At 69.3% G+C, this 45,951-nt stretch carries 43 protein-coding genes and 1 pseudogene; 25 read left to right on the forward strand and 19 right to left on the reverse strand.

All coding sequences use genetic code 11. The annotated features are described in order from the left end of the window. The coding region (locus QMK34_RS31350; protein ID WP_326418194.1) for an FAD-dependent oxidoreductase at positions 1–898 on the reverse strand (898 nt) is incomplete at its 3' end. A gap of 142 nt (positions 899–1,040) precedes the next feature. Here QMK34_RS31350 and QMK34_RS31355 point away from each other — a divergent pair. Then, positions 1,041–1,748, forward strand: a complete 708-nt coding sequence (locus QMK34_RS31355) for a histone-like nucleoid-structuring protein Lsr2 (RefSeq protein WP_326418196.1) — start codon at positions 1,041–1,043, stop codon at positions 1,746–1,748. A 38-nt stretch (positions 1,749–1,786) separates the two neighbouring features. Here QMK34_RS31355 and QMK34_RS31360 read toward each other — a convergent pair whose 3' ends face one another. The 5 genes from QMK34_RS31360 to QMK34_RS31380 form a co-directional block, all read right to left on the reverse strand. Beyond that, positions 1,787–2,539 (reverse strand): lipoate--protein ligase family protein, encoded by a 753-nt coding sequence (locus QMK34_RS31360; RefSeq protein ID WP_326418198.1) that lies wholly within the window; start codon positions 2,537–2,539, stop codon positions 1,787–1,789. Between the two features lie 10 nt (positions 2,540–2,549). Continuing rightward, positions 2,550–3,935, reverse strand: a complete 1,386-nt coding sequence (locus QMK34_RS31365; RefSeq protein WP_326418200.1) for an NAD(P)(+) transhydrogenase (Re/Si-specific) subunit beta — start codon at positions 3,933–3,935, stop codon at positions 2,550–2,552. Further along, positions 3,932–4,249 (reverse strand): NAD(P) transhydrogenase subunit alpha, encoded by a 318-nt coding sequence (locus QMK34_RS31370; RefSeq protein WP_326418202.1) that lies wholly within the window; start codon positions 4,247–4,249, stop codon positions 3,932–3,934. The genes QMK34_RS31365 and QMK34_RS31370 overlap by 4 nt, the downstream gene beginning before the upstream one ends. Further along, positions 4,249–5,532, reverse strand: a complete 1,284-nt coding sequence (locus QMK34_RS31375) for a Re/Si-specific NAD(P)(+) transhydrogenase subunit alpha (RefSeq protein ID WP_326418204.1) — start codon at positions 5,530–5,532, stop codon at positions 4,249–4,251. Before QMK34_RS31375 ends, QMK34_RS31370 begins: the two co-directional genes overlap by 1 nt. A 93-nt stretch (positions 5,533–5,625) precedes the next feature. Continuing rightward, entirely contained in the window at positions 5,626–6,255 is a 630-nt protein-coding gene (locus QMK34_RS31380; protein ID WP_442785252.1) for a TetR family transcriptional regulator, read from the reverse strand. Between the two features lie 125 nt (positions 6,256–6,380). Between QMK34_RS31380 and QMK34_RS31385 the strand changes: the two genes are divergently transcribed. The 3 genes and pseudogenes from QMK34_RS31385 to QMK34_RS31395 all read left to right on the forward strand — a co-directional run. Beyond that, positions 6,381–7,478, forward strand: coding sequence for a ferredoxin reductase (locus QMK34_RS31385; protein ID WP_326418208.1), 1,098 nt, complete (start codon positions 6,381–6,383; stop codon positions 7,476–7,478). A 9-nt stretch (positions 7,479–7,487) separates the two neighbouring features. Then, complete coding sequence (locus QMK34_RS31390; RefSeq protein WP_326418210.1) at positions 7,488–8,603, forward strand: fatty acid desaturase family protein; 1,116 nt, start codon at positions 7,488–7,490, stop codon at positions 8,601–8,603. A 13-nt stretch (positions 8,604–8,616) separates the two neighbouring features. Continuing rightward, positions 8,617–8,802, forward strand: a pseudogene (locus QMK34_RS31395) (hypothetical protein); the annotation flags it as partial. 42 nt (positions 8,803–8,844) lie between these two features. Here the strand turns inward: QMK34_RS31395 and QMK34_RS31400 are convergent. Then, on the reverse strand, positions 8,845–10,599 hold the full coding sequence (locus QMK34_RS31400; protein ID WP_326418212.1) for a sialidase: 1,755 nt from the start codon (positions 10,597–10,599) through the stop codon (positions 8,845–8,847). A 192-nt stretch (positions 10,600–10,791) separates the two neighbouring features. Here QMK34_RS31400 and QMK34_RS31405 point away from each other — a divergent pair, with 192 nt between their 5' ends. Both QMK34_RS31405 and QMK34_RS31410 read left to right on the forward strand, forming a co-directional pair. Next, positions 10,792–12,075 (forward strand): sensor histidine kinase, encoded by a 1,284-nt coding sequence (locus QMK34_RS31405; RefSeq protein ID WP_326418214.1) that lies wholly within the window; start codon positions 10,792–10,794, stop codon positions 12,073–12,075. A gap of 42 nt (positions 12,076–12,117) precedes the next feature. Then, on the forward strand, positions 12,118–12,762 hold the full coding sequence (locus QMK34_RS31410) for a response regulator transcription factor (protein WP_326418216.1): 645 nt from the start codon (positions 12,118–12,120) through the stop codon (positions 12,760–12,762). Positions 12,763–12,782: 20 nt separating this feature from the next. On the opposite strand, the gene QMK34_RS31415 is transcribed toward QMK34_RS31410, so the two are convergent. The 4 genes from QMK34_RS31415 to QMK34_RS31430 all read right to left on the reverse strand — a co-directional run bounded on the left by QMK34_RS31415 (position 12,783) and on the right by QMK34_RS31430 (position 15,287). Then, the gene (locus QMK34_RS31415) at positions 12,783–13,121 is read right to left on the reverse strand and encodes a hypothetical protein (RefSeq protein WP_326418218.1); all 339 of its coding nucleotides are present in this window, start codon (positions 13,119–13,121) and stop codon (positions 12,783–12,785) included. 6 nt (positions 13,122–13,127) lie between these two features. Then, positions 13,128–13,433 carry a TMEM175 family protein gene (locus QMK34_RS31420; protein WP_326418220.1) on the reverse strand — a complete coding sequence of 102 codons (306 nt, stop codon included), beginning with the start codon at positions 13,431–13,433 and terminating at the stop codon, positions 13,128–13,130. A gap of 444 nt (positions 13,434–13,877) precedes the next feature. Further along, on the reverse strand, positions 13,878–14,093 hold the full coding sequence (locus QMK34_RS31425; protein ID WP_326418222.1) for a ferredoxin: 216 nt from the start codon (positions 14,091–14,093) through the stop codon (positions 13,878–13,880). Between the two features lie 3 nt (positions 14,094–14,096). Continuing rightward, a complete protein-coding gene (locus QMK34_RS31430; RefSeq protein WP_326418224.1) occupies positions 14,097–15,287 on the reverse strand; it encodes a cytochrome P450 in 1,191 nt (396 codons plus the stop codon). Positions 15,288–15,423: 136 nt separating this feature from the next. Here QMK34_RS31430 and QMK34_RS31435 point away from each other — a divergent pair, with 136 nt between their 5' ends. Continuing rightward, positions 15,424–15,987, forward strand: a complete 564-nt coding sequence (locus tag QMK34_RS31435) for a TetR/AcrR family transcriptional regulator (protein WP_326418226.1) — start codon at positions 15,424–15,426, stop codon at positions 15,985–15,987. A 55-nt stretch (positions 15,988–16,042) separates the two neighbouring features. After that, positions 16,043–16,966, forward strand: coding sequence for an aminoglycoside phosphotransferase family protein (locus QMK34_RS31440; RefSeq protein ID WP_326418228.1), 924 nt, complete (start codon positions 16,043–16,045; stop codon positions 16,964–16,966). A gap of 27 nt (positions 16,967–16,993) precedes the next feature. Here QMK34_RS31440 and QMK34_RS31445 read toward each other — a convergent pair whose 3' ends face one another. Beyond that, the gene (locus tag QMK34_RS31445; protein ID WP_326418230.1) at positions 16,994–17,554 is read right to left on the reverse strand and encodes a TetR/AcrR family transcriptional regulator; all 561 of its coding nucleotides are present in this window, start codon (positions 17,552–17,554) and stop codon (positions 16,994–16,996) included. A 50-nt stretch (positions 17,555–17,604) separates the two neighbouring features. Here QMK34_RS31445 and QMK34_RS31450 point away from each other — a divergent pair, with 50 nt between their 5' ends. Continuing rightward, positions 17,605–18,150, forward strand: a complete 546-nt coding sequence (locus QMK34_RS31450) for a hypothetical protein (protein ID WP_326418232.1) — start codon at positions 17,605–17,607, stop codon at positions 18,148–18,150. Positions 18,151–18,192: 42 nt separating this feature from the next. Here the strand turns inward: QMK34_RS31450 and QMK34_RS31455 are convergent, their stop codons facing one another. Next, positions 18,193–21,012: an FAD-binding and (Fe-S)-binding domain-containing protein gene (locus QMK34_RS31455; RefSeq protein ID WP_326418234.1), complete on the reverse strand. Its 2,820-nt coding sequence runs from the start codon at positions 21,010–21,012 to the stop codon at positions 18,193–18,195. 95 nt (positions 21,013–21,107) lie between these two features. Between QMK34_RS31455 and QMK34_RS31460 the strand changes: the two genes are divergently transcribed. From QMK34_RS31460 to QMK34_RS31490, 7 genes are all read left to right on the forward strand, one after another. Then, on the forward strand, positions 21,108–22,298 hold the full coding sequence (locus QMK34_RS31460; protein ID WP_326418236.1) for a GAF domain-containing sensor histidine kinase: 1,191 nt from the start codon (positions 21,108–21,110) through the stop codon (positions 22,296–22,298). Continuing rightward, entirely contained in the window at positions 22,283–22,909 is a 627-nt protein-coding gene (locus QMK34_RS31465) for a response regulator transcription factor (protein ID WP_326418237.1), read from the forward strand. The genes QMK34_RS31460 and QMK34_RS31465 overlap by 16 nt, the downstream gene beginning before the upstream one ends. Before the next feature lie 312 nt (positions 22,910–23,221). Further along, positions 23,222–24,031, forward strand: a complete 810-nt coding sequence (locus QMK34_RS31470) for an ABC transporter ATP-binding protein (RefSeq protein WP_326418239.1) — start codon at positions 23,222–23,224, stop codon at positions 24,029–24,031. Beyond that, positions 24,028–24,801 carry an ABC transporter ATP-binding protein gene (locus QMK34_RS31475; protein WP_326418241.1) on the forward strand — a complete coding sequence of 258 codons (774 nt, stop codon included), beginning with the start codon at positions 24,028–24,030 and terminating at the stop codon, positions 24,799–24,801. Before QMK34_RS31470 ends, QMK34_RS31475 begins: the two co-directional genes overlap by 4 nt. After that, on the forward strand, positions 24,798–25,676 hold the full coding sequence (locus tag QMK34_RS31480) for a branched-chain amino acid ABC transporter permease (protein WP_326418243.1): 879 nt from the start codon (positions 24,798–24,800) through the stop codon (positions 25,674–25,676). The genes QMK34_RS31475 and QMK34_RS31480 overlap by 4 nt, the downstream gene beginning before the upstream one ends. Next, the gene (locus QMK34_RS31485) at positions 25,669–26,880 is read left to right on the forward strand and encodes a branched-chain amino acid ABC transporter permease (protein WP_326418245.1); all 1,212 of its coding nucleotides are present in this window, start codon (positions 25,669–25,671) and stop codon (positions 26,878–26,880) included. The genes QMK34_RS31480 and QMK34_RS31485 overlap by 8 nt, the downstream gene beginning before the upstream one ends. Beyond that, positions 26,877–28,133, forward strand: a complete 1,257-nt coding sequence (locus QMK34_RS31490; RefSeq protein ID WP_326418247.1) for an ABC transporter substrate-binding protein — start codon at positions 26,877–26,879, stop codon at positions 28,131–28,133. The genes QMK34_RS31485 and QMK34_RS31490 overlap by 4 nt, the downstream gene beginning before the upstream one ends. 10 nt (positions 28,134–28,143) lie before the next feature. On the opposite strand, the gene QMK34_RS31495 is transcribed toward QMK34_RS31490, so the two are convergent. Next, a complete protein-coding gene (locus QMK34_RS31495) occupies positions 28,144–28,629 on the reverse strand; it encodes a hypothetical protein (RefSeq protein WP_326418249.1) in 486 nt (161 codons plus the stop codon). A gap of 146 nt (positions 28,630–28,775) precedes the next feature. On the opposite strand from QMK34_RS31495, the gene QMK34_RS31500 reads away from it, so the two are divergent. The 3 genes from QMK34_RS31500 (at position 28,776) to QMK34_RS31510 (ending at position 30,315) form a co-directional block, all read left to right on the forward strand. Continuing rightward, the gene (locus tag QMK34_RS31500) at positions 28,776–29,246 is read left to right on the forward strand and encodes an Lrp/AsnC family transcriptional regulator (RefSeq protein WP_326418251.1); all 471 of its coding nucleotides are present in this window, start codon (positions 28,776–28,778) and stop codon (positions 29,244–29,246) included. A gap of 157 nt (positions 29,247–29,403) precedes the next feature. Then, a complete protein-coding gene (locus QMK34_RS31505; protein WP_326418252.1) occupies positions 29,404–29,694 on the forward strand; it encodes a hypothetical protein in 291 nt (96 codons plus the stop codon). Between the two features lie 60 nt (positions 29,695–29,754). Continuing rightward, a complete protein-coding gene (locus tag QMK34_RS31510) occupies positions 29,755–30,315 on the forward strand; it encodes a GNAT family N-acetyltransferase (RefSeq protein WP_326418254.1) in 561 nt (186 codons plus the stop codon). Here the strand turns inward: QMK34_RS31510 and QMK34_RS31515 are convergent. Then, complete coding sequence (locus tag QMK34_RS31515; RefSeq protein WP_326418256.1) at positions 30,308–30,934, reverse strand: YigZ family protein; 627 nt, start codon at positions 30,932–30,934, stop codon at positions 30,308–30,310. The genes QMK34_RS31510 and QMK34_RS31515 overlap by 8 nt on opposite strands. Before the next feature lie 784 nt (positions 30,935–31,718). On the opposite strand from QMK34_RS31515, the gene gltB reads away from it, so the two are divergent. The 3 genes from gltB (at position 31,719) to QMK34_RS31530 (ending at position 38,832) form a co-directional block, all read left to right on the forward strand. After that, positions 31,719–36,287, forward strand: coding sequence for a glutamate synthase large subunit (gene gltB, locus QMK34_RS31520; RefSeq protein ID WP_442785253.1), 4,569 nt, complete (start codon positions 31,719–31,721; stop codon positions 36,285–36,287). Next, positions 36,280–37,731 carry a glutamate synthase subunit beta gene (locus QMK34_RS31525; protein WP_326418258.1) on the forward strand — a complete coding sequence of 484 codons (1,452 nt, stop codon included), beginning with the start codon at positions 36,280–36,282 and terminating at the stop codon, positions 37,729–37,731. The genes gltB and QMK34_RS31525 overlap by 8 nt, the downstream gene beginning before the upstream one ends. Before the next feature lie 315 nt (positions 37,732–38,046). Further along, the gene (locus QMK34_RS31530; protein WP_326418260.1) at positions 38,047–38,832 is read left to right on the forward strand and encodes a DeoR/GlpR family DNA-binding transcription regulator; all 786 of its coding nucleotides are present in this window, start codon (positions 38,047–38,049) and stop codon (positions 38,830–38,832) included. Here QMK34_RS31530 and QMK34_RS31535 read toward each other — a convergent pair. Continuing rightward, positions 38,822–39,721, reverse strand: coding sequence for an ROK family protein (locus QMK34_RS31535; protein ID WP_326418262.1), 900 nt, complete (start codon positions 39,719–39,721; stop codon positions 38,822–38,824). The genes QMK34_RS31530 and QMK34_RS31535 overlap by 11 nt on opposite strands. A 193-nt stretch (positions 39,722–39,914) precedes the next feature. On the opposite strand from QMK34_RS31535, the gene QMK34_RS31540 reads away from it, so the two are divergent. Then, on the forward strand, positions 39,915–40,124 hold the full coding sequence (locus tag QMK34_RS31540) for a CbtB domain-containing protein (RefSeq protein ID WP_326418264.1): 210 nt from the start codon (positions 39,915–39,917) through the stop codon (positions 40,122–40,124). A gap of 18 nt (positions 40,125–40,142) precedes the next feature. Then, on the forward strand, positions 40,143–40,916 hold the full coding sequence (locus QMK34_RS31545; RefSeq protein ID WP_326418266.1) for a CbtA family protein: 774 nt from the start codon (positions 40,143–40,145) through the stop codon (positions 40,914–40,916). 571 nt (positions 40,917–41,487) lie between these two features. Here the strand turns inward: QMK34_RS31545 and QMK34_RS31550 are convergent. The 3 genes from QMK34_RS31550 to QMK34_RS31560 all read right to left on the reverse strand — a co-directional run bounded on the left by QMK34_RS31550 (position 41,488) and on the right by QMK34_RS31560 (position 45,370). Further along, a complete protein-coding gene (locus tag QMK34_RS31550; protein WP_326418268.1) occupies positions 41,488–42,762 on the reverse strand; it encodes a DUF222 domain-containing protein in 1,275 nt (424 codons plus the stop codon). Between the two features lie 191 nt (positions 42,763–42,953). Then, complete coding sequence (locus QMK34_RS31555) at positions 42,954–44,435, reverse strand: cobyric acid synthase (RefSeq protein WP_326418270.1); 1,482 nt, start codon at positions 44,433–44,435, stop codon at positions 42,954–42,956. After that, positions 44,432–45,370 carry a cobalamin biosynthesis protein gene (locus QMK34_RS31560; protein WP_326418272.1) on the reverse strand — a complete coding sequence of 313 codons (939 nt, stop codon included), beginning with the start codon at positions 45,368–45,370 and terminating at the stop codon, positions 44,432–44,434. Before QMK34_RS31560 ends, QMK34_RS31555 begins: the two co-directional genes overlap by 4 nt. A gap of 36 nt (positions 45,371–45,406) precedes the next feature. Here QMK34_RS31560 and QMK34_RS31565 point away from each other — a divergent pair. Next, positions 45,407–45,951 (forward strand): bifunctional adenosylcobinamide kinase/adenosylcobinamide-phosphate guanylyltransferase (locus QMK34_RS31565; protein WP_326418274.1); only part of this gene is annotated, 545 nt, incomplete at its 3' end.

The following is a 45,951-nucleotide window of genomic DNA, read 5'->3' on the forward strand; positions in this document are numbered from 1 at the left end:
ACCAGTCGCCGTCCACTCCGGACACCCGGCCGTTGGCGTCGGCGGTCAGCGTCTTGCCCGCTTCGAGCCCGATCGACTCCAGGCCGAGGTCCTTGGTCGCCGGCCGCCTGCCGGTGGCCACGAGCAGCTCGTCGACGGTGATCGTTTCGCCGCCCTTCAGCTCCAGCTCGGTACCGCCGTCCACAGAGGACACGCCGGAAAGTCCGGAACCGGTGTGCACGGTCACGCCCGCCGCACGCAGCCCTTCGAGAACGGCGTCGCCGACGAAACCGGGGAGCTTGGGCAAGGGACGCTCGCCGGTGATGATCAGGTGCACGTCGGCGCCGAGGGTGGCCCACGCCTGCGCCATTTCGACCCCGACGACCCCGCCGCCGAGCACGCCGAGGCGGGCGGGCACCGCGCTCGCGGAGGTCGCCTCACGGGAGCCCCAGACGGAAATCCCGTCGATACCGGGAATCGGCGGCACGCTCGGGACGCTGCCGGTGCACACGATCACGGCGCGGTTCGCCCGCAGCACCCGGTCGCCGTCGAGGGTCACTTCACGCTCACCGGTGATCCGGGCGTGCCCGCGCAGGGCTTCGATGCCCACGCCTTTCGCCCAGTCGACCTGCCCGGTGTCATCGCCCTTGCCGGTGAAGGCGTCGCGTCGCGCGAACACGGCCGAGGGGTCGAGCCGGTCGCCGACCGGGATGCCCGGAATCCGGCGGGCCGCCGCGAGCAGGGTGCCCGGCCGCAGCAGCGCCTTGCTCGGAATGCAGGCCCAGTAAGAACATTCGCCGCCGAAACGCTCGTGCTCGACAAGCGCGACGGAAAGCCCGCCGCGCCGCGCCCGTTCGGCGGCGACCTCGCCAACGGGACCCGCTCCGATCACCACTACGTCAAAACTCTGTGCTGACATGCTTTCAGCGCACACCACCGCGCAGCTTCGCGCAACCCAAAGGTATCCTGCACGACAGGCTGGAATAGGCGGCGGCAGCGAATCCACCATGTCGCCCTGCCGGTTGCACGTAGTAGTACTCGATCGAGCATGGGAGGTCTTCGTGGCCAGGAACACGGCTGTGCATTTGCTGGACGATCTCACCGGCGAACCCGCCGAAGAGACGGTGGGTTTCGCGCTGGACGGAATCGACTACGACATCGATCTTTCGGTGGACAACGCCGTCGCGCTCCGGACGCTTTTGGACAAGTACGCCGGGCACGCCCGGCGTACCGGCGGGCGTAAACGCCGCGCCAAGGTAGTCGCGCAGCCGAAGGCCGCCCGCACTGCGAAAGCCGCCGCCAAGGCCGCTGTCACGCCGGGCAAGAAAGTCGCCGCGAAGCCGGTCGCCGGTCGTAAGACAGCAGCCACGCGCACCGCGGCCGCCAAGGTCGTGACGCCGAAGACCCCGGCGAAGGCAGCTGCGAAGACCTTGTCCGCGAAGGCAGTGCCCAAGGCAGTGCCCAAGACCGTGGCCAAGGCAGCGCCCAAGACCACGACGAGGACGACGGCGAAAGCCGCTCCGAAGAGCACCACTCGCGCCACCGCCAAAACGGCGCCGAAGGCGGCGGCAAAGGCCGCTCCCAAAGCAGCCGTGAAGACCACTGCCCGGAAGCCCGCGGCAGCTGTCAAAAAGGTGGAAACGGCAACGGCCGCGGCGGCGAAGACCCGCGCGAAGAAGGCCACGGAAACGAAAGCCGTGGACCCCAAGAAAGCGACTCGGGCGAGCACCCGAAAGATTCCGACGGTGACTTTCTCAGCAGCGAAATGACGGCGTCATCCCTTAAATGACGGGGTGCCACAAACCGGCTAGCCGGTTTGTGGCATGACCGCGTTCTCTCGTTGCGCGCCTTCCGCGTGCCACTGCGTGTAGCGGTAACGCGAGTGCAGAAGAGCGCGATGCCACTCGAGTTCCCACTCCGCGGGCTTACGCCGGTCCAGTGACCCCAGTTGGCGGCCCGCCGCCACTCGCACCGCGGCGGAGACCTCGGCCACACCGGCGCGAAGCCCGTGATCAGCCAACGAGGCCACCGGGCTGCGATGTGAATCGAGCGGCCGCGGGTCGGGCGGCGCCGTCGTGAGGTAGGCGCCGATCCGCTCGGCCGCGGTGTGGATGAGCAGGGTCGAGTGCGCGAGCAGCCCGGTCTTGGTCCGGAAGACCGCGAACCCGCACAGCTTCGACTCGCCGATGAACAGCCCACGCTCGCCCAGCCGCGGCGGCAGGCCGAGCTCCCGCACCGCCGCGCTCATGAGTTCCCCGAGTGCCTCGAGTGGACGGTCCGCCGGACCGGGCAGCACGAGGGTGATGTTCAGGTTGCCGGGGTCGTGGAAGACCGTGCCGCCCCCGCTGGCCCGGCGCAGCACCGGGATCCCGTCCCGCGCACAGGCGTCGAGGCGCACCTCGCGGTGCACCTTCTGCCCGCGCCCGACGACGACGCAGGCGGGGTTGCGCCAGATCCACAGGAGCGGCGCGACCGGTGCCGCGCGCAGGAGCGCTTCGTCGAACGCAAGGTTTTCGGCCGGGTCCTCGAAGACGGCGTCGATGTCCGAGCCGGGTTTCACCACAGGTGGTTCACAGTGCTTTGAGTTCCTCCACGATCTCGCCCACCGACGACTTGGCGTCCCCGAAGAGCATGCTGGTCTTCGGATCGTAGAACAGGTCGTTGTCGATGCCGGCGAAGCCCGAGCTCATCGAGCGCTTGAGCACGATGACCGACCGGCTGTGGTTGACCTTGAGGATCGGCATGCCGTAGATCGGCGAGCCGGGATCGGTCTCCGCCGCCGGGTTGGTGACGTCGTTCGCGCCGATCACCAGCGCGACGTCGGTCTGCGCGAACTCGGAGTTGATCTCGTCCATTTCCTTGAGCTGCTCGTACGGCACGTCGGCCTCGGCGAGCAGCACGTTCATGTGGCCGGGCATCCGGCCCGCCACCGGGTGGATCGCGTAGGCCACGGTGATTCCCTTGGCCTCCAGCAGTTTCGCCATCTCCCGCACGGTGTGCTGGGCCTGTGCCACGGCCATGCCGTAACCGGGGACGACCACCACCTTGTTGGCGTAGGCCATCTGGATCGCGGTGTCGGACGCGCTGGTGCTGCGAACGGGCCTGGTCTCAGTGGACCGGTTGCTCGCCACCGCGGGCCCGCCGCCGAAGCCGCCGGCGACGATCGCCGGGATGGACCGGTTCATCGCCTTCGCCATCAGGTTGGTCAGGATAGAGCCGGAGGCGCCGACGATCATGCCCGCGACGATCAGCGCGGTGTTGTCCAGCGCCAGCCCCATCGCGGCGGCCGACAGCCCGGTGAGCGCGTTGAGCAGCGAGATGACCACCGGCATGTCCGCGCCGCCGATCGGCAACACGACCGTCACGCCCAGCACGGCGGCGGCCACGAGCAGTCCGATCATGAGCAACTCCGCGTCACCGCCGCTGGCGATCACCACGGCGCACACGATCGCGACGACCAGCAGGACGGCGTTGACCGGCTGCTGGAGTTTGCCCATCGTGATGGGCCGCCCGGAGATGAGTTCCTGGAGCTTGCCGAACGCGATGTTCGAGCCCCAGAAGGAGATGGAACCGATCAGCGCGGCGAACAGCGACGCGATGGCGACGTAGAGCGGCTCGTGCGCGTAGCCGTCGGTCGAGCGGAACTCGACCCACGCGATGAGCGCGACGGCACCGCCGCCGACGCCGTTGAACAGCGCGACCATCTGCGGCATCGCGGTCATCTTGACCTTGCGCGCGGCGGGCACGCCGACGACGGCGCCGATCGCGACGCCCACTGCGATGAGCAGCCAGTTGCCCATGCCCGGGGTCAGCAGCGTGGCGATCACCGCGATGCCCATGCCGGTGGCGGCGATCCAGTTGCCGCGCACGGCGGTGCGCGGGCCGGTCAGCCCCATCAGGCCGTAGATGAACAGCGCGAACGCGACTATGTAGAGGACGGCGACGAAACTCGTCATGAGTCTTCACCGTCCTTGGACTCGGCTTCGACGGGCGCGGGCTTGACCTTGAACATCGACAGCATCCGGTCGGTGACGAGGAACCCGCCGACGACGTTGATGGTGCCGAAGGCGATCGCGATGACGAGCAGGATCTTGTTGAGCACGCCGTCCACGCCGAGGCCGAGCACGATCAGCCCGCCCAGCAGGACGATGCCGTGGATGGCGTTGGTCCCGGACATCAGCGGTGTGTGCAGGGTGTTGGGCACCTTGGAGATCACCGCGAAACCCACGAAACCGGCGAGCACCAGCACCGCCAGGCTTTGTACGAGCATCACTCGTCCCCTTCTTCCGGCACTGCGGACTCGGCGGCTTCAGTGGCTTCGGCGGCTTCAGTGGCTTCGGCGGCTTCAGTGGCTTCAGTGGCTTCGGCGGCTTCAGTGGCTTCGGCGGCTTCAGTGGCTTCGGCGGCTTCAGTGGCTTCAGTGGCTTCGGCGGCTTCAGTGGCTTCGGCGGCTTCCGGCTCGGCGGGCCGCCCCGCCACGCAGGCCCCGGCGACGACCTCGTCGGAAAAGTCGAGCGCGAGCGCGCCTTCGGCGTCCACCATCAGCTCGAGCAGTTCGGTGACGTTGCGGGCGTAGAGCTCGCTGGCGTGCTGGGGCATTTCGGCGGCGAGGTTGAGCGGGGCCGCGATGGTGACGTCGTGCTCGACGACGTCCTCGCCGGGCCGGGTGAGCTCGCAGTTGCCGCCGGATTCGCCGGCGAGGTCGACCACGACCCCGCCCGCGGGCATGCCCTTGACCGCTTCGGCGGTGACCAGCGTCGGCGCCCGGCGACCGGGCACGAGCGCGGTGGTGATGACGACGTCGAAGCGCGTGATCGCCTCGGTCAGCCTTCGCTGCTGTTCGGCGCGCTCGTCCTCGGTGAGCTCGCGTGCGTAACCGCCTTCGCCGGCCGCCTCGATGCCAAGGTCGAGGAACTGCGCGCCGATCGAGCGCACCTGCTCGCCGACCTCCGGCCGGACGTCGTACCCGGTGGTCTGCGCGCCGAGCCGCTTGGCCGTGGCGAGGGCCTGCAGCCCGGCGACACCGGCGCCGAGCACGAGGACCTTGGCCGGGGGCACGGTGCCCGCGGCGGTGGTGAGCATGGGGAAGAACCGGGGCAGCTTCTGCGCCGCGAGCAGGACCGCGCGGTATCCGGCGACGCTGCTCTGCGACGAAAGCGCGTCCATCGCCTGTGCGCGCGAGATACGCGGGATGGCTTCGACGGCGAACGCCCGGACGCCCGCTTTATTTAGCACGGCTATGCCATCAACGTCACCGCGAGGATTGAGGAAGCCGATGAGCAGCTGCCCGGCCTGGAGTTTCCCGGTTTCGCCCGGCGTCGGCGGCGCGACCTTGAGTACGACTTGGGCGCTCCACGCGTCGCCGATGACCGCGCCCGCGGCGGTGTACGCCTCGTCGGCGAACCGCGCCCCGGCGCCCGCGCCCCGTTCGACGACGATCCGCAGGCCGCGTTTGGCCAGCCTCTCGACCAGTTTGGGCACCAGTGCCACCCGGTTCTCGCCGGGCCTGGTCTCCTTCACCACGCCGACCGTGAGCTGTTCGCTGTCCGCCACGCGACCTCCTCTTCCCTGAGGCTCTGGATCACGCAAGGTGTACCACGCCGAGGGCGCGATACCCACGTCCGAGAGTCGCAAGTCGGAGCGGGGTCAGCCGCTGCGCCAGCTGGGCACGCCCAGGAAGATCAGCCGCAGCCGTCGTTCGGCGGTGCGCACTATCCGCCGGTCGGTCTCGGCGTCGCGGGGGCGGGCTTCGAGCAGCTCGACGACCGTGGACAACATGGCGGTGACGATCAGGTCGGCCATCATGTGCAGGTCGTCGGTGGTCCATTCGCGCAGCACCTCGAACCGCGCGAGGTCCACCGCCAGCTCGCTGGAAAAAAGCTTCAGCTCGAACCCGATGGCCCGCTGCACCGGACCCGCGCCGCTGTAGCGCTCACGGGTGAGGAACCGGAAGTGGTCTTCGTGTGCACGCACGTGCTCGTAAAGCGTACGCACCGACGCGCGGATCATGTCCGTGTAGGCGCTCGGGTTGCTCCGGGCCGAGCGGATCATCCCGCGCAGCGTGCGCATCGACTCCTCCACCAGCGCGACGCCGAGCTCGTCCATCGAGGCGAAATGGCGGTAGAACGCGGTGGGCACGATGCCGGCCTGTTTCGCCACTTCCCGCAGGCTGAGGCTGGCGAACCCGCGGTCGGCCAGCAGGTCGAGCGCCGCGTCGAGCAGACCCTGCCGGGTGCGTTGCTTGCGCTCCTGGCGGGTCACGGGCTCGGTGCTCACAACGGACAGCGTACGGGCCCCGTCGCTATAACCCACGTCACATCGCCTCGCCCTCGCGTTGACAGTTCGGCCGTCATGCACTCCACTATTCAGTGTACAGCTGTTCACTGTAACCAGGAGGTGCCATGACAGCGCTGTTACCGCGGCGGGCGCGCAGGCTGGCCTCGCTGGCCGAGGCCCTGCTCACGCCGCACGGGATGGACCGCTATCTCGAGCTGATCGACCCGATGCTGGTCCGCCGCGAGATCCGCGGCCTGGTGACGGCCGTGCGCCACCAGACCGGCGACACCGTCACCCTCACGATCCGGCCCAGCCGTGCCTGGCGCGGGTTCGGCGCCGGCCAGTACGTCCGGGTCACCGTCGAGATCGACGGCGTCCGGCGCACCCGGTGCTATTCGCCGTCCTGCTCGCAGCACACGCGCGATGGACTGCTGGAACTCACGATCAAGGCCGACCCGCAGGGGCTCGTCTCTCGCTACCTGCACGAACAAGCCGGAGTCGGCACGGTGCTCGGGCTGTCGCGGCCGGACGGCGGTTTCACGCTGCCCACGCGCCGCCCGCACCGGATCGTGCTGATCAGTGGCGGCAGCGGGATCACCCCGGTGCTCTCGATGCTGCGCACCCTCGTCGACGAGGGTCACGCGGGCGAAATCGTCTTCCTGCAGTACTCGAACACCGGTGACGACGTGCTCTACCGAGAGGAACTCGCGGAGCTCGTCGCACGGCACCCCGGACTCCGCGTCGTCCACGCCTACACCCACGCGAAAACCGGCGCTGAGCTCCACGGCTTCTTCTCCGCCAAGCAGCTGACGAAGGTCGCGCCGTGGTACCGCGACGCGGAAACCTTCGTCTGCGGACCGAAGCCGCTGATGGACTCGGTGCGCGAACTGTTCGAGGCGGACGAGTTGAGTGAACGCCTGCACACCGAGGAGTTCACCCCGCCCGCGCTCACCTTCGACACCGCGAGCGCCGAGGGACAGGTGCGCTTCGCGCGCAGCGGCCACGAGTTCGCCAACTCCGGCAAGCCGTTGCTTGAGCAGGCCGAGGACGCCGGGCTGAAGCCCGAGCACGGCTGCCGGATGGGCATCTGCTTCTCGTGCACGCAGGTCAAGACCTCAGGCTGCGTGCGCAACGCCAAGACCGGCGAACTGTCCGAAGAGGAAAACGTAGAAATCCAGCTCTGTATCTCCGTCCCGGTCGGGGACGTCGAGATCAACGCCTAAGGAGCACCCATGACTGGCTTGCAGGACCGGCTCACCCCCGGGCAGATCGACGAGTTCGGCCGCGAACTCGACGCGATCCGGCAGCGGATCGTCGCCGACCTCGGTCAGGTCGATGTCGACTACATCCACACCGTGATCAAGACCCAGCGTGCCCTCGAAGTGACCGGCCGCGGACTGATGTTCGCCGGGTTCTTCCCGCCCGCCTGGGTCGCCGGGGTCGCCGCGCTTTCCGTCGCGAAGATCCTCGACAACATGGAGATCGGCCACAACGTCATGCACGGCCAGTACGACTGGACGCGTGACCCGGCGCTGAGCTCCCAGAAGTTCGAATGGGACAACGTGGCGCCCGCCGAGAACTGGCGGCACTCGCACAACTACATGCACCACACGTTCACCAACATCCTCGACAAGGACCGCGACATCGGTTACGGCGTCCTGCGGATGGACCGGGCGCAGGAATGGCGGCCGTACTACCTGGGCAACCCGGTGTACGCCGCCCTGCTCGCGGTGTTCTTCCAGTGGGGCGTGATGCTGCACGACCTGGAGTTCGACCGGATCGTCAGCGGCGAGCGGAAGCTTTCGGACACCAAGGAAGTCGCCCTCAAGATGGTCAAGAAGGCGTCGCGGCAGGTCGGCAAGGACTACATCCTGTTCCCGCTGCTGACCGGGCCGATGGCGCCGCTGACCTTCGTCGGCAACGCGACCGCGAACCTGGTGCGCAACCTGTGGTCGTTCTCGATCATCTTCTGCGGTCACTTTCCCGCCGAGGTGGAGAGCTTCACCGAGGAGGAGACCGAGAACGAGTCGCGCGGGCAGTGGTACCTGCGCCAGATCCTCGGCTCGGCGAACATCAGCGGCGGAAAGCTGTTCCACATCATGAGCGGGAACCTCTCGCACCAGATCGAGCACCACCTGTTCCCGGACATCCCGGCGCGCCGCTACCCGCAGATCGCGGGCGAGGTGCGGGCGATCTGCGAGAAGTACGGCCTGCCCTACAACACCGGTGGCCTGCCGAAGCAACTGTTCTCGGTGGCGAAAAAGATCGTGAAGCTCGCCATGCCCTGGACCACCGTGCCGGACAAGCCCAGTACCGTGGAGCGGGACAAGGTTCTCCGAGCAGCCTAAAAGGGTGTCTGACATGGTCGGTCAGTTCGAGAGCAAGAAGGACACGATCCAGGTGATCACCGAATCGGCGGCGACGCACATCGGGAACATCGCGACGATCATCACCGGCGCGGTCCGCGACGTCGCGCGCGAGACCGGCGACTGGCTGACCGACGTCATCGAGATGCGCGAGGCCTCGCAGCGTGCCCAGGACGACGAGCGCGAACTGCGCGTCGCCAAGGACGTCAAACCAGAAACCGTCTCACGGGTAGGACGGCACGTAGTTGATCTGGTGTGCCCGGTCCGACTGGCCGCCGGTGTCGTTGACGACGTGCCGGATCGTGCCGACCCCGCCGAGTGAAACCGAGACCAGGTGGTGCAATCGCACGCCCGGGGTGTCCGGCACCTCGAACGAGCGTGCCGCGACGACGGCCGGATTGACGTCGAAGTACGAGTAGCTGCCCAGCCCCCACGCCTCGTGGCTGGTCACCGAGTCGGCGACCTTGTACGCGGCCCAGCCAGGATCGCCGCCACTCGTCCAGGATGCCTGGTCGGGCGGGTCGTACGGGAACTCGTTCTGGTAGAAGTACGTCCGGCCGCCGTTGCCGTTCCACAGCGTCTCGTACTGCTGATAGTGCTCGACGGACAGGCCGTACATCGTGACGTCGTCCCCGTTGACGACCAGTCCGTTCGCCGCGGTGTTGACCGTCCAGCCGACCTGGTCGCCGTGATCGGCCCGCCAGAGCCACAGGTGGTCGCCGATGACGTTGTCGCTGTTCACCCTCAGGCTGACCGTCGCTTTGGCTGGCGTCGCGCCGCCGCCGACGCGGAAGAACAGGTCGTGCAGTGAGGTCGGGTCGGCCGCGTGGCGGGCGTGCGAACCGGCGGGGCCGATCTCGACCAGGACCGGGGAGTTCACCGGTCCCGCGTCGATGAGCAGGCCCGCGATTTTCACCCCGCCGACGTCGTCGGCGGTGATGACCGGGAGGCCGGTGTCCGGCACCAGGGTGGCCAGGCCCAGGCCCAGCACCACGGTGCCGGGCCGGGTGATCCTGAGTGTGTCGTCCAGGTGGTAGACCCCCGGGGTGACCAGGAGGTTGCTGCCCGCAGCCAATGCCCTGTTGAGGGTCGCCGCGGTGTCGCCCTGTTTCGCGATGTGGAAGTGCCGGAGCGAGATCGACGAACCGGCCGCCGCGCCGCCACGCCAGCTGGTGCCGACGGCGTCGTGCCGCAGCGCCGGAACGAACACGGCGTACTCGCCGGTTTCGCCGACGTGGAGGAACGGCTTCTCGCGGACGACCGGGGTCCGCGCGATGTGCGTGTTCGGCGGATCCGGGAACGTCTGTGCCGGCGTGCCCGTCGAGCCGACGTGGACCATGTTCCACACCGAGCCCGACCAGCGGCCGACCTCGGAGTTGCGGGTCAGGAACTGCTGCTGGGAGCCGGACTCCACCAGGCCGTCGACCTTCGTGTCGGCCAGCAGGCCGCCGCTGGCCCAGCCGTCGTCGCCGTTCCAGAGCTGCAACCGGCCCTTGAGGTGCATGCGGCGGTACGGCGCGGCCTGCGCGGCGGCCCAGCGGCAGAGCTGACCGGCGGGCGGGGTGACCGCGAGGTTTTCCGCGCCGCGCCAGAAGTTCTGGGTCGCGTTGCCCTTGTTGCCGGGATCGCCGCCCTGCTGCAGCCAGTCGGCCTCGACGCGCACGTGCCCGGTGATCTCGACGTCTCCGGGCGAAAGACCGAGGCCCGCGACCTGCGTGTAGAAGCCGAGCTTGGCGTCGGCGGTGTAGCTACCCGGCTTGAACAGCACCGCGTACCGCTCGTCGCCGAACTGGTTGGTGTGCTGCTGCGCGAAGATCGTGTCGAGGCGGTTCTGGATGGTCGCCGCCGGGGTCGACGGATCGAACACCCAGACGTTCGGGCCGAAGTCCGGGTCGGCGGGGCCACCTCCGGTGTGCACGGTGAGCTCCCACAGTGAATAGCCGTACGCGGTGCGGACGCCGGAGGCATACCGTGACACTCGGCGGGCCCCCGTCACAAGCTGAACCAGTGTCACGTCCAGGTCACGGTCGGGTCAACAAGGGCCGCGAGGTGTGCCCGAAGGGTTTGGGGCCACTGCCCGTTCATACTTGCCCGGTCACCCCGCCGCGGCAGGCGATCCGGGGGATAGCCGGGTGGGCGTGGGCGGCCACCGCGCGGCAAGCTGTGTCTCGTGACCGGTCCTCCCGTACTCCGTCCCCCGCGGGGCCTGGCGCGGAGGGTGGTCGCGGCCCAGGGCAGCCGCGCGTACCGGACCGGGCTCGTCTGGGTGGTTATCGGCACTCCGCTGTCACTGGTATTCCTGGTGAGCATCCTGCTGGGGCTCGCGCTGGGCACGGTGCTGAGCCCGATGTTCCTCGGCCTCGTGCTGCTCGCGGGGGTCATGGCCTACGCGCGGGGACTCGGCGGGCTGCACCGGCGGCTGGCCGGGAGCCTGCTCGGCACGCGGGTCGCCGAACCGATGCCCGCCCCGCTGGCGCCGGGCCTGTGGAACTGGATCAAGGCCCGCGTCGGCGACCCGATCGGGTGGCGCGCGATCGCCTACCTGGTGCTCCGGGTGCCGCTGGCGCTGGTCGACCTGGTCTTCGTCGGCACCCTGCTCGTCTACGGGATCGCGACGACGACCTACCCGTTCTTCTGGTTCACCACCGGCGGGCGGGTGATGCCGCTGTTCGACCTGCTGGTCGAGAACTGGGTTCTCACCCTGCCGCTGGCCGCGTTCGGGATCCTGATGCTGCTCGCGATGCCGTGGGTGGTGAACGGCGTGGTGACCATCGACCGGCTGCTGGTGCGCGGACTGCTCGGGCCGACGGCGCTCGCCGAGCGGGTGCGGGACCTGGAGGAGAGCCGGGCGAGCGCGGTCGACGACGCGACCGTGCGGCTGCGGCGCATCGAGCGCGACCTGCACGACGGGGCGCAGGCGCAGCTGGTCGCGCTGGCGATGAAACTCGGCATCGCCAAGGACGACCTCGACACCGGCACCGCCGACGTCGACCAGGTGCGGGCCCTGGTCACCGCCGCGCACGCCAACGCCAAACAAGCGCTCGCCGAGCTGCGGGACCTCGCCAGGGGAATCCATCCGGCGGCGCTCGACGCCGGTCTCGACGTCGCCCTGTCCACTTTGGTCTCCACGACCGGGATCGACGCGCGGCTGAGCGTGGACCTGCCGACGCGGCCGTCGCCGTCGATCGAGACCATCGCCTACTTCACCGTGGCGGAGCTGCTGACCAACGCGGCGAAACACGCGGCACGCCCGATCGGGGTCGAAGTGGGCTCGGCCGGGGGCGTCCTGCGGCTCGTCGTGCGCGACGGGGGTCCCGGTGGCGCCAGGGTGGCGGCGGGCGGCGGGCTCGCGGGCCTGGTGGAGCGGCTGCGCACGGTGGACGGCGGGCTCGCGGTGTCGAGCCCGCACGGCGGGCCGACGGCGATGACCGTCACGATCCCGCTGTCCGGCTAAGGTTCCGACCGAACCTTCACGAGTCCTCCCAGGGGCGGCACAGTGCGCATCGTCATCGCCGAAGACTCCACCATCCTGCGCCAGGGCCTGGCGGAGCTGCTCACCCTGCGCGGGCACGAGGTCGCCGCCGCGGTGAAGGACGGGGAGAGCTTGCGCGCCGCCGTGCGCGAGCACCGGCCGGACGTTTCGGTGGTGGACGTCCGGATGCCACCGACGCACACCGACGAGGGCCTGCGCGCGGCGATCGCCCTGCGTGACGAGCTTCCCGGCTGCGCGATCCTGCTGTTCTCCCAGTACGTCGAAACGAAGTACGCGGCGCAGCTGCTGGCCGACCGGGCCGGCGGTGTCGGCTATCTGCTCAAGGACCGGGTCGCCGAGGTCGCCGACTTCCTCGACGCGCTGCACCGGGTGTCCGCGGGACAGACTGTGCTCGACCCCGAGGTGGTGAGCCAGCTGTTTTCCGCGACCCGGCGGACTTCCGCGCTGAGCGAGCTGACCGCCCGCGAGCGGGAGGTGCTGGGCCTGATGGCGGAGGGCCGGTCGAACTCGGCCATCGCCGCGGGGCTGTTCCTTTCGGCGGGTTCGGTGGAGAAGTACGTGACCAGCATCTTCGGCAAACTGGGGCTGCCGCAGTCCGAAGGGGACAACCGGCGGGTGCTCGCCGTGCTGCGGTACCTGGACTCCTGACCCGCCCGGCCGCTACCCGCTCAGCCGCGCTCGGCGCTTGCGCGACGTCGCCGGATCCGGCTGGCCAAGCTGGTCGCGATCGGGAAGAAGATCCAGCACGCGTAGGCGTACCCGGTGAAGAACGACACCGGGATCGACAGCAGGAACGTCGCGGCCATGATCATGACCTGCATGGTCGAGTTGGCGAACAGGTCCGGCGGCGTGTCGTCGCGGTACAGGTGATGGCGGCGGATTTCACGGAGCATCAGCAGGAACAGCAGGCTCGCAGTGGCCTGGACCAACGCGTAGAAGGCGAACCGGGCCTGGAAAGCGCCCTCACCGGTGAGCACCTTCGTCGCGAACGGCGTCACCACCTGCATGAGCAGTCAGTACAGCGTCAGCGTTCCGAGCTTGCCGCCGAGCGAGGTGACGTACCGGAACACCCGGTGATGCCCGCTCCAGTGCGCGCCGATCACCAGGAAACTGACGAGGAACGCGATGTACTCCCAGCGATGCTCCAACGCCGAGTGCAGCAGCTCGCCGTTGGTGGCACCCTCGGGCAGCGGCAGTTCGAGGGCGAGCAGCGTCAGCGCGATGGCGATCACGGCGTCGCCGAAGAAGGTCAGTCGCTCGGCGGCGACCGCACGGACCTCCAGAGCGCCGGGGGTCTCGTCGGGAGCGGAGATGGTCATGGGACGAAAGAGTGCCACGCCGCGGAGGGGGATCGGTGAGCGCGGCGAGCGGCGCACGGGCGTAACCGGGCGGATCGGTGGTGAACCGGGCGGCGGCGCCGCCGAAACCTCTCGCTGGACAGCCAGATCTCGCGTCACGACTGGGACTCCCGCGGCGGGCGGCTCCATGACGGCCGGGCCCGAATCCCTCCTTTGTGGACGAGAAGGCGAACACGCTCGCCGAGGTCATCGGCGACCGCGGCTCGCGGTAGCCGACGTCCGGTGCGGACTCCCGCAGCAGTGCGTACGGCCGGACGATCGCGCGCCCTTCACCACACGCGAACTCGCGTGTGGTGAAGGCGGACGGTGCGGACACCGGTGTCGACTTGGCGCTGACGCGGTCCCGCGCGAGCCGTCGGGACCCCTGACAAGCTTCCGGACGGCTAACGTCCTTTGTGGACCGTCCTAGGGTCGCGGCCCTACCAGCCTGCTGCCGTCGGTCACGTTGATGGCCATGGCCGGGCAGGAGTCGGCGGCGTCGAGCGCTGTCTCATCCGGCTCGATCTTCTCCGCGAGCGCACGGGCAGTCGCGCCCTCCAGCTCGAACAGCTCGGGCATCAGTGCGGCGCACATGCCCGAGCCGATGCAGGTGTTCTCGTCGACCTCGACGTTCCAGCTCATCGTTTACCAACCGATCGGCATCGAGCGTGCTCCCCGCACCAGCATCTGGGTCTTCCAGACGATGTCGCCGGCGAGGTGGAGCTCGGGCATTTCCCGCAGGAGCGCCCGGAGGGCTTCCTGCAGCTCCAGCCTAGCCAGTGGGGCGCCGAGGCAGTGATGCACGCCATGGCCGAAGCCGAGGTGGTGGTTGTCGTCGCGGTCGAAGGTCAGGCTTTCGGGCGAGCCGAATCGCAGGGCGTCCCGGTTGGCGGCGCCGATGGCCACGAGCACGGGTTCGCCTGCTCGGACGAGCACGCCGCCGACCTCGACATCCTCGGTCGCGTACCGGGGGAACCCGGCCCCGGCGCCGAGCGGCACGAAACGCAGCAGTTCCTCGACCGCGGCCGGGATCAGCTCCGGGTCGGCGACCAGCCGGGCCCACTGCTCCGGCTGCTCCAGCAGCGCGTACACGAAGTTGGGGATCTGGCTCGCGGTGGTCTCGTGCCCGGCGACCAGGATGCCGACGCAGAGGTCGACCAGTTCCAGCTCGGTGAGACGGTCCCGGACGTCACGGGCTTCGATCAGCGCGGTCATCAGGTCGTCCGCGGGCTCGGCGCGATGCTGCTCGATGAGCCCGCGCATGTAGTCGCGCAGCTCCTCGCGGTTGCGCTCGAACTCCTCCGCGGTGAGGCTGCTGGTGGACAACGCCGCGTCGCTCCACGCGCGGAACCTCGGCCGGTCGGCCACCGGCACGCCGAGCAGCTCGCAGATCACCGCCACCGGGATCGGCAGGGCGTAGTCGTCGACCAGGTCGACGGGCTGTCCCTTCCCCTTCATCCCGGCCAGCAGCTCGGTGGCGAGCTCGGCGACCCGGGGACGCAGGAGCTCGACCCGCCTCATGGTGAAGGCCTTGGCGACCAGGGTGCGGAGCCGGGTGTGGTCGGGCGGGTCCATCGAAAGTATGCCGCTGTCGCGCTGAGCCGGTGACGAACGCGGCTCGTCGTGGTCGAGCGAAGCCGCGCGGGAGAACCGCCGGTCACCGAGGACGAGGCGGGCGTCCGCGTAGCGCGTGGCGAGCCAGGCGGGCTCGCCGTAAGTCATGCGGACCCGGACCATGCCCTCGGCGTCCCGTGCCGCCGCGTAAGCCTCGTTGAGATCGAGGCCCTCCTCCTCGTTGAACGGGTAGGCGAGAGGTTCGGTGTGTGTGGTGGTCATCGCGAGTACTCCCCTGTCCGGTTTCTGCGTATTTCCGTTTGTAAGCAACTGCTTACAACGCTACCGAGGCCTACCCAGCGCGTCAATGCGATCACCGTGCGCAGCGCGGTTAGCCTGTTCGCGACCGGGAGGCCAGATGACCGCAGAACAGCAGGTCCGCAAGCGGGACGCCGCCGCGACGAAGGCGTCCCTGCTCGACGCCGCCGCGGAACTGTTCGCCGAGCGCGGTTTCGACCGGACGACCGTGCGGGACATCGCCAAGCGCGCCGGGGCGAACCAGTCACTGCTGTTTCGCTACTTCGGCACCAAGGAAGCGCTGTTCGAGGAGGTCGTGGCCCGCAGCGGGCTCGAGAAGCTCGCCGCCACCCCGCCGGAACAACTGCTGAGCACGATCCTGCGCAGCATGCTCGACACCGACCGGAAGGACCACTCGCTGGCGGTGTTCCTCCGCTCGGCCGAGCACGACAGCGCGGCCGGCGCGATCCGGCGCCAGCTCGGCGAGGCCTACTCCCAGGCGCTCACCACGCTGACCGACTCCCCCGACGCCGAACTCCGCGCCGATCTCGCACTGGCCTGGCTGCTGGGCATCGGGCTGTTGCGCGAGATAGGCGGCAAGGAGCCACTGACGAACGCGGCCACCGAGGACATCGTCGAGCTGGTGCTGGCGGGAACCAGGACGCTGCTGGAGCGCGGCGAATAATCCTTGGCGCGTGACGGACACCGTGCCCTAACGTCAAGTTCCATGGCGCTGTTCCATGGCGCTGTTCCCGCCCGCGGGCACCGAGGACGAGTTCGGCACGCTCACCCGGGAGGCGCTGCTGCCGGCCGTCATCTCGCTGGCCGGATCACTGGGTGCAGGTGAGGCGGTCGTGCCGTTCACCGAAGGCTCGCTGCCGGTCTACGCCGTCGGCGACGAACTCGTGCTCAAGCTGTATCCCTCGGTGTACTTCGGCGAAATGGCCACCGAGCGCACGATGCTCGAAGTCCTGCACGGCAGGCTGCCGATCACCACCCCCGGCGTCGAGCGGACCGGCGAGCTCGAGGGCTGGGGCTACCTCCTGATGGACCGCCTGCCCGGCGACACGCTCAAGGACGTCTGGCCTCGACTGTCCACCGAGGACAAACAGCGGCTGGCCCCTCGGCTCGGCGAGGCACTTGCGGCCCTGCACGCCGTCGACGACCCCGCGCTCGCCGCGCTCGGCCCGGCGAGCTGGTCCCGGTTCATCGCGGACCAGCGGGGCAACGTGGTGAAGCACCACCGGAAGACGCGGCTCGGCGAGAAGTGGCTGTCCCAGCTGGACGGGTTCCTCGATTCGGTCGAGCTCGGCACGCCCCGCGTGGTGCCGTTGCACACCGAGTTCGTGCGCGACCACCTGATGATGACCCGGGAAGGTGGCGAGTGGCGGGTGTCCGGGCTGTTCGACTTCGAGCCCGCGATGCGCGGCGCGGCGGAGTACGAGTTCGTCGGCGCGGGCCTGTTCGTCGCCGGCGGCGACAGGGACTTCCTCCGGCGGCTGCTGCTCGGCTACGGCTACAAACCCGCCGAGCTCGGCGAAGACTTCTCGCGGCGCTGCCTCGCTTACACGCTGCTGCACGTCTACAGCAATCTGCGCCGGTACCTCGAACTGCTGCCGGTTCCGGCGGAGCCGACGCTCGACACGCTGGCGACCACCTGGTAGCACAGGCCCGGCCGGGCCGCCGACAGCTCAGCTCGCGAGGACTCCGCGCAGGAATTCCCGGTACCCCGCCTGGTCGGCGGCAGGCAGCAGCTCGCCGCCGCTGGCTCGCTGTGCCTGCACGAGACCGACGTACGTGGTGTAGGCCAGCACGCCCCGGTGCCGGGCGGCGGCCGCCGGATGTCCCATCTCGAGGAAGCACTCGACGAGGAAGCCGACCCTCCTGGTGGTCACTTCGGCGAGCACCGGGCCGACCATCGGGTCGTTCGCGTGGGCGAGCAGCTCGAATTCGGCCCGGTTCCCGACGTCGCGGCCGAAGACCACGCCGAACAGCTCGTGCAGCCTGCGGACGGGGTCCGCGACGTCCGCGAGGCCCGTGATGATCGTCTCGGTGTGCAGCTCGGCCCAGCGCCGCAGCGCCGCCTGGACCAGCGCGTCCCGGTTGGCGAAGTGCCAGTAGAAGCTGCCCTTGGTGGCGCCCAGCCTGGTCGCGATCGGTTCCACCGCGACCGCCGCGAGCCCGCCCTCGGCGAGCGCCTCGAGCGCCGCGTCGGCCCAGTCTTCGGGTGCCAGACGTCTTTTCTTCGCCATCTCCGTACGCTACCGTATGGAAAACCATACGCCACCGTACGGAGGTCGCCGTGCTTTCCGCATCCGCCGCGAACTGGGGCGCCACCCCGGACGAGGTCCGCCGCCACCAGCCCGCCGACGACCTGCTGTCCACCCCCGCGCAGCACCTCGACCGCGCGGTCACCGTGCGCGCGCCCGCGGCACTGACCTACCGCTGGCTGTGCCAGCTCTCGGTCGCGCCATACAGCTACGACCTGCTCGACAACTTCGGCCGCCGCAGCCCGGACACCCTCACCGAAGGCGCCGACGACCTGAAGCCCGGCCAGCGCCTGATGGCGTTCGACCTGACGTCCGTAGAACCGGGGCACCGCTTCACCTGGGCCACCTCGGCCAAGACCGAGCGCATGTTCGGCAAACTGTCCTGCACCTACGCCGTGGAACCGGCCGACGACGAGAGCTGCCGCCTCCTGTGCCGCCTGGTCGTCGCCCAGTCAGGCCCGCTGGGGCAGGTCAAGGCGTTCCTGCTCGGCTGGGGCGACCTCGTGATGATGCGCAAGCAGCTGCTCACCCTGAAGAAATACGCCGAACGCGACCACGCGGCGGCCAAGCAGAGCTAGCCGCCCGCCTGGTCTGGACGCGCGCACCCCGGCGGCGCCCGATCATGGCAGCGCGCGCCGGAGCAGCTCGGCCAGATGCAGCGCGGTGCGGTCGGACTCCTGGGCGATCTGCGTCCGGCAGCTGAAACCGTCGGAGATCACCACTGTCTCCGGCGACGCCGCCCGGACGGCGGGCAACAAGCGGTCCTCAGCGCAGGCGACGGAGACCTCGTAGTGCCCCTTTTCGAACCCGAAGTTCCCGGCCAGCCCGCAGCAGCCGGAGTCCAAAGTGGAGTTTCGTACCCCGGCGGCCGCCATCGCGGCCTCGTCCGCGGAGTAGCCGAGCACCGCGTGCTGATGGCAGTGCACCTGGCTGATCGCGTCGATGTCGAGGGCCCGGAATTCAACGGGCGAGCCGGCGAGCAGCTCGGCCAGGGTGCGGGTGCGCTCGGCCAGCAGCCGCGCCAGCGGCTCGTCCGGCAGCAACGCGGGCAGGTCGCCCCGGAACAAGGCCGTGCAGCTCGGCTCCAGCCCCGCCACCTGGTAGCCAGCCTCGAGATAGGGCCTCAGGACGGACAACGTGCGGCGCAGCACCCGGCGCGCGACGTCGAGCTGGCCGGTGGACACCCAGGTCAGGCCGCAGCAGACGCCCTTGTCCGGCAAGACGACGTCGTACCCGGCGGCGGTGAGCACCTCGGTCGCCGCCTCAAGCACACCGGGGGTGAAGTAGTTGTTGAAGGAGTCCGGCCACAGCACCACCGGCTTTTTTGGCACAGTCGTGCTACCAAGGCTATCTAGCACAGTCGCGCTATTTCGAAGGTCGCGGCGGGACCGGGTGAAGGGCACGGCGGCGAACGTCGGCAGATCGCGCTCGGGTGCGATGCCGCCGAGCCGTTTCAGGAGCCCGGCGAGCCTGCGCCGCCTGGTCACCGCGTTCGCGACCCTGGGGGCCACAGCGGCGAACCGCAGCCACAACGGCAACCAGCCCATCGAATAGTGCGACGCCGGACGCAGCCGCCGCCGGTAGTGCTGGTGGTAGAACTCGGCCTTGTAGGTCGCCATGTCGACGTCGACCGGGCAGTCCGACAGGCAGCCCTTGCACGACAGGCACAGGTCGAGGGACTCCCGGACCTCCTCGGACCGCCAGCCGTCCGTGATCACCTCACCGTTGATCATCTCGGCGAGCAGGTGGGCACGACCCCGCGTCGAGTGTTTCTCCTCGCGGGTGGCCCGATAGCTCGGGCACATGACGCCGGGGCCGCTGGTGTCGCGGCACTTCCCCACACCGACGCACCGGCGCATCGCCTGGCCGAAGCTGCCCTGGTCCTCCGGGTAGCCGAGGACGGTGACGTCCTCGATCTCGATCGGCGCGCGGCGCACCCGCAGGTTTGCGTCAATCGGGCGCGGGGCGACCAGGATGCCCGGGTTCATCCGCCCCTCGGGGTCGAACACGCCCTTGAACCGCTCGAACAGCGTCATCATCTCAGGGCTGTACATCCGCGGGAGCAGCTCGGAGCGCGCCTGGCCGTCCCCGTGTTCCCCCGACAGCGAGCCGCCGTGCGCGGCGACGAGGTCCGCCGCCTGCTCGAGGAACGTCCGGAAGCCGGCGATCCCGGGCGCCGACAGCAGGTCGAAGTCCAGCCTCATGTGCAGGCAGCCCTCGCCGTAGTGGCCGTACACGACGCTCTGCCTGCCGTGTTCGCGCATCAGCTCCTTGAACCCGCGCAGGTAGGAGCCGAGCCGTTCAGGCGGCACCGCGGCGTCCTCCCAGCCCGGCCACGCTTCGGAACCGTCGGCCAGGCGGGTGGCCAGCCCCGCGCCCTCCTCCCGGATCCGCCACAGCCGCCGTTGCGCGGCCGGGTCGGTGAAGACCGTGGCACCGGTGAGCAGGCCGCCCAGCTCGGCCGCCAGTGCCCGCCCCCGGTGCTCGGCCTCGCCCGGTTCGTCCCCGGCGAGCTCCACGAACAGCCAGGCGCCGCCCGGTGGCAGCCCGCCGGCGCGCCCGCGGTCCAGCAGCGCGACGAGCTCGGCGTCCACGCCTTCGACGGTCAGCGGGGACCACGGCAGGATGGCCGGGACCGCGTCGGCGGCGGCGACGTCGGACTCGAAACCGAGCACCGCCAGCGCCTTGTGCTTGGGCAGTTCCGCGAGCGAGACGGTCGCTTCGAGCACCGTCACGCAGGTGCCTTCACTGCCGACGAGCGCCTTCGCCAGGTCGAAGCCGTTCTCGGGCAGCAGGTGTTCCAGGCCGTAGCCGGACACCCGGCGCGGCCATGTCGACAGTTCGGTACGCAGCAGCGCGAGGTTTTCCCCGACCAGCGAGCGCAGCTGCGAATACACCCGGCCCTCGGTGCCCGGCCGCGCGGCACGAGAGTCCACTTCGGACGGAGAGGTGGGGCCCGCCGTGAGCCGCGTGCCGTCGTAGAGCAGCACGTCCAGTTCCCGGACCACGTCGGCCGTACGCCCCCACGCGACCGAATGCGAACCACAGGCGTTGTTGCCGATCATCCCGCCGAGCGTGCAGCGGCTGTGCGTAGAGGGGTCCGGCCCGAACCGCAGGCCGTGCGGAGCGGCCAGCGCCTGCAGGTCGTCGAGGACCGTGCCCGGCGCGACCCTGGCCAGCCTGGCCGCCGGGTCGAGCGCGAGCACCCCGCCGAGATGGCGCGAGGTGTCGAGCACGACCCCGGGGCCGCACGCGTTGCCCGCGACGCTGGTGCCGCCGCCGCGGGGGATCACCGGCAGCCCGGCTTCCCGGCAGGCGGCGACCGCGGCTATCACGTCGTCCACCGACTCCGGGAGCACGACCCCGCGGGGCACGTGCCGGTAGTTGGACGCGTCGGTGGTGTACAGCGCCAGTGTGGCGGCATCGGACAGGATCTCCACCCGCCCATTCAAGACACCCGATCGTCGTCCCGCAGTGTCACACCCTCTCCAGCCGGGTATGTCCGAAACCACACGTCGTGTGCGATCGTGAGCGCGTGACGGCAAAGCGGCACGTCGCGAAGGAGCGCGCAGTCGAGCACAGCTTTGTGCTCGACGAGTTGCTGCGCGAGCGCGACGAGCTGTTCAGCACGCTCGACCGGGTCGCGGCGCTGCATGGCACCGCGCGGCGGATCCGGGAAGCGATCGGGTCCCACTCGGGCTTCGTCGCCGAGCTGACCGGGCCGGGGCACGCGGTGGTCCGCTGGATGTCGGGCGCTCGCACGGACTCGCTGCAGGACCTCGAGGTGCCGACCGGGCAGGGCATCGGCGGGCGGGTGCTGGCGCTGGGCAGGCCGGTCCGGGTCAACGACTACATCAGCTCGCCCGCCATCACGCACCAGTTCGACGCGCAGGTCCGGGGCGAGGGGCTCGCGGCGATGATCGCGGTGCCGATCATCAGCCGGACCGGCGGTCGGACCGAAACGGTCGCGATCGCGTACGCGGCGATGCGGGAACCGGCCGAGTTCGGCGACGACGCCATCCGGGCGATGGAGGACATCGCCAACCAGACCGGGACGGCACTGCGCCTGGCGACGGTGGCCGAGTCGAACAAGGCCACCGCGGTCTCGATAGAGCGCCAGCGCATGCAGAGCGCGCTGCACGATTCGGTGGGCGCGCTGCTGTTCTCCATCGGCGTCCAGGTCAGGAACCTGCACGAGGACATCAGCGACAACCCCGTGCTGGAATCGCGGTTGCTGCGGCTCGAAGGGGACGTGTCAGCGGCGTCCAGCGCCCTGAGGGAGTCCCTGCTGGCCCTCTCGGAATCCAGCCCCGAACGGGCGCTGCCGGTGGAACTGGCCGAGCATTGCCGCTCGTTCCAGGCACGGTGCGGGGTGCCGGCGCGGTTCGTCCAGCTCGCGCCCGTGCCACCGCTCGACGCCGAGCGGACGACCCTGCTGGTCAACGCCGTCCGGGAGGGTCTGCTCAATGTCGAGAAGCACGCGAGCGCACTGTCGGTGGTGGTCAGCCTCGTCCCGAGCAACGGCGGGATCCAGGTGGTCGTCGCCGACGACGGCACCGGCCGGGTCGCCGAAACCACCCCCGGCACCGGCATGGGCCTGCGCGCGCTCGCGGAACGCGCGGCCCGGCTCGGCGGCAGGGTGAGCCTGGTGCGCGACGAGGACGACGGCTGCACGCTGCGCGCGTGGGTGCCCGAGGCGGGACGTCGCTCGTGTCCGCTCCCGTGACGGTCCTGGTCGTCGACGACCACCCCGTGGTCCGCGACGGCGTCAGTCTCCTGCTGCGCTACGACCCGGCGCTGACCGTCATCGGCTCCGCCGAATCAGGGCGCGCCGCCATCCAGCGCGCGACCGAGCTGCGTCCTGACCTGATCCTGCTGGACCTGCGCCTCCCGGACATGCTGGCGCCCGAGGTGATCGCGGGCATCCGCCGCGTGCACCCCGCGGCGCCCATCGTGGTTTTCACCGCCCACGGCGATCACCAGGGCGTGCTAGCCGCGCTGGACGCGGGCGCGAACGGCTGCCTGCTCAAGGACGTGGCTGGCACCGACCTGATCGCGGCGCTGCGCAGGGTCCTCAAAGGCGAGCGCGTGGTCGACCCCCGGATCCTCCCCGACGACGGCCGGCGCTCCGACGCACTGGCCCGCAGCGGCCTGACCCGCCGCGAATACGAGGTCCTCCGCCTGGCGGCCCAGGGCCAGACGAACCCCGAGATAGCCGAATCGACGGGCCTGGCCCGCAACACGGTCAAGACGTATCTGCAGTCGGCGCTCCACAAACTGGGCGCCCGCAACCGCGTGGAGGCCATCGGAAAGGCCTCCGAAGCAGGCCTCCTCTGATCCTTCGCCGCTTATTTAGCACGGTCTTGCCAAATAAGCGGCGAGTCGTTGGCCGGACCAGGAACACCGGCGTGCGCCCCAGTCATCGAGCCTGTCGCCGCGGCTGATTTTCACGACCGAAAATCTCCATTGTCCTGGAAGCACGTGGTCGACCAGGACAAAGCCCGTGTCCGTTTTGTGTCCCGCTACCTCTCCGGATGGGGGTATCGGAGGCCCTGGGCGTGAACGCAGGATTGCCGCCACTGACGGTGACTCAGGTCACACGAATGGAGGAGGCGGCTTGCGCGTTCGTGGAATTCCCGGGATCACCCGATGCTGAGTGTGCATGACCTGCAGGTGCGGTACGGCCGGTCGGTGGCGGCGCTGCACGGCGTGGACCTCGATGTCTCCCCCGACGGCGTGCTGGCGGTGCTCGGCAGCAACGGCGCCGGGAAGTCGACCCTGCTGCGGGCCATCTCCGGCACGCTGCGGATGCATCGCGGGTCCATCGCCGGTGGCGAGGTCCGCTACGAGGACAAGCCGCTCAACCAGCTGGACCCGGCGCGGATCGTGCGCCTGGGCGTGGTCGGGGTACCGGAAGGCCGTCAAGTGTTCGCCCGGATGACGGTCGAGGAGAACCTGCGGGCCGGCGGGATCGGCAGCCGGTCCCCCGAAGGCCGCGCAGCGGCGCGGCGGCGGGTCGACGAGCTGTTCCCGGTGCTGGCCGAACGCGCGAAACAACGCGCGGGGCTGTTGTCGGGCGGTGAGCAGCAGATGCTCGCGATCGGCAGGGCGTTGATGTCCGGGCCGCGGCTGCTGCTGCTCGACGAACCGTCGCTGGGACTGGCGCCGAAGGTCGTCGAGCAGATCGGCGGGGTGGTCCGGGAGATCCACGCACAGGGCACCGCGGTGGTGCTGGTCGAACAGAACGCGGTGATGGCCTTGCGGGTGGCCGAGCACGCGATCGTGCTGGAGGTCGGCAAGGTCGCGCTCGCCGGGACGACCGCCGAGCTCGCGGCCAGCGAGGACGTCCAGCGGCTCTACCTTGGCGGGCACGCCGAATCCCAGGCGACCGCGGAGGCCGAGGCCGAAACCGCCAGGACCCGGTCCATCGGGCGCAGGTTGTCGAGGTGGGCGGGATGACGCCGCCGGAACTGCGCGTCGAAGGGGTCACGCTGCGTTTCGGCGGGATCCGCGCGCTCGACGACGTCTCGTTCACGGTCACGCCCGGCTCGCTGCACGCCCTCATCGGTCCCAACGGCGCCGGGAAGTCGAGCTGTTTCAACGTGATCAGCGGCCTCTACCGGGCGAACAGCGGTCACGTCCGGCTGGGCGGCGCCGAGCTCGCCGGACTGGCGCCGCATCGGCTGGCCGGGCTCGGCGTCGGGCGCTCGTTCCAGAACGCCGCGCTGTCCGCGGGTTCGACGGTGCTGGACAACGTCATGCTCGGCCGTCATGTGCTGACCAGCGGCGGCTTCCTCGCCTGCGGGCTCCGTCTGCCGTGGACTGTCCGCGCCGAACGGAAGCACTCGGATCGGGCGCGGGAAATCTGCGAGTTCCTGGGCATCGGCGCCTTGACCGAAACCCCGGTCGGGGCGTTGTCCTACGGCGCGATGAAACGGGTCGACCTGGCCCGCGCGCTCGCCATCGAGCCCGTCCTGCTGCTGCTGGACGAGCCGGCGGCCGGGATCAACGCGACCGAGACCGCCGAGCTGGCGGACACGATCCGCGAGGTCCGCGACGAACTCGGCATCTCGATCCTGCTCGTCGAGCACGACATGGGGCTGGTGATGGGCATCGCCGACAGGGTGACGGTGCTCGACTTCGGCAGGCGCATCGCCGACGGGACCCCCGCGGAAGTGCAATCGGACCCGAACGTGATCAGGGCATACCTCGGCACGGAGGCCGCGTGAACACTTTTCTGCAGCTCGTGGTGAACGGTCTCGGCAAGGGCGCGGTGTTCGCGCTGCTGGCACTCGGGTTCGTCATCATCTTCAAGGCCACCGAGGTGGTCAACTTCGCCCACGGCTCGCTCGTGCTCTTCGGCGGCTACCTGGTCGTCGTCACGCACGACGCGCTCGGCTGGGTGGGCGCTTCGCTGGTGGGCATCGCCTCGGCGGGCCTGCTCGCGCTCCTGCTCGAACGGCTGCTGCTGTCGCGTTCACGCCACGCGGACGCGAACAGCCTGGCGCTGCTGACCATCGGCGTCGACGTCATCATCACCGAGGAGGTCGTCCGGCGGCTCGGCGTCACCGCGCCGTTCCTCGGCGACGCCTGGGACGCGCGGCCGTTCCAGCTCGGCGGGATCACCCTGTTCCGCACACACCTCGTCGCGCTCGTGACCGCCGCGGTGCTGATCACCGCGTTCACCCTCGCCTTCAAGTACTCGAACTGGGGCGTGGCGATGCGGGCGCAGGCGGAGAACCGGGAGGCCGCCGCGCTGATGGGCATCCGCAGCTCCCGCGTCACCGCCACCGCCTGGCTGGTCGCCGGGCTGCTCGCGGGGGTGGCGGTGCTGTTCATCGCCACCCAGGACTTCTCCGGGTCCGGGTTGTCCCGCGGGACGCATTCCATCGCGCTCGCGGCGTTTCCCGCGGCCATCCTCGGCGGGCTGGACTCGACCGCGGGTGCGGTGGTGGGCGGCCTGGTGGTCGGGCTCGTCGAATCGCTCTCCGCGCAGTACATCTCCTTCGACTTCTCCAAGAGCGCGGTGTTCCTGGTGATGCTCGTGGTCCTGGTGGTGCGGCCGTCGGGGTTGTTCGGTACCAGGGAGAGCACCCGTGTCTGACGTCGCCGTGAAGGCTCCCGACGCGGCGCCGCCGAAACCCGCGGCGCGGCGCGACCCGGTGCGGCTGCTGCGGCGGCTGGGCTGGCTCGTCCTGCTGGTCGTGCTGCTCGCCGTGCCGCTGTACCTCGACGCCGCCTGGCTCAAGGCCGGGCAGTACATGATGATCGGGGGCGTCGGCGCCATCGGCCTCACGCTGCTGGTCGGACAGGCCGGGCAGTTGTCCCTGGCGCACGCCTTCTTCCTGCTGGCGGGCGGCACCGCGTACACCGTCCTTTCCGGACCGGCGGACGACACGCGGGTGTTCGGCCTCGGGCTCGATCCCGGGCTCTCGCTGGTCGGCGCGGTGGTCGTCAGCGCGGGGCTCGGGCTGGCGTTCGCGCCGGTCTCCGGCCGGCTGCGCGGGATCTACCTCGGCGTCGCGTCGCTTTCGCTGGTGTTCCTCGGGCTCTACTTCGGACAGTCGGCCGAGAAGCTCACCGGCGGCACCTCGACCGGCCGCTCCCCCACGCCGTTCTCCCTGTTCGGCTTCCCGTTCACCAACGACGGCCCGCAGTTCGAGCTCCTCGGCATCCCGATCCGGCAGGCCGAGCGGACCTGGTACCTGTTCCTACTGCTGACCGTCATCGCCTACGTCGTCGCACGGGCAGCGGTCACCAGCCGCGTCGGCCGGTCCTGGCGGGCGGTGCGGGACAACGAAGCCGCGGCCTCGGTCATGGGGGTCAACGTGATCAGGGCCAAGGCGGGCGCGTTCGCCGTCTCGTCGGCCTACGCGGGCCTCGCCGGGGCGATGACGGTGCTCTGGTTCGACATCCTCAAGCCGGACGAAAGCGAGTTCGGCACCTACGGCATCAACGTCTCGATCGCCTTCCTGGCGATGGTGATCATCGGCGGGCTCGGCTCGGTGCCGGGTGCGGTGGTGGGCGCGCTCATCGTCAACGGGCTGCCGCAGATCCTCTCGCTGTACTCCGCCGACCTCGGCTGGTTCTCCGGCACCGGCGACGGCGCGCTGACCCCGATCCTGATCAGCTCGTTCGTCTACGGCGCCGCGATCATCCTGGTCGTGCTGTTCGAACCGGGCGGGCTGGCCGCGATCGGGCGGCGGATCTCCCGCCGGGCCGGCCGGTCGCGGCGTTCCCCTTCGGCGTCACCTCCAGCAGCGTCATCCCGGGAGACCGGGCACACCCCTGAGGAGCAAGGCAGATGAAGCGAACCCAACTGGCCGCGTCGGCGACGCTGGCCGCCGTTCTCGTTCTGTCGGCGTGCAGTACGAAAGGGGGCGACGCGGGGTCCTCGGGACCGGACAGCTCCGGCGTGAAGACCGGCAAGGGGGTGACCGCCACCGACATCACCCTCGGCGTGATGACCGACAAGTCCGGGGTGTTCAAGAACCTCGGGCTCGGGATCACCCAGGGCAACGAGCTGTGGGCCAAGGACTTCAACGCCGCGGGCGGGGTCTGCGGCCGCCAGGTCAAGCTCGAGCAGGTCGACCACGGGTACAAGGCGGACACCGCCAAGACGCTGTACCCGCAGATCGAACCGAAGGTGCTCGGGTTCGTCCAGATGCTCGGCTCGCCGGTGGTCGCCGCGCTGAAACAGAACCTCGCAACGGACAAGGCCGTCGCGGCGCCCGCGTCCTGGTCCTCGGAGCTGCTGGACAACCCGTACGTGATGATCGTCGGCACCACCTACGACCTGGAGATGATCGACGGCCTGTCGTACCTGCAAGAGCAGGGCAAGCTGAAGGACGGCGACACGATCGGGCACGTCTACATCGACGGCGAATACGGCAAGAACGGCCTGCGCGGCTCGCAATTCTACGCGAAGAAGCACAACCTCACGGTCAAAGAAGTCAAGATCACCTCGACCGACAACGACCTCACCAACGTCATCACCGGACTCAAGGGCGCCGGGGTCAAGGCGATCGCGCTGACCACCACCCCCGCGCAGACCGGGTCCGCGCTCGCCGCGAACAAGGCGCTCGGGCTGAACGTGCCGGTGCTCGGCAACAACCCGACGTTCGACCCGGTCCTGCTCAAGAGCCCGGCCGCGAGCGCGCTGGACAAGCTGACCATCGTCGCCAGCAGTGTGCCGTTCTCCGCCGACATCCCCAAGGCGAAGGACGTCGCCCAGAAGTACAAGGCCGCGTACAAGGAGACGCCGAACGGTGGTGTCCCGTACGGCTACGCGGTCGGCGAGGTCTGGGGTTCGGTGCTCAAGAAGGCGTGCGACAGCAAGGACCTCACCCGCGACGGCATCGCCGCCGCGCTGCGGCAGACGACGTCGGCGAGCACGGACGACCTGGTGGCGGCACTCGACTTCTCCAAGCCCGGCACTCCGGCGACCCGGCAGGTCTACGCGGCGACGCCCGACGCGTCGGCCGAAGGCGGCGTCCGCTACGTCAAGCAGCTGTTCGAGGCGCCGGAGGCCAAGGAGTACGTCGCGCCGCACCAGAAGTGACCCGGCCCGCTCAGCCGACGCGCTGAGCGGCCAGTGCCGCCGCTTCGGCCAAGGGGGTCCTTCCCCCGGCCGAAGCGGCGGACAGGATCGCGGTGACGGTGTCCCCGATGGCCTCCACCCTGGCCAGGGCCGCCTCGTGCGCCAGCCCGTCGCTTTCGCGGGCGAGCGTGTAGACGATGCCCCCGGCGCTCGCCACGAAGTCCGGTACCCAGGTCACTCCTCGGTCAGCCAGGTCGTCCGCCACCGACTCGGCGGTGAGCTGGTTGTTGGCCGGGCCCACGACGAGCGGCGCGTCGAGCAGCGGAACGGTGTCCGGGCTCAGGACCCCGCCGACCGCCGCGGGGACGACGATGTCCGCGGGCAGCGTCAGCGCCCTGGCCGGGTCGGCCCAGCCGAACCCCAGGTCCACCGCGACCCGCCGCCTGGTCTCGTCGACGTCGGAGACGACGACGTCGGCGCCCGCGGCGGCCAGGCTCGTCGCCAGGTGGGTGCCCACGGCCCCGAAGCCGGTGACCACCGCCCGGCGGCCGGTCAGCTAGCTCGTGCCGAACACCAGGCGGGCCGCCGCACGCAGGGCCGCCAGCACCCCGGCCGCGGTCGGGCCACTCGACGAACCGGTGCCGCCGTGAGACTCGGGACGTCGTGGACGAACTTGATTCGGCGATCGTCGCCCAGTTGCAGCAGGACGCGCGGCAGTCCAATCGCGACATCGCCAGGAAAGTCGGGATCGCGCCGTCGACCTGTCTCGAACGGATCCGGCTGCTCCGCGAGCGCGGCGTCATCCGCGGCTACCACGCCGACATCGACCTCGCGAGCCTCAACCGTGGTGTGCAGGCACTGGTCTCGGCGCAGGTGCGGCCGCTGAGCAGGCTGGTCATCGACTCTTTCCAGCGCTCGCTCACCGAACTGCCGGAGGTCATGTCGGTGTTCGTGACCGCGGGCAGCGACGATTTCCTCATCCACGTGAGCGCGCAGGACATCGATCATCTGCACTCGTTCCTGGTCGATCGCCTCGCCGTCCGCAAGGAGGTGGTCGGATTCCGCAGTTCGATCATTTACCGGAACCTGCACAAGACCAATCTGGCGGCACTGCCGGCAACGAACCCCAGGTGATCGCGTACCCACGGTGCGCGCGAGCCAGACGAAAGTCTGGTTCATCCCCTAAATCAACCCTAAATACCTGCAAAATCCGAGACACGGGTCACGAAATGACGGAAACTGTCGGCAGTAGGAGTTTCACTGAGGGGTATCGGGGGAGAAAGGTTGAATCATGTCTGTTCCGACAGTCGGATCCGCTACGGCGGTCACGCTGAACCACCGTGAACGAGCCACGCTGAAAGCGGTCGCGGGAGGCCACGCCGAGATCAGCTGCAGCTGCGAGCCGGACCTGTTCGTCGACGGTCTCGCCTGCTGTGACCAGCACACCGCGCATAGGCTGGCCCGGCTCGGCCTGGTCGTCCCCGCTCGCGGCGGCAGCCACGGCGAGCGGGTGCCCGCGGTCTTGACCGAGGCAGGCGCGGCGGCGCTGGGGCTCGCCACACCGTCCGGGATCGCCGCCTGACCGAGCACGACAGCCGGTAAACCGGTTGCCGGGTGAACCGCTCGTCGCCACTATCGGGCGATGCGCGTGTTCTTGGAAACCCCGCGGCTGCGGCTGCGGCTATTCACCGCGGACGATTCCGCGCTGCTGTTCGAGCTGTACGACGATCCCCAGGTGATGCGCTTCCTCAATGGGGGCAAGCCCGCCGACCTGGCCGAGATCGAAACGCTCGACATCCCGGCCTTCCTCGGTTACTACGAGCGTTTCCCCGGTTACGGATTCTGGGCCGCGGAAGAGCTGGACGGCACTTTTCTGGGCTGGTTTCATTTCCGGCCCGCACCCGGCGCCGAGGCCGACGAACCCGAACTGGGATACCGGCTGCACCGGGCCGCGTGGGGCAAGGGTTACGCCACCGAAGGATCACTCGCCCTGCTCAAGACGGGCTTCGCCGAGCTGGGGATCCGGCGTGCGGTCGCCTACACGATGGCGGTGAACCACGGCTCCCGGCGGGTGCTGGAAAAGATCGGCATGCGGTTCGTCCGCGGCTTCACCGAGGACTGGGCCGAGCTCATCGAGGGCGGCGAACACGGCGAGGTCGAGTACGCGATCACGCGCGCGGAATGGGAGCGGTGGGTCAGCTGACCCACCGCTCACCCCGGTCCGAGGTCAGCGCCTCCCCGCCGGTCTGATCGGCGAGCCAGGAGCGGAAGGCCTCGAACTGCCCGGCGGCCAGCCCCACTTCGAAGTGCGCGGCCTCGTCGAACCGGGTGCCGCCGAGCCGATAGGGCGAAGCCCGCAGGTCGTTCTCCAGCCGGCCGGCGCGGTCGTAGCCAACCGTCACCTCCAGCAGGTGCAGCCGCCGGTACTCGGTGACACCGACTTCTCGCACCGCCTCCGCGACAGCCTGCCCGTACGCCCGGATCAGCCCGCCCGCCCCGAGCAGCACACCCCCGAAATAGCGCGTGACCACCGCGACAGTGTCGGTGAGCTCCCGCCGCTTCAGCACTTCCAGCATCGGCGTCCCCGCGGTGCCCGCCGGCTCGCCGTCGTCACCGGACCGCTGGGTCCGGCCGTCGGGTCCCAGGACGAAGGCATGACAGTGGTGCCGGGCGCCCGGTTCGGCACGACGTCGCCCGGCGATCACCTCCCGGGCGGCTTCGGCCGTTCCGGCCGGTGCCAGCGCGCACAGGAACCGCGAGCGCCGGATCTCGATCTCGTGGACACCGGAGCCCGCCACGGTGAGATAGCGGTCGGTTGTCATCCGCACAGCCTCTCACCGCCCTCTACCGCGCCCCCGGCGTCGCGTGCGGAGCGGGATACAGCGGCCGTTACCCAGGGATGATCACCGGCGGTGACGCCGGCCGCGGCGCCCTTTCCGGCGATGGTCGTCCCGGCCCAGGACCCCCGTCGGGGACGGTTCGAAGGCTGCGCACCGCAGCCGGCGCACCCGCCCGGTCACTCGTCCGGCGGAAGGCACTCTGCCGATCGGGCGGTTTCCGGGACTGCTCCGGTTGGTCTCCGATTGGTCACGAAAAGGGCGCACGACCTGTGCCCACTCGTGAGCCCTCGACTGACGAAGAGGACGTTTGCGCAGCTCAGAGGCCTACTACGAGGCTGGTTGCAGACCGTGGTCACTTCCGCGAGCACGCTCTCGTCAAGTCAACGCCCGCGTGGCATTTCCCACCCCGGAGCAACGACGTATGTCGATAACAGTGAATTCACACTATCGTCATAAGACCCGGCGAACCCGGGAGTAACAAGGCGCGCTCCGAAGGCCACCACCACAATGGGCCGTCGGCACCCGCGCGTGAGCAGTACCGATGCGTTCGGCCGCCCAGTGCAGTGCGGCCCGCTGATGCCTGTCCGGTGGATTCACGCCTCCCGGCGGATCCCGCCTGACGAACAGCGTCCCCTCGCGGGGACCGCGGCATCTTTTCCTTCTCGACTGACCTATCGCGGTCCCGGACCACTTCGTTAACCGGTTCAGTACGAACCACTCGATGGAGTGAGTACCGGTCGCGCCGACGCCTGGGAGGCGGCCAGCCGTGACCCCCCGTGCCAGCAGTTCCAGCAGCACCAGCCGCAGCACTGCCAGCAGTACCGACAGTCATCAGGGTCTGTACGACCCCCAGTACGAGCACGACGCCTGCGGGGTCGCCTTCGTCGCCGATCTCGCCGGACGCAGAGATCACGGGATCGTGGCCAAGGCGCTGGTCGCGTTGCGGAACCTGGAACACCGCGGGGCGCGGGGAGCCGAGCCGGACACCGGCGACGGCGCCGGCCTGCTGATCCAGGTCCCCGACGAGTTCTACCGGGCGGTCGTCGACTTCGACCTGCCCGAGCCGGGGGGCTACGCCGTCGGCACGGCTTTCCTCCCGGTCGACGAGAAGAAGCGCGGCCGGGCCATGACCACCATCGAGCGCATCGCCGCCGAGGAGGACATGCGGGTGCTCGGCTGGCGTGAGCTGCCGGTGCACCGCGAGCACGTCGGCCCGACCGCCGCCCAGTCGATGCCGCATTTCACCCAGCTGTTCCTGTCCGGCCGGCGCGACAACCGCGACGGTCTCGCACTGGAGCGCGCAGCGTTCTGCGTCCGCAAGCGGGCCGAACACGAGCTCGCCGAAGACGACGTCTACTTCCCCAGCCTGTCGTCGCGCACGATCGTCTACAAGGGAATGCTGACCGAGCCGCAGGTCGAGAAGTTCTTCGACGACCTGACCGACGAGCGGGTCACCAGCGCGATCGGGCTCGTGCACTCCCGCTTCTCCACCAACACCTTCCCGTCGTGGCCGCTGGCGCATCCGTACCGCTACGTCGCGCACAACGGCGAGATCAACACGCTCAAGGGCAACCGCAACTGGATGGACGCCCGCGAGTCCATCCTGGAATCGGACCTCATCCCGGGCGAGCTGAAGCGCATCTACCCGGTCATCACCCGCGGTGCCAGCGACTCCGCCTCCTTCGACGAGGTACTCGAGCTGCTGCACCTGGGCGGCCGGTCGCTGCCGCACTCCATCCTCATGATGATCCCGGAGGCCTGGGAGAACCACCAGGAAATGGATCCCGCGCGCCGGGCGTTCTACGAGTTCCACTCGACACTGATGGAGCCCTGGGACGGTCCGGCGCTGGTCTCGTTCACCGACGGCACCCAGATCGGCGCGGTGCTCGACCGCAACGGCCTGCGCCCCGCCCGCTACTGGGTGACCGAGGACGGCCTGGTCGTGCTCGCCAGCGAGGTCGGTGTGCTGGAGATCGACCAGTCGACGATCATCCGGAAGGGACGGCTGGAGCCGGGGAAGATGTTCCTCGTCGACACCGCCGAGGGCCGGATCATCGAGGACGAGGAGATCAAGGGCGAGCTCGCCACGGCCCACCCGTACGACGAATGGGTCGAAGCCGGCCTGCTCGCGCTCGACGAGCTGCCCGAGCGCGACCGCGAGGTCCCGCTGCACGCCGCGCTCGTGCGGCGCCAGCAGTCCTTCGGGTACACCGAGGAGGAGCTCGACGTCCTGCTCGAGCCGATGGCCCGCACCGGCGCGGAGCCGATCGGCTCGATGGGCAACGACTCCCCGCTGGCCTCGATCTCCAGCAGGCCGCGGCTGCTGTTCGACTACTTCATCCAGCTGTTCGCCCAGGTGACCAACCCGCCGCTCGACGCGATCCGTGAGGAGCTGGTCACCGCGCTCGGCACCCAGCTCGGCTCGGAGCCGAACCTGCTGGAGGCCGGCCCGGCGTCGTGCCGCCGGATCACGCTGCCCTACCCGGTCATCGACAACGACGAACTCGCCAAGCTGGTGCACGTCAACGACGACGGCGACCTGCCGGAGTTCCAGGCGGTCACGGTGCTCGGCCGGTACAACGTGCACGGCGGCGGCGAGGCGCTCGTGCGACGGCTTGACGAGATCCGCAGCGAGGTGTCCGAGGCGATCGAAGACGGCGCGCGGCTGATCGTGCTGTCCGACCGCGGGGTCGACGAGGACCACGCGGCGATCCCGTCGCTGCTGCTGACCGGCGCGGTGCACCACCACCTGGTGCGGGAGAAGACCCGCACGCAGGTCGGGCTCATCGTCGAATCGGGCGACGCGCGCGAGGTCCACCACATCGCCCTGCTCATCGGCTACGGCGTCGCCGCGGTCAACCCGTACATGGCGATGGCGACCGTCGAAGACCTCGCGTTCCGGGGCCTGATCCCGGGTGTCACGCAGAAGCAATCGACCCGGAACCTGATCAAGGCGCTGGGCAAGGGCGTGCGCAAGACGATGTCCAAGATGGGCGTCTCGACCGTCGCCTCGTACACCGGCGCGCAGATCTTCGAAGCGATCGGGCTCGGCGCGGAGATCATCGAGAACTGTTTCGCGGGCACCACCTCACGGCTCGGCGGCGTCGGGTTCGACACCATCGCGCTGGAGGTGGCCGAGCGGCACCGCCGGGCGTTCCCCGCCGACGGTTTCCACGCCGACCACCGGACGCTGGAAACGGGCGCGGACTACCAGTGGCGCCGCGAAGGCGAACCGCACCTGTTCAACCCGCAGACGGTGTTCAAGCTGCAGCACTCCACCAGGTCGGGGAAGTACGAGGTCTTCAAGGAGTACACGAAGACCGTCAACGACCAGTCCGAGAAGCTGCTGACGCTGCGTGGGCTGTTCGACTTCAGGTACGGCGACCGGACCCCGGTGCCGATCGAGGAGGTCGAGCCGGTTTCCGAGATCGTCAAGCGGTTCGCCACCGGCGCGATCTCCTACGGCTCGATCTCGATGGAGATGCACCAGACGCTGGCCATCGCGATGAACCAGCTCGGCGGCAAGTCGAACACCGGCGAAGGTGGCGAAGACGCGGAGCGGCTTTACGATCCGGAGCGGCGCTCCGCGGTGAAGCAGGTCGCGAGTGGACGGTTCGGCGTCACGAGCGAGTACCTGGTGAACGCGGACGACATCCAGATCAAGATGGCGCAGGGCGCGAAGCCCGGCGAGGGCGGCCAGCTGCCCGGCGCCAAGGTGTACCCGTGGATCGCGAAGACGCGGTACTCGACCCCGGGGGTCGGGCTCATCTCGCCGCCGCCGCACCACGACATCTACTCGATCGAGGACCTCGCCCAGCTCATCCACGACCTGAAAAACGCCAACCCGGCCGCGCGCATCCACGTGAAGCTCGTGTCCGAGGTCGGCGTCGGGACGGTCGCGGCGGGCGTGTCCAAAGCACACGCGGACGTCGTCCTCATCTCCGGGCACGACGGCGGCACCGGCGCCTCGCCGCTGTCGTCGATCAAGCACGCGGGCGGCCCATGGGAGCTCGGCCTGGCCGAGACGCAGCAGACCCTGCTGGCCAACCGGCTGCGCGACCGGATCGTGGTGCAGACCGACGGTCAGCTCAAGACCGGGCGCGACGTGATGATCGCGGCGCTGCTCGGCGCCGAGGAGTTCGGGTTCGCGACCGCGCCGCTGGTCGTGTCCGGCTGCATCATGATGCGCGTCTGTCATCTCGACACCTGCCCGGTGGGCGTGGCGACGCAGAATCCGAAGCTGCGCGAGAAGTTCAGCGGCAAGGCCGAGTACGTCGTCAACTTCATGCGGTTCATCGCCGAGGAGGTCCGCGAATACCTCGCGGAGCTCGGTTTCCGGTCCGTCGCCGAGGCCGTCGGGCACGCCGAACTGCTCGACAAGCGCAAGGCCGTCGACCACTGGAAGGCCGCCGGGCTCGACCTGTCGCCGATCTTCCACGTGCCCGAGCTGGCGCCGCGAACTCTGCGGCACCAGCAGGTCCAGCAGGAGCACGGGCTGGAGAAGGCACTCGACAACACCCTGATCCAGCTCGCCGAGGGCGCCCTGTCGTCCGGCGACAAGGTGCGGCTCGAACTGCCCGTCCGCAATGTGAACCGGACGGTCGGCACCATGCTCGGCTCCGAGCTGACCAAGCGGTGGGGCGGCGAAGGGCTGCCGGACAACACGATCGACGTCACGTTCACCGGCACCGCCGGGCAGTCGTTCGGCGCTTTCCTGCCCAAGGGCATCACGCTGCGGCTCTACGGCGACGGCAACGACTACGTCGGCAAGGGCCTGTCGGGCGGGCGGATCATCGTCCGGCCGCCTCGCGAGGTGCGCTTGGTCGCCGAGGAGCACATCATCGCGGGCAACGTCATCGGCTATGGCGCGACCAGCGGCGAGCTCTTCATCCGCGGCAAGGTCGGCGAACGGTTCTGCGTGCGGAATTCCGGCGCGGTCGCGGTGGTCGAGGGCGTCGGTGACCACGGCGCCGAATACATGACCGGCGGCCGGGTCGTGGTGCTCGGGGGGATCGGGCGCAATTTCGCGGCCGGCATGTCCGGCGGCATCGCCTATGTGCTGGACCTGCCCGCGCACCGGGTCAACCCGGAGATGGTCGACATCGATCCGCTGGACGACGAGGACACCGAGTTTCTGCGCGACGCGGTCGAGCGGCACTACGACGAGACGGAATCCGCGGTGGCGCGGGCATTGCTCGCCGACTGGGAGACCGGCGTCGAGCGGTTCGGCAAGGTCATGCCGAAGGACTACAAGCGCGTGCTCGCGGCGCAGGCGGAAGCCGAGCGCGACGGACGCGACGTGAACGAGGCGATCATGGAGGCCGCACATGGCTGACCCCAAGGGCTTTCTGACGACCAAGCGGGAAACCCCGACGAGCCGTCCGGTGGATCTGCGGCTGATGGACTGGCGTGAGGTCTACGAGGACTTCGCGACCACGAAACTACAGAAGCAGGCGGGTCGCTGCATGGACTGCGGCATCCCGTTCTGTCACCAGGGCTGTCCGCTCGGGAACCTCATCCCCGAGTGGAACACGCTGGTCTGGCGGGAGGACTGGCGCGACGCGGCCGAGCGGCTGCACGCGACCAACAACTTCCCGGAGTTCACCGGGACACTGTGCCCGGCGCCGTGCGAGACCGCGTGCGTGCTCGGGATCAACGACGACCCGGTGACCATCAAGCGGGTCGAGATCTCGATCATCGACCGGGCTTTCGCGGAAGGCTGGGTCACCCCGCAGCTGCCGCCGGTGAAGACAGGTAAAAAGGTGGCCGTCGTGGGCTCCGGCCCGTCCGGGCTGGCCGCCGCGCAGCAATTGACACGTGCGGGACACGACGTGGTGGTGCTGGAACGGGCCGACGCGATCGGCGGGCTCCTGCGCTACGGCATCCCGGCGTTCAAGATGGAGAAGCACCGGCTCGACCGGCGGCTCGACCAGATGCGCGCGGAAGGCACCGAATTCCGCACGTCGGTGAACGTGGGTGTGGACGTCACGACCGAGCAGCTGCGTTCGGAGTACGACGCGGTGGTCCTCGCGGGCGGGGCGACGGCCTGGCGTGACCTGCCGATTCCCGGGCGGGAGTACGAAGGCATCCTGCAGGCGATGGAGTTCCTGCCCCCGGCCAACCGGGTCGCGGTGGGCGAGCTCGACGTTTCGCCGTTCAGCGCGAAGGGTCTCGACGTCGTGGTCATCGGCGGTGGCGACACCGGCGCGGACTGCGTCGGGACGTCGCACCGTCAGGGCGCGAAGTCGGTGACGCAGCTGGAGATCATGCCGAAGCCGCCGGAGTCCCGCTCCGACGCGAACCCGTGGCCGACCTACCCGATGATCTACCGCGTCTCGTCCGCCCACGAGGAGGGCGGCGAGCGGCTCTACTCGGTCAACACGCAGGAGTTCGTGGCCGACGGCAGCGGCCGGGTGCGGGCGCTGAAGCTGATCGAGGTGCGCAACGAGGGCGGGAAGTTCGTCCCTGTCGAGGGCACTGAGACCGACCTGCCCGCCCAGCTGGTGCTGCTCGCGATGGGCTTCGTCGGCCCCCAGCGGGAAGGCCTGCTGGAGAACCTGGGGGTCGAGCTGGACCAGCGCGGCAACGTAGCGCGCGACAAGGCGTTCAAGACCAGCCTGGACAACGTGTTCGTGGCCGGCGACATGGGCCGCGGTCAGTCACTCATCGTGTGGGCGATCGCCGAGGGCCGCTCCGCCGCGGCCGGTGTCGACGCGTATCTGACAGGGCGTGACGTGCTGCCGGCGCCGATCGCGCCGACCGACCGTCCGCTCACGTAGCTGGTAGGCCGAGTGGCGGCCGAACGGGGCCGTCGCCGATCAGGCGACGGGCCCCTTCGGGGTCCTAGCCGTTCAGGGTCTCTTGACCACCGCATTGCGCGAGCCGCTACAACATTCGGGTGAAGTAATGCTTTGAAGGGCATCCACGAGTGACCCTGTTGCAACCTGTCAGCATCGGATGGGGCCATTTGCCGGGAGGACCGGCGCTGATCGGCCCTGTCCGTCCTGTAATGGCTCTAACGCACCCGGCGATCACCACGCGTAGTACTTTGTCGGATGCGGTGAGCAAGCATCGCGCTTCGGGGAGGGAGCTGGGTGAATCGGCACGAGCGGCTCAGCACGCTGCTGGACATGGTGGGACAGCGGGACAAGATCGACGTGGAGAAGTCGGCGGAGGAGCTCGCCGTCTCCCCCGCCACGATCCGCCGCGACCTGGACCACCTGGCAGGCCGCCAGCTGCTGACACGGACCCGTGGCGGCGCCGTGGCCAGCAACGTGGCCTACGACCTGCCGCTGCGGCACAAGGCGGCCCGCAGCGCGCCGGAGAAGCAGCGCATCAGCGCGGCCGCCGCGCGCATGGTCGAGCGCGGCATGGTGATCGGCCTCAATGGTGGCACCACCAGCACGGAGGTGGGCCGGGCGCTGGGCACCAGGGCGGAGTTCAATGACCACTCCACCAGGCCCGCGCTGACAGTGGTGACCAACGCGCTCAACATCGCGCACGAGCTGGCGGTACGGCCCACGATCAAGATCGTGGTCACCGGCGGCGTCGCCCGGCAGCACTCCTTCGAGCTGACCGGGCCGCTGGCGAACCTCTTCCTGGACCAGATCACGCTCGACCTGGTGTTCCTTGGGGTGGACGCCTTCGACCCGGTTCGCGGCGCGTATGCCCACCACGAGGGCGAGGCGAGCACGAACAACCTGATGGCGGCACAGGCCCGTCAGGTCGTCGTGATCGCCGACGGAGGCAAGCTCGGCGGGCACGCGTTCGCCCAGATCTGCGCGACGGCGGAGGTCGACCTCCTGATCACCGACGCCGGAGCCGACGCGAAGAAGGTGAAGGCGTTCGAGGACGAGGGCGTCCGCGTCCTCATCGCCTGAGCGCGTCGAACGCGAGCAGCCCGGCGCCGAGCCTGCCCGCCTCGTCGCCGAGCTCGGCGACCCGAAGCTCCGGCATCCGCTGGAAGGTCAGCCGAGCGGCGAGCAGCTTGCGGACGGGCTCGAGGACGTAGTCGCCTGCGGTGAACAAGCCACCTCCGAGCACGATCACCTCGGGAGCCAGCAGGGTGAGCAGGGTCCCCAGGCCATGTGCCAGGCCGCCAAGCGCTTCGGCCACCACCTGAGCGGCAGCCTCATCGCCCAGCCTCGCGGCGTCCACCACCTGCTGAGCACCGTCAGTGGGCAGGCCCGTGCGCTCGGTGTAGCGGCGGGCGATCGCTGCCGCCGAAGCGATGGCCTCAAGACAGCCGGCCGCACCGCAACCACAGGGCTGACCATGTCCGACGTCGATGTGCCCGACCTCGCCCGCGAAACCGCCACCGCTGTAGACCGCACCGTCCAGCATGAGCGCGGCGGCGATGCCCGTCCCCACCGCGACGAACGCGGCGTCGGTGCAGCCGCGCCCGGCCCCCACCCGGAACTCGGCCAGCCCACCGGCACGGACATCGTGCCCGAACGCCACCGGAATGCCTGCCCGGGCTTCGAGCATTTCCCCGAACGGCACGTCACGCCAATCGAGGTTCGCCGAGAACCGGGCGACGCGCGCTGTCTCGTCGACGATGCCCGGCACGACGACCCCGGCCGCGGCGGCCGGACCGGCTTGTTCGCCCAGTTCCGCGATGATGCGCGCCACCTGATCGGCCACCGCCTCACCATCGGCGCCGCGTGCCGTGGGCTCGCGGAGGGTCGCCAAGGGCACCAGCGCTTCGTCGAGCAGTGCGGCCTTGATCGTCGTACCGCCGACGTCGAGCGCCGCCACCGTGTCAGTCATGAGCGGAATTGTCACATTGACGCCCTGGTCGACGGCAACCTACGCTCGACCGGCAAGACGACAACATCCGGAACGCGGTGAAAATCCGCGCGGTCGCGCCACTGTGACCCGATCGGCCCAAGGCCGGTCGGGAAGCCAGACCCGGAAATGTCGTGAAGTCCCCGAAGAGGCCGCGCTAGCCGAGGAGATCACCATGATGCAAGCGGTAGCACCCGCAATTCCCACCCCGATCCGGATCCCGATCCGCGAGATCCTGCCGTGGGCGGTGTTCATCGGCCTGCTTGCCCTACTCGCGCTGTACTTCGTCAGCGCGGAACAGGGCGCGACAGCCGTGTTCGCCAACATGTACGTCCACGAGTTCGTGCACGATGGCCGGCATCTGCTGGCCTTCCCCTGCCACTGACCTGGGGCGTAACCAAAGATGATGAAAACCTTGCTGGTCCGCGGCATGCTCGCGGGCCTGATCGCCGGCGTGCTCGCGACGCTGTTCGCGTACCTGTTCGGCGAGCCGTCGGTGAACGCCGCCATCGGTATCGAGGAGGCCGGCACCGCCGCGCACTCGCATACCCACGAACCGGCGACCACCGGGCCTGGTACCGCCGAACCGGCAGAACAGCCCGAGGAAGAACTCGTCAGCCGTGACGTGCAGAGCACAATCGGCCTGTTCACCGGCGTCGGCCTCTACGGGATCGCGATCGGTGGCCTGTTCTCCTTGGCGTTCGCGTTCGTGTACGGCCGTCTGGGCAGGCTTCGACCGCAGGTGACCGCCGCGCTGCTCACCGGCGGCGCCTTCGTTGTGGTGTTCTTCGTGCCGTTCCTCAAGTACCCGGCCAACCCACCCGCGGTGGGCCAGCCGGGCACCATCGGCACCCGCACCGAGTTGTATTTCGGATTCGTCGCACTTTCATTGCTGGTGGGCATCCTGGCCGCGGCCTTCGGCAGGAAACTGGCGGACAAGCTCGGCGCCTGGCGCGGCGCCCTGCTTGCTTGCGCGGGCTACCTCGTGACGATGGCACTGGCCGCCTGGCTGATGCCGATCATCGACGAGGTACCCGCGACGTTCCCGGCATCGACGTTGTGGAGTTTCCGCACCGCCTCGATCGGGACCCAGCTGACCTTGTGGATCACCCTCGGCCTCCTTTTCGGTGCTTTCGCCAAAAAGGCGCTGAAGAAATCCGAACCGGTAGCGGCCTGACATCCACCGGGTGTTCCCCCATGGATGAGCCGTGGGGGAACACCCGCGTTTGCGACACCCTCCGGCCCTCGGGCTACAGCACGTTTGCGCTCGGCAGTGCGGTTCAACCAGGCGCGAGAACGCGAAAACCGGCCATCTTGCCAACGGGCACCAGTAAGCGGTGTTTGCGTTTTGCTGTCCGCCGCGCGAGTGATCCCTCGGTCTCGCAGCAGGGACGAATCAGGTTCGAACCGCTTGCCGAATGTCCGAGCGGCGTAGCTCCTGCGCGGCAGACCGGGTTCAACGGCCGGGACCAACTGGTTTTCGATCGTCTCTCTCGTACCGGGCACTCGGCGGCGCCGGATTCGCATGTCCTCGGGGTCAGCGCACTCAAATAGATCGAGCGGACCGGGCTGTCCGGGTGCCAGCTGGTCAATTTGCCAGGACGATTCGTGAGAACAGCATTATTGCAGTGCCGAACAAAGCGATACCTTCTCGCCGTGAGCAAGTACAACGACGTCATGTCCGTAAACGAATACCACCCCGCCCCTCCGCCCCGTAGACCTCAGCCGAGCTGGGAGCTCACGCAGGCTCATGCGGCGGTTTCCGAATCGTCACCTCCGGTCGCGCGGTCCCCTGATTCGGCGTCACCCGCCGATGTGGGGTCAGCAGGAACAGCGCCGATACGGGGACTGTGAAAGGGTTCTGGATCACTGCTGTACGAGTCGCCTGCCGGAGTCGAGATCGTCATCGAACCTGCGGGACCGGCACTGAAAGACCAACCCGGTTCGTTCTTGAGACGGCGATCGCTGGGGCAAAGCCCGACTGTGGTGGCTGCGGCGGACAGACCATCAGTGGCAGGCTCCGAACCATGGCCGAGCCGGCAGGTCTTCGCCGGGCGGCAGCACCCGGGTTTGCGACATTCGCGATCTCTCACGCGGATGAAGTCCTCGACTGCCGCGGAAGTCTCGTAGCTGGTGCGTCCCAGCTCGACGATCTGCCCTGTCAGTGGGTCGGTGATCATGCGGCGCAACACGGAGTCCGGCCCGGTCGCGATGTAGCGGGCGAGTGCTGCCGGGATATGGCCGTGCCCTCTCAGCTCCCCAGGGTCATTGTTCAGTCCCAGGTAGGTGTTCATGTCCATGTAGAGGAAGACTTCCGCCCGCACAGCACCGCCCTCGGGACTTGCGAGCGCTGAGTCGAGCGCCACGTCGGCGCGAAGCTGTTCGAGCGTCCGTGGTTCCTCGCTGGACAACAAGGCACGGGCAACCCGATCGATCTGGGCGTAGGCGGCGGTGACCTTCTCCACCGGCCCGCCGGCGATCGACAACGACGCCAGTCCGTCGTCGTGGTGCGTCAAGATCAACCGGCGACGTTCACGACGCTGTGACATCCGTCGCGCAGCGCCGTCCGGATCCGCCTTGTTCGCCTCGTAGTAAGCCAGTCTGCGGACCTGATAGGCGTTCTTCCCTACCAACCGCCCGGCCAGTATCTCGTCCACAGCCCGCGCGTCACTCACGGACAACCACGATGTCGTCGCCGAAATCCGGGCCGCACGGTATCCGTCCATCAAGCCCTGGTCCATCAATTCGAGCGTGCGGGGCAGACGGTTCGTCAACGCCTCCGCCGTCGCGACCATCGACCTCGCGTGGTTCTCCGTCACCGCCAGGGCCAGCGCGATCTCCGTCGCCACCGCGCGAGATCGCCCCCGCGCCTCGTTCAGGCGTGCCTGCGCCCGGAACACCACAGCCTCCAGACGAGCAATCTGCGCCCTGGCTTCACACATGACACGAAGTGCTTCCTTTACCTCCCCACAAGCCTGTTCCGTTTCGTCCACAGGGGACACCGGATTTTCGGCCACCTCCACCTCATCCGCTCTACCCGTCTCAGCTGTCGCCGCCGCAGCGGTCGTAACTCTCGAATTGCCCACGAATCCAAGGTAGCCACAATCACCGACAAAAGGGAAATACGAACAAGCGCGAAAGGGACTCTCGTAGCGATTTTCGGAAAAATTGTTTTGATCCGGTGCCGGCTGGCCTATATTTGCGCCGAAGTCGACTACCGGACGCCCGGTGGTACGAACGGAAGGCCCGAGGGGGCGCCTTGCTCGGCAAGGCGAAGGAGGGATGTGGTGTCCAGATGTTCCTCGACCGCGTCGGCGAGTCGCTCCAACATGCTTTCGCGCAGCGAAGCGAAGCCACGCGCGTCCCCGGCCGGGGCCCAGTCGACGCCGGACTGTGCGGCCGCTTCAATGAGCCACGCTCTGCGGAAGGCGTCGTTCTCGAAGGCACCGTGCCAGGTCGTACCCCAAACCGATCCCCGCCGATAACCGTCCAAAAAGGACTCCACCGGTTCGAACGGAACGGCGTTGCCGTGATGGATTTCGTAAGCCTCGACCGGATGTCCGCGCCACTTTCCGACCGGGCGCCCGAGCACCTTCTCCCCGGCGAACATCACGCGCGTCGGCAGGAGGCCGAGGCCGTCGACCAGACCAGCGCGTGATTCCAGGTCGTCGCGGATGGTTTCGGCGAGCATCTGATAACCGCCACAGATACCCAGCACCGGCCGGCCTGCTTCAGCTCTGGACGTGACTGCGGCAGCGAGACCGCGTTCCCGCAGCCATCGCAGGTCGTCCACAGTGGCCCGGGAACCGGGCAGCACCACGATATCCGCCGCCGCCACCGTGTCCGGGTCGGCGGTGAGGGTCACGGTGACCCCGGGCTCGGCGGCCAGCGCGTCGACGTCCGTCGAGTTGGACGCCCTGGGAAACCGCACCACCGCGATCCGCAGCCCGCCGCCCCGCGACTCGTGGCGCCAACCGGCGGCCGCCAGCGCGTCCTCCGAATCGATCCACACTCTGTCCAGCCACGGCAGCACCCCGAGCACCGGCCGTCCTGTCAGGGTGCGGAGACTGTCCAGTCCGGGGAGCAGCAGGCCGACATCGCCCCGGAACTTGTTGACGATCCAACCCGAGACCAGCGCCTGGTCCTCGTGGCTGAGCAGCGCGAGCGTGCCGAACATCGCGGCCATCACCCCGCCCCGGTCGATGTCGCCGACCACGACGACCGGAAGCCCGAACCGCCTGGCCAGGCCCATGTTCACGTAGTCGCCGGCACGCAGGTTGATCTCGGCGGGGCTGCCCGCGCCCTCACAGATCACGATGTCGAAACGGGTGCGCAGCTCAGCGAACGTGTCGAAGGCGATCTGGGCCAGACCTGTCCGCCCGGTCGCGTACTCCCCGGCGTCCAGGACGCCGAAGGGCTTGCCGAGGGCGATGATGTGACTGCGCCGGTCGCTGCCAGGTTTGAGCAGGACGGGATTCATCGCGGCCTCGGGCTCGACGCCCGCCGCTCGGGCCTGGAGCCACTGTGCGCGCCCGATCTCGGCGCCGTCGGAGCAGACCATCGAATTGTTGGACATGTTCTGTGCCTTGAACGGCGCGACACGGATTCCCTGCCGTGCGAACCAGCGGCAGATCGCCGCGGTGACCAGACTTTTTCCGGCGTCTGAGGTGGTGCCCGCGACCAGGAGCCCGGTCACCGGGCCACGGCCACGGCCAGGGCCAGGGCCAGGGCGGCGAAGCCGGTGAGGCGGGAGAGCCGGACCGCGCGCCGCAGGTCTGCGGCAGCCGGGTCGGGGCCGTCACCGAGGCTGCCTCTGGATTCGACACGACCGCCGTAGCTGTTGGTGCCGCCCAAGCTGATGTCGAGTGCCCCGGCGAACGCGGCTTCCACCTGGCCGGCGTTGGGGCTCGGATGCAGAGCCCCGTCGCGGCGCCAGACGCGCCACGCACGCCGGGCACTGCCCCCGGCCAAGGGGGCGCAGGCAGCGGTGAGGGCAGCACCTGCACGTGACGGCACGAGGTTCGCCGCGTCGTCGGCGCGGGCCGAGGCCCAGCCGAACCTCTCGTAACGGGGTGAGTGGTAGCCGACCATGGCATCGAGGGTGTTGAGCGCGCGATAGCCGAGCAAACCGGGGATCCCGGCGACCGCACCCCAGAGCAGGGGGGCAACCACCGCGTCCGAGGTGTTCTCGGCGATCGACTCGGTGGCCGCGCGGGCCAGCTCGGCGGCGTCGAGGCCGGTGGCGTCGCGGGCGCAGAGGTGGGACAGTCGGCGTCGCGCGCCCGGGAGGTCGTCCGCGTCGAGCAGTCGGGCCATCTCCGTGCCTTCGGTCGCGAGCCCCCGGCCGCCGAGCACTGCCCAGGTCGAAACCGCGGTAAGCGCGAAGCGGGCGAAAGGCCGGTGTTTTGTCGCGGCGCGAGCCGCAAACCCGAGACCGACGACCGCACCCACACAAGCGCCAGCGTAGGCCGCTCCCCTGCCGCGAGAGTCTCCCCACCAGCGGCGTTCGCACGCGGCCGCCGCGCGGCCGAACCCGGCCACGGGGTGCCCACGCCGGGGATCTCCGAACAGCGTGTCGGCCGCATAACCGGCGATGAGCCCGGTTGCGGTGGCGGCTTGACGGAGTGTCACAGCGCGAACGGTAGCGCGTGCACGAGAATGCGGGGTATGACCAAGCTGACGCACCGGCTCGCGGGGTATCTGGAAACCCTGGCGCGGGCACTTCGCCGGTACGGGCGCGACGACGGCAAGGTACTGATCCTGGGCGGGGTCCGCTCAGGGAAGTCCCGGCACGCCGAGCGGCTCGTCTCCCGCCACCAGCACCTCACCTACGTGGCGCCCGGCCTGCCACCGAGCGACGACGACCCCGAATGGGCCGCACGCGTGGCCGTCCACCAGGCCCGCAGGCCGGGCCACTGGCGCACGGTGGAGACGACCGACCTGGCGAGCGTCCTGCGCGGCGCGACCAGTCCCCTGCTCATCGACTGCCTGGGCACCTGGCTCAGCCGGGAGCTGGACGAGGTGGGCGCCTGGGAACAGAAACCGGGCTGGGAACGACGGCGCGACGACCGGCTCGAGGACGTCCTGGCCGCGTGGTCGCAGGCACGCGTGCCGGTGGTCGCGGTGAGCAACGAGGTCGGCAGCGGTGTGGTGCCCGCAACGGTGTCAGGGCTGCTGTTCCGTGATGTGCTGGGCGCTCTCAACAAGCGGGT

Origin of the sequence: Amycolatopsis sp. H20-H5 (assembly GCF_035828755.1) — a bacterium.
GTDB lineage: Bacteria > Actinomycetota > Actinomycetes > Mycobacteriales > Pseudonocardiaceae > Amycolatopsis.

Coding starts and splice junctions, on each gene's coding strand:
- QMK34_RS31445 (WP_326418230.1), bottom strand. CDS start 17,554: ATGGCGAAGAAAAGACGTCTGGCACCCGAAGACTGGGCCGACGCGGCG.
- QMK34_RS31420 (WP_326418220.1), bottom strand. CDS start 13,433: ATGACCATCTCCGCTCCCGACGAGACCCCCGGCGCTCTGGAGGTCCGT.
- QMK34_RS31415 (WP_326418218.1), bottom strand. CDS start 13,121: ATGCAGGTGGTGACGCCGTTCGCGACGAAGGTGCTCACCGGTGAGGGC.
- QMK34_RS31470 (WP_326418239.1), top strand. CDS start 23,222: ATGCTGAGTGTGCATGACCTGCAGGTGCGGTACGGCCGGTCGGTGGCG.
- QMK34_RS31525 (WP_326418258.1), top strand. CDS start 36,280: ATGGCTGACCCCAAGGGCTTTCTGACGACCAAGCGGGAAACCCCGACG.
- QMK34_RS31365 (WP_326418200.1), bottom strand. CDS start 3,935: ATGACGAGTTTCGTCGCCGTCCTCTACATAGTCGCGTTCGCGCTGTTC.
- QMK34_RS31435 (WP_326418226.1), top strand. CDS start 15,424: ATGACCGCAGAACAGCAGGTCCGCAAGCGGGACGCCGCCGCGACGAAG.
- QMK34_RS31440 (WP_326418228.1), top strand. CDS start 16,043: ATGGCGCTGTTCCCGCCCGCGGGCACCGAGGACGAGTTCGGCACGCTC.
- QMK34_RS31390 (WP_326418210.1), top strand. CDS start 7,488: ATGACTGGCTTGCAGGACCGGCTCACCCCCGGGCAGATCGACGAGTTC.
- QMK34_RS31515 (WP_326418256.1), bottom strand. CDS start 30,934: ATGACAACCGACCGCTATCTCACCGTGGCGGGCTCCGGTGTCCACGAG.
- QMK34_RS31370 (WP_326418202.1), bottom strand. CDS start 4,249: ATGCTCGTACAAAGCCTGGCGGTGCTGGTGCTCGCCGGTTTCGTGGGT.
- QMK34_RS31425 (WP_326418222.1), bottom strand. CDS start 14,093: ATGAGCTGGAACGTCGAGGTCGACGAGAACACCTGCATCGGCTCGGGC.
- QMK34_RS31505 (WP_326418252.1), top strand. CDS start 29,404: ATGTCTGTTCCGACAGTCGGATCCGCTACGGCGGTCACGCTGAACCAC.
- QMK34_RS31475 (WP_326418241.1), top strand. CDS start 24,028: ATGACGCCGCCGGAACTGCGCGTCGAAGGGGTCACGCTGCGTTTCGGC.
- QMK34_RS31430 (WP_326418224.1), bottom strand. CDS start 15,287: ATGACCACCACACACACCGAACCTCTCGCCTACCCGTTCAACGAGGAG.
- QMK34_RS31545 (WP_326418266.1), top strand. CDS start 40,143: ATGATGAAAACCTTGCTGGTCCGCGGCATGCTCGCGGGCCTGATCGCC.
- QMK34_RS31490 (WP_326418247.1), top strand. CDS start 26,877: ATGAAGCGAACCCAACTGGCCGCGTCGGCGACGCTGGCCGCCGTTCTC.
- QMK34_RS31540 (WP_326418264.1), top strand. CDS start 39,915: ATGATGCAAGCGGTAGCACCCGCAATTCCCACCCCGATCCGGATCCCG.
- QMK34_RS31535 (WP_326418262.1), bottom strand. CDS start 39,721: ATGACTGACACGGTGGCGGCGCTCGACGTCGGCGGTACGACGATCAAG.
- QMK34_RS31510 (WP_326418254.1), top strand. CDS start 29,755: ATGCGCGTGTTCTTGGAAACCCCGCGGCTGCGGCTGCGGCTATTCACC.
- QMK34_RS31385 (WP_326418208.1), top strand. CDS start 6,381: ATGACAGCGCTGTTACCGCGGCGGGCGCGCAGGCTGGCCTCGCTGGCC.